This window comes from Caballeronia sp. HLA56 (assembly GCF_054655155.1).
In genome coordinates, this window is sequence record NZ_BAAHOB010000005.1 from 1200513 (window position 1) to 1256820 (window position 56308).

52 protein-coding genes and 1 pseudogene (2 of these 53 only partly in view) are annotated in these 56308 nt (G+C 62.0%); 22 read left to right on the top strand and 31 right to left on the bottom strand.

The features are described from left to right. A protein-coding gene (locus ACYQ47_RS25170) for a glycosyltransferase family 4 protein (RefSeq protein WP_459907453.1) crosses the window boundary here: on the top strand, positions 1 to 412 show its final stretch. Its footprint begins 671 nt before the window's first position; the window shows 412 of its 1083 coding nt (coding positions 672–1083); the start codon falls outside the window, past its left edge; it ends in the stop codon at positions 410 to 412. Positions 413 to 581: 169 nt separating this feature from the next. Here the strand turns inward: ACYQ47_RS25170 and ACYQ47_RS25175 are convergent. Beyond that, a pseudogene (locus ACYQ47_RS25175) lies at positions 582 to 665 on the bottom strand (DegT/DnrJ/EryC1/StrS family aminotransferase); the annotation flags it as partial. A 287-nt stretch (positions 666 to 952) separates the two neighbouring features. On the opposite strand from ACYQ47_RS25175, the gene ACYQ47_RS25180 reads away from it, so the two are divergent. The 3 genes from ACYQ47_RS25180 to ACYQ47_RS25190 all read left to right on the top strand — a co-directional run bounded on the left by ACYQ47_RS25180 (position 953) and on the right by ACYQ47_RS25190 (position 2876). Beyond that, on the top strand, positions 953 to 1774 hold the full coding sequence (locus ACYQ47_RS25180; RefSeq protein WP_459907455.1) for an alpha/beta fold hydrolase: 822 nt from the start codon (positions 953 to 955) through the stop codon (positions 1772 to 1774). 170 nt (positions 1775 to 1944) lie between these two features. Next, positions 1945 to 2412, top strand: coding sequence for an ImmA/IrrE family metallo-endopeptidase (locus ACYQ47_RS25185; protein WP_309962614.1), 468 nt, complete (start codon positions 1945 to 1947; stop codon positions 2410 to 2412). Beyond that, a complete protein-coding gene (locus tag ACYQ47_RS25190) occupies positions 2409 to 2876 on the top strand; it encodes a hypothetical protein (RefSeq protein WP_250526153.1) in 468 nt (155 codons plus the stop codon). Before ACYQ47_RS25185 ends, ACYQ47_RS25190 begins: the two co-directional genes overlap by 4 nt. A 46-nt stretch (positions 2877 to 2922) precedes the next feature. Here ACYQ47_RS25190 and ACYQ47_RS25195 read toward each other — a convergent pair whose 3' ends face one another. The 5 genes from ACYQ47_RS25195 to ACYQ47_RS25215 all read right to left on the bottom strand — a co-directional run bounded on the left by ACYQ47_RS25195 (position 2923) and on the right by ACYQ47_RS25215 (position 8504). Beyond that, a complete protein-coding gene (locus tag ACYQ47_RS25195) occupies positions 2923 to 4032 on the bottom strand; it encodes an MraY family glycosyltransferase (protein ID WP_244826018.1) in 1110 nt (369 codons plus the stop codon). Between the two features lie 45 nt (positions 4033 to 4077). Next, the gene (galE, locus tag ACYQ47_RS25200) at positions 4078 to 5148 is read right to left on the bottom strand and encodes a UDP-glucose 4-epimerase GalE (RefSeq protein ID WP_459907458.1); all 1071 of its coding nucleotides are present in this window, start codon (positions 5146 to 5148) and stop codon (positions 4078 to 4080) included. A 24-nt stretch (positions 5149 to 5172) separates the two neighbouring features. After that, a complete protein-coding gene (locus ACYQ47_RS25205; RefSeq protein WP_459907460.1) occupies positions 5173 to 6312 on the bottom strand; it encodes a glycosyltransferase family 4 protein in 1140 nt (379 codons plus the stop codon). A gap of 123 nt (positions 6313 to 6435) precedes the next feature. Beyond that, positions 6436 to 7245, bottom strand: a complete 810-nt coding sequence (locus ACYQ47_RS25210) for a glycosyltransferase (protein WP_250509389.1) — start codon at positions 7243 to 7245, stop codon at positions 6436 to 6438. Continuing rightward, positions 7242 to 8504 (bottom strand): oligosaccharide flippase family protein, encoded by a 1263-nt coding sequence (locus ACYQ47_RS25215; RefSeq protein WP_459907463.1) that lies wholly within the window; start codon positions 8502 to 8504, stop codon positions 7242 to 7244. The genes ACYQ47_RS25210 and ACYQ47_RS25215 overlap by 4 nt, the downstream gene beginning before the upstream one ends. Before the next feature lie 449 nt (positions 8505 to 8953). Between ACYQ47_RS25215 and ACYQ47_RS25220 the strand changes: the two genes are divergently transcribed. After that, positions 8954 to 10354, top strand: a complete 1401-nt coding sequence (locus ACYQ47_RS25220; protein WP_244826013.1) for a phosphomannomutase/phosphoglucomutase — start codon at positions 8954 to 8956, stop codon at positions 10352 to 10354. Between the two features lie 61 nt (positions 10355 to 10415). Here ACYQ47_RS25220 and ACYQ47_RS25225 read toward each other — a convergent pair whose 3' ends face one another. Beyond that, positions 10416 to 10847, bottom strand: a complete 432-nt coding sequence (locus ACYQ47_RS25225) for a DUF29 domain-containing protein (protein WP_459907465.1) — start codon at positions 10845 to 10847, stop codon at positions 10416 to 10418. A gap of 196 nt (positions 10848 to 11043) precedes the next feature. On the opposite strand from ACYQ47_RS25225, the gene waaC reads away from it, so the two are divergent. The 3 genes from waaC to waaA all read left to right on the top strand — a co-directional run bounded on the left by waaC (position 11044) and on the right by waaA (position 14359). Continuing rightward, complete coding sequence (gene waaC, locus ACYQ47_RS25230) at positions 11044 to 12039, top strand: lipopolysaccharide heptosyltransferase I (RefSeq protein WP_250526150.1); 996 nt, start codon at positions 11044 to 11046, stop codon at positions 12037 to 12039. A 68-nt stretch (positions 12040 to 12107) separates the two neighbouring features. Continuing rightward, positions 12108 to 12992: a Kdo hydroxylase family protein gene (locus ACYQ47_RS25235; protein WP_244826009.1), complete on the top strand. Its 885-nt coding sequence runs from the start codon at positions 12108 to 12110 to the stop codon at positions 12990 to 12992. A gap of 44 nt (positions 12993 to 13036) precedes the next feature. Beyond that, complete coding sequence (gene waaA / locus ACYQ47_RS25240) at positions 13037 to 14359, top strand: lipid IV(A) 3-deoxy-D-manno-octulosonic acid transferase (RefSeq protein WP_459909308.1); 1323 nt, start codon at positions 13037 to 13039, stop codon at positions 14357 to 14359. A 15-nt stretch (positions 14360 to 14374) separates the two neighbouring features. Here the strand turns inward: waaA and ACYQ47_RS25245 are convergent, their stop codons facing one another. Next, positions 14375 to 15625, bottom strand: a complete 1251-nt coding sequence (locus tag ACYQ47_RS25245) for a glycosyltransferase (protein ID WP_459909310.1) — start codon at positions 15623 to 15625, stop codon at positions 14375 to 14377. A 160-nt stretch (positions 15626 to 15785) separates the two neighbouring features. Here ACYQ47_RS25245 and ACYQ47_RS25250 point away from each other — a divergent pair, with 160 nt between their 5' ends. Beyond that, a complete protein-coding gene (locus ACYQ47_RS25250; RefSeq protein WP_244826006.1) occupies positions 15786 to 16199 on the top strand; it encodes a hypothetical protein in 414 nt (137 codons plus the stop codon). Then, a complete protein-coding gene (locus ACYQ47_RS25255; RefSeq protein WP_459907468.1) occupies positions 16196 to 17257 on the top strand; it encodes a DMT family transporter in 1062 nt (353 codons plus the stop codon). Before ACYQ47_RS25250 ends, ACYQ47_RS25255 begins: the two co-directional genes overlap by 4 nt. A gap of 15 nt (positions 17258 to 17272) precedes the next feature. On the opposite strand, the gene ureG is transcribed toward ACYQ47_RS25255, so the two are convergent. From ureG to ACYQ47_RS25305, 10 genes are all read right to left on the bottom strand, one after another. Beyond that, a complete protein-coding gene (gene ureG, locus ACYQ47_RS25260; protein WP_244826002.1) occupies positions 17273 to 17920 on the bottom strand; it encodes an urease accessory protein UreG in 648 nt (215 codons plus the stop codon). A gap of 32 nt (positions 17921 to 17952) precedes the next feature. Next, positions 17953 to 18633 carry an urease accessory protein UreF gene (locus tag ACYQ47_RS25265; protein WP_250465363.1) on the bottom strand — a complete coding sequence of 227 codons (681 nt, stop codon included), beginning with the start codon at positions 18631 to 18633 and terminating at the stop codon, positions 17953 to 17955. Then, positions 18633 to 19289 (bottom strand): urease accessory protein UreE, encoded by a 657-nt coding sequence (gene ureE / locus ACYQ47_RS25270; protein ID WP_459907471.1) that lies wholly within the window; start codon positions 19287 to 19289, stop codon positions 18633 to 18635. Before ureE ends, ACYQ47_RS25265 begins: the two co-directional genes overlap by 1 nt. Before the next feature lie 8 nt (positions 19290 to 19297). Beyond that, positions 19298 to 21004 (bottom strand): urease subunit alpha, encoded by a 1707-nt coding sequence (ureC, locus tag ACYQ47_RS25275; protein WP_459907473.1) that lies wholly within the window; start codon positions 21002 to 21004, stop codon positions 19298 to 19300. Between the two features lie 16 nt (positions 21005 to 21020). Next, positions 21021 to 21326: an urease subunit beta gene (locus ACYQ47_RS25280; protein WP_250509380.1), complete on the bottom strand. Its 306-nt coding sequence runs from the start codon at positions 21324 to 21326 to the stop codon at positions 21021 to 21023. A 4-nt stretch (positions 21327 to 21330) separates the two neighbouring features. After that, positions 21331 to 21633, bottom strand: a complete 303-nt coding sequence (ureA, locus tag ACYQ47_RS25285; RefSeq protein ID WP_244825992.1) for an urease subunit gamma — start codon at positions 21631 to 21633, stop codon at positions 21331 to 21333. 101 nt (positions 21634 to 21734) lie between these two features. Next, positions 21735 to 22454, bottom strand: coding sequence for an amino acid ABC transporter ATP-binding protein (locus ACYQ47_RS25290; protein WP_244825991.1), 720 nt, complete (start codon positions 22452 to 22454; stop codon positions 21735 to 21737). Then, complete coding sequence (locus ACYQ47_RS25295) at positions 22441 to 23091, bottom strand: amino acid ABC transporter permease (protein WP_244825990.1); 651 nt, start codon at positions 23089 to 23091, stop codon at positions 22441 to 22443. The genes ACYQ47_RS25290 and ACYQ47_RS25295 overlap by 14 nt, the downstream gene beginning before the upstream one ends. Then, positions 23088 to 23765: an amino acid ABC transporter permease gene (locus tag ACYQ47_RS25300; protein ID WP_244825988.1), complete on the bottom strand. Its 678-nt coding sequence runs from the start codon at positions 23763 to 23765 to the stop codon at positions 23088 to 23090. The genes ACYQ47_RS25295 and ACYQ47_RS25300 overlap by 4 nt, the downstream gene beginning before the upstream one ends. An 18-nt stretch (positions 23766 to 23783) precedes the next feature. Continuing rightward, complete coding sequence (locus ACYQ47_RS25305; protein WP_250509379.1) at positions 23784 to 24587, bottom strand: transporter substrate-binding domain-containing protein; 804 nt, start codon at positions 24585 to 24587, stop codon at positions 23784 to 23786. A gap of 500 nt (positions 24588 to 25087) precedes the next feature. Between ACYQ47_RS25305 and ACYQ47_RS25310 the strand changes: the two genes are divergently transcribed. The 3 genes from ACYQ47_RS25310 to ACYQ47_RS25320 all read left to right on the top strand — a co-directional run bounded on the left by ACYQ47_RS25310 (position 25088) and on the right by ACYQ47_RS25320 (position 28919). Next, positions 25088 to 25726 carry a sugar dehydrogenase complex small subunit gene (locus ACYQ47_RS25310; RefSeq protein ID WP_459909312.1) on the top strand — a complete coding sequence of 213 codons (639 nt, stop codon included), beginning with the start codon at positions 25088 to 25090 and terminating at the stop codon, positions 25724 to 25726. Positions 25727 to 25836: 110 nt separating this feature from the next. Further along, positions 25837 to 27450, top strand: coding sequence for a GMC family oxidoreductase (locus tag ACYQ47_RS25315; RefSeq protein WP_459907477.1), 1614 nt, complete (start codon positions 25837 to 25839; stop codon positions 27448 to 27450). After that, the gene (locus ACYQ47_RS25320; protein WP_459907479.1) at positions 27447 to 28919 is read left to right on the top strand and encodes a c-type cytochrome; all 1473 of its coding nucleotides are present in this window, start codon (positions 27447 to 27449) and stop codon (positions 28917 to 28919) included. Before ACYQ47_RS25315 ends, ACYQ47_RS25320 begins: the two co-directional genes overlap by 4 nt. Positions 28920 to 28952: 33 nt before the next feature. Here the strand turns inward: ACYQ47_RS25320 and ACYQ47_RS25325 are convergent, their stop codons facing one another. The 6 genes from ACYQ47_RS25325 to urtA form a co-directional block, all read right to left on the bottom strand. Further along, a complete protein-coding gene (locus ACYQ47_RS25325) occupies positions 28953 to 29831 on the bottom strand; it encodes an urease accessory protein UreD (RefSeq protein ID WP_459907481.1) in 879 nt (292 codons plus the stop codon). A 60-nt stretch (positions 29832 to 29891) separates the two neighbouring features. Beyond that, entirely contained in the window at positions 29892 to 30584 is a 693-nt protein-coding gene (urtE, locus tag ACYQ47_RS25330; protein WP_244825977.1) for an urea ABC transporter ATP-binding subunit UrtE, read from the bottom strand. 43 nt (positions 30585 to 30627) lie between these two features. Further along, positions 30628 to 31431 (bottom strand): urea ABC transporter ATP-binding protein UrtD, encoded by an 804-nt coding sequence (urtD, locus tag ACYQ47_RS25335; RefSeq protein ID WP_244828098.1) that lies wholly within the window; start codon positions 31429 to 31431, stop codon positions 30628 to 30630. Positions 31432 to 31499: 68 nt separating this feature from the next. Continuing rightward, complete coding sequence (urtC, locus tag ACYQ47_RS25340; protein ID WP_250465351.1) at positions 31500 to 32696, bottom strand: urea ABC transporter permease subunit UrtC; 1197 nt, start codon at positions 32694 to 32696, stop codon at positions 31500 to 31502. A gap of 4 nt (positions 32697 to 32700) precedes the next feature. After that, entirely contained in the window at positions 32701 to 34317 is a 1617-nt protein-coding gene (gene urtB / locus ACYQ47_RS25345; RefSeq protein ID WP_250465349.1) for an urea ABC transporter permease subunit UrtB, read from the bottom strand. A 67-nt stretch (positions 34318 to 34384) separates the two neighbouring features. Then, a complete protein-coding gene (gene urtA / locus ACYQ47_RS25350) occupies positions 34385 to 35692 on the bottom strand; it encodes an urea ABC transporter substrate-binding protein (protein ID WP_244825971.1) in 1308 nt (435 codons plus the stop codon). A gap of 369 nt (positions 35693 to 36061) precedes the next feature. Between urtA and ACYQ47_RS25355 the strand changes: the two genes are divergently transcribed. Both ACYQ47_RS25355 and ACYQ47_RS25360 read left to right on the top strand, forming a co-directional pair. Further along, positions 36062 to 38491 carry a hypothetical protein gene (locus ACYQ47_RS25355; RefSeq protein ID WP_459907485.1) on the top strand — a complete coding sequence of 810 codons (2430 nt, stop codon included), beginning with the start codon at positions 36062 to 36064 and terminating at the stop codon, positions 38489 to 38491. After that, positions 38488 to 39141 (top strand): hypothetical protein, encoded by a 654-nt coding sequence (locus tag ACYQ47_RS25360; protein ID WP_459907487.1) that lies wholly within the window; start codon positions 38488 to 38490, stop codon positions 39139 to 39141. Before ACYQ47_RS25355 ends, ACYQ47_RS25360 begins: the two co-directional genes overlap by 4 nt. A 100-nt stretch (positions 39142 to 39241) precedes the next feature. Here ACYQ47_RS25360 and ACYQ47_RS25365 read toward each other — a convergent pair whose 3' ends face one another. Then, positions 39242 to 40558, bottom strand: a complete 1317-nt coding sequence (locus ACYQ47_RS25365) for an MFS transporter (RefSeq protein ID WP_459907489.1) — start codon at positions 40556 to 40558, stop codon at positions 39242 to 39244. Between the two features lie 333 nt (positions 40559 to 40891). On the opposite strand from ACYQ47_RS25365, the gene ppa reads away from it, so the two are divergent. Beyond that, the gene (ppa, locus tag ACYQ47_RS25370) at positions 40892 to 41419 is read left to right on the top strand and encodes an inorganic diphosphatase (protein WP_244825962.1); all 528 of its coding nucleotides are present in this window, start codon (positions 40892 to 40894) and stop codon (positions 41417 to 41419) included. 75 nt (positions 41420 to 41494) lie between these two features. Here ppa and ACYQ47_RS25375 read toward each other — a convergent pair whose 3' ends face one another. Beyond that, positions 41495 to 41824 carry a GIY-YIG nuclease family protein gene (locus tag ACYQ47_RS25375; protein ID WP_459907492.1) on the bottom strand — a complete coding sequence of 110 codons (330 nt, stop codon included), beginning with the start codon at positions 41822 to 41824 and terminating at the stop codon, positions 41495 to 41497. A 129-nt stretch (positions 41825 to 41953) separates the two neighbouring features. On the opposite strand from ACYQ47_RS25375, the gene ACYQ47_RS25380 reads away from it, so the two are divergent. Together ACYQ47_RS25380 and ACYQ47_RS25385 are read left to right on the top strand one after the other, a co-directional pair. Continuing rightward, a complete protein-coding gene (locus ACYQ47_RS25380; protein WP_250509372.1) occupies positions 41954 to 43102 on the top strand; it encodes a GNAT family N-acetyltransferase in 1149 nt (382 codons plus the stop codon). 42 nt (positions 43103 to 43144) lie between these two features. Further along, complete coding sequence (locus ACYQ47_RS25385) at positions 43145 to 45199, top strand: NAD(+) synthase (RefSeq protein ID WP_459907494.1); 2055 nt, start codon at positions 43145 to 43147, stop codon at positions 45197 to 45199. Between the two features lie 63 nt (positions 45200 to 45262). On the opposite strand, the gene ACYQ47_RS25390 is transcribed toward ACYQ47_RS25385, so the two are convergent. Next, the gene (locus ACYQ47_RS25390; protein ID WP_459907496.1) at positions 45263 to 46315 is read right to left on the bottom strand and encodes a Gfo/Idh/MocA family protein; all 1053 of its coding nucleotides are present in this window, start codon (positions 46313 to 46315) and stop codon (positions 45263 to 45265) included. Positions 46316 to 46597: 282 nt separating this feature from the next. On the opposite strand from ACYQ47_RS25390, the gene glnK reads away from it, so the two are divergent. The 3 genes from glnK (at position 46598) to ACYQ47_RS25405 (ending at position 50467) form a co-directional block, all read left to right on the top strand. After that, positions 46598 to 46936 (top strand): P-II family nitrogen regulator, encoded by a 339-nt coding sequence (glnK, locus tag ACYQ47_RS25395; protein ID WP_086969848.1) that lies wholly within the window; start codon positions 46598 to 46600, stop codon positions 46934 to 46936. Positions 46937 to 47147: 211 nt separating this feature from the next. Continuing rightward, positions 47148 to 48905 carry a cation:proton antiporter gene (locus ACYQ47_RS25400; RefSeq protein WP_250465342.1) on the top strand — a complete coding sequence of 586 codons (1758 nt, stop codon included), beginning with the start codon at positions 47148 to 47150 and terminating at the stop codon, positions 48903 to 48905. A gap of 131 nt (positions 48906 to 49036) precedes the next feature. Next, positions 49037 to 50467: a gamma-glutamyl-gamma-aminobutyrate hydrolase family protein gene (locus ACYQ47_RS25405; protein WP_459907499.1), complete on the top strand. Its 1431-nt coding sequence runs from the start codon at positions 49037 to 49039 to the stop codon at positions 50465 to 50467. Between the two features lie 208 nt (positions 50468 to 50675). Here ACYQ47_RS25405 and ACYQ47_RS25410 read toward each other — a convergent pair whose 3' ends face one another. The 3 genes from ACYQ47_RS25410 to ACYQ47_RS25420 all read right to left on the bottom strand — a co-directional run bounded on the left by ACYQ47_RS25410 (position 50676) and on the right by ACYQ47_RS25420 (position 53094). Further along, positions 50676 to 51386, bottom strand: coding sequence for a DUF2968 domain-containing protein (locus tag ACYQ47_RS25410; RefSeq protein ID WP_459907501.1), 711 nt, complete (start codon positions 51384 to 51386; stop codon positions 50676 to 50678). A gap of 33 nt (positions 51387 to 51419) precedes the next feature. Beyond that, a complete protein-coding gene (locus ACYQ47_RS25415; RefSeq protein WP_459907503.1) occupies positions 51420 to 52364 on the bottom strand; it encodes a hypothetical protein in 945 nt (314 codons plus the stop codon). Between the two features lie 199 nt (positions 52365 to 52563). After that, positions 52564 to 53094 carry a GNAT family N-acetyltransferase gene (locus ACYQ47_RS25420; protein ID WP_309962658.1) on the bottom strand — a complete coding sequence of 177 codons (531 nt, stop codon included), beginning with the start codon at positions 53092 to 53094 and terminating at the stop codon, positions 52564 to 52566. Positions 53095 to 53295: 201 nt separating this feature from the next. On the opposite strand from ACYQ47_RS25420, the gene tcuC reads away from it, so the two are divergent. Beyond that, the gene (gene tcuC, locus ACYQ47_RS25425; protein ID WP_244825947.1) at positions 53296 to 54591 is read left to right on the top strand and encodes an MFS transporter; all 1296 of its coding nucleotides are present in this window, start codon (positions 53296 to 53298) and stop codon (positions 54589 to 54591) included. 74 nt (positions 54592 to 54665) lie between these two features. Here tcuC and ACYQ47_RS25430 read toward each other — a convergent pair whose 3' ends face one another. Further along, positions 54666 to 56308: the 3' portion of a tetratricopeptide repeat protein gene (locus tag ACYQ47_RS25430; RefSeq protein ID WP_459907505.1), read on the bottom strand. The gene runs 208 nt beyond the window's last position; the window shows 1643 of its 1851 coding nt (coding positions 209–1851); its start codon lies off the right edge, out of view; its stop codon occupies positions 54666 to 54668.

Here is a 56308-nt window from a genome sequence, read left to right on the forward strand (position 1 = left end):
GGCGTATCACGCGGCGGTCGGCGATCTCATCGCCAAGCTCGGATTGTCGGATCGCGTGAGTCTGCAAGGTCCGCGTTCGGATGTCGCGGAACTGCTGTTCTCGTCGAACGTGTTCGCCATGCCGTCGCGTTCGGAAGGGCATAGCATCGCGTTTCTGGAGGCGCTCGCGTCCGGCGTGCCGGTGGTGGCGAGCACCATTCGGCCGTTCAGCTTCGCGGCGGATTTTCCGGGCGTGCATCTCTGCGATCCCGACGATATCGACGCTTATGCGGACGCGCTCGTGCGCGCGCTGACCGAGCCTCGCTCGCATCGTCCGCTTGGTGGGCTCACGCTCGCCGATACCGCCGCGCGATATCTCGCGGTGGCGCGTCAGGTCACGCAGGCGCTGCCGCGTGGGGCCGCGCCGGCTTGAGGTTTCATCGTTGATGGCTTGACGCAGCGGGCGTTCGTCGAGGCTTTGCGCCGGCGTGATGTTCGACCTGGCGCCGCGCCGAGGTTTTTTCACATCTTCTGCGTGCAAGCGGCCATTGCGCCGCTGTCCTTCCCTCCGAATCCGGAAGACGCGACCGCTTGCCGTTTCAGCTCGAACCGAACGCCTGCGCCGCGTCTTCGATCACGCGCGGCTTGTGGGCGCGCGCGATGGCGTAAAGCCGGTTCATATCCACTCCCGTCGATTCAACACTGGCGCACTCATAATTTTTCGCGTATCAATTGAGGGCTTGCGCCACGGTCGCTGTCCGGACCGCCATCGCCTCGATCCCTTCCAGGCTTCGGCAAGCACGCGCTTCGGATGCGGCGCTTTGCCGTTCGCATCACGTCCGCCGGTCACACAATCGCTTCACACTTCACTGCAGAAATCGCGCGCGTGCGTGATAGGCATCGCCATTGGCGCAGGCTGCAGCGCGGAAACCGCGCTTCTCCCAATTGTTGGATTTTCGAGGAGTTCCACACGATGAGCACGATCAAGACGAAAGACGGCACCTCCATCTATTACAAGGACTGGGGCAGCGGCAAGCCGGTGGTGTTCTCGCACGGCTGGCCGCTCGACGCCGATGCCTGGGACGCTCAAATGCTTTTCCTCGCGGGCAAGGGATACCGCGTGATCGCGCACGACCGTCGCGGACACGGTCGTTCGGATCAACCGTCGGAAGGCAACGACATGGACACTTATGCCGACGATCTCGCCGCGCTGCTCGACACGCTCGATATCACGGGCGCCACGCTCGTCGGCCACTCGACGGGCGGCGGCGAGGTCGCGCATTACATCGGCCGGCATGGCACGAAGCGCGTGGCCAAGGCCGTGCTGATCGGTGCGGTGCCGCCGCTCATGCTCAAGACCGAGGCAAATCCGGACGGCTTGCCGATCGACGTTTTCGACGGCATACGCCAGGGTGTGGCGGCGGATCGCTCGCAGTTCTATCAGGATCTGACGATGCCGTTCTACGGCTACAACCGCGAAGGCGCGAAGATTTCGCAGGGCGTGCGCGACCTCTTCTGGCTGCAGGGCATGCGCGGCGGCATCAAGGGGCATTACGAGTGCATCAAGCAGTTCTCGGAAGTGGACTACACGGCCGACCTCGAAAAGTTCGACGTGCCCACGCTCTTTCTGCATGGCGACGACGACCAGATCGTGCCCATCGGCGCGGCGGCGGAGAAGGCGTCGAAGATCGTGAAGAATGCGACGTTGAAGGTGTATCCGGGCGGCGCGCACGGCATGTGCACGGTCGAGGCGGATAAGGTGAATGCGGACTTGCTGGCTTTCGTCGAGAGTTAAACAGGCTTTGCGTGACTCGTTCTTGCAGGCGAGTCACGCGTTACGCGTTGGCCATTCGGATAAGGTGCGCAGGATAGATGTATCGTGGATGATAGACTCCAGACGACAGGATCGCGAAGGATGACGAAGTAATTGACGCGAGGGTTATTTTGTTGATGGAGGGCAGGATTATGCCAATAAGAACGGCGGAGTATCTATATTCGAAGTACTGGGATGGTCGGTTGCCGGTCGATCCGGAGGCCATCGCGCGGGCGGCAGGCGTAACGGTCAACTTCGATCCTGATATGGGCGAGGTTTTCGGGCGCTTCGAGAGAGTGGACGGCAAACCGCATATCTACATCAATTCGCGCGAGGGGAAACGGCGGCAGCGATTTTCAATTGCGCATGAACTTGGGCACTTCGCTCTCAGACATGGCAATTCCTTCGTCGATACGGCGAAGCAGTTCGTGGAAGTGCCGCGAAGATTGGTCGAGTTACAAGCCAATACTTTCGCGCTGGAGCTGCTCATCCCGGGTTTTGCGGTCGACATTCTTATCGACAAAAGGAATATCACGAGCATAAAAAAATTGAGCGAACAGTTTCATGTCGGCCAAGGCGCAATGACGATCAAGTTGGGGCAAATGGGATGGGTTTCATGAACGCAGAAGCTGGGTCGGCGAAAGTGCGAGACGAACGGGTCTATCTGGATACCGACGCTGAGGAGCTATCAGTGACAACGATAGTGCATCCGTATTTACTGAGAGAGCAGGTTGCCGACCGACGGCAATATCGAAGGTTCAGGCATTACACATTCATCGGTATGGCCGGATTGATCGCAGTTCTTCTCGTCATGCTAGCCGCGTGGATTATCACGTTCGGCTGGCGCATTTTCGGTTCTTCAGCCCGAAACTATTCATCGCATGTCGAGTTGTTGCTGGCGCCGCTTGTGGTGCTGGCTTCACTGGTCGCCGTGTCCATGCTGCCCATCGTCCGCCTGGTATTCCGGCAACTCGGAGACAAAGACGACAACAAGAACAGCGTCACCATCTGGCAAACGGTCATCAGCGAAATCGGCGATGCTCTAAAGGAGTATCTGGGTCGCAGCCCCAAATCCCCCGCCTGAAACCAAAACCGCCCGTGCAAGACACGGGCGGTTTAGAAAACATGATTCACTTGCGCACCACGTGCGGCCGTCGAAACACCATCCATCGCGGAACCTTGAATCGCACGATGCTGATGTACAGCCACACGTAAGTCGCCGCAAACACCATCACGAAACAGAACAAATGCAGCGTGTGCCGCCAGAACAACGTCGCGGGAATCACCGCAATCAGGCATAGCAGCCAGAGATAGGGCGAAGTCAGCGAATTGCGTCGCGTGAGTTCACGCGCATTCTGCACGCCGACCGCCCAGCGCATCAGCCGCTTGTAAACCAGCATATGCAGATGCACGCCATCCGGAATTCCCGGCGACATGCCGCGAATGAACTTCTTGCGGTAGATCGAGAAACACGTCTCGAAGATCGGGTACATGAAAAGCAGCACGGGATACCATGCCGAGACATCGCGGTTGCGCATCACGAGCAGGATGGACAGTTCGCCGAGCATGAAACCGACGAAGTACGCGCCGCCATCGCCGAGAAAGATCAGTCCCGCCGGAAAATTCCAGATGAAGAAGCCCATAACCGCGCCCATCATGATGAGCGAGCCCGACAGCACGACTGGATCGTGCACCTGAAACGCCACGTAGGCGAGCGAGGCGAACATCATGAACGTGACCATCGAAGCGAGGCCGTTGAAGCCGTCGATGATATTCACCGCGTTGGCGAGCGCCGCCACCGCGATCACCGTGACCGCGCAGGAAATGACCGCGTAGGAAAGCAGAAAGTCGAGCGGCGGCACGCTGATGCGCGTCACCGCGATATTCAGAACCGCATACGCGAGCCCGGCCGCCGCCATGGTGCAGACAAGCCGGATGAGCGGCGTCACGCGCTTGGTCATGTCTTCGATCAGGCCGGAGAGAAACGCCGGCATGCCGCACGCGATGATGCCGAGTATCCCGCCCGAAACGAGCGGGTAACTCCATCGCAATTGCACGGCCGATACCGTCAGTCCGCACAAAATGCCGACGCCGCCGATGCGCGGCACCGGTCGCGCATGAAACTTCTGCACGCCGGCAAGATCGGTGTCGCCCAGCACGCCTTCATGCAGGTGCGCGAACCGCACGATCAACAACGTCACCAGCAGCGACACCAGAAAAGCAAGCGCGAAACTAAGCATGAAATAGGACCGGTTGATACGAGTGAAGCAAGGCGCCGCGACGCCTCAGGCAAATCCTCGCGGATTTTGCGACTGCCAGCGCCAGTGATCCGCGCACATGCGCTCGATGCCATGTTCCGCGCGCCAGCCGATCAGCGCGAGCGCCGCGGCCGGGTCGGCGTAGCAAGCGGCGACGTCGCCCGGACGGCGCGGCACGAGTTCGTAAGGCACGGGCTTGCCCGACGCCGTTTCGAATGCCTTGACCACATCCAGCACGCTATAGCCTTGTCCCGTGCCGAGATTGACGACGAAACTTCGGTCGAGCGACTTCAGCGCATCGATTGCGGCAATATGCCCGCGCGCCAGATCGACCACGTGAATGTAATCGCGCACGCCGGTGCCGTCGGGCGTCTCGTAGTCGCTGCCGAACACGCGCAGGCGTTCCAGCTTGCCGACCGCCACTTGCGCCACGTAAGGCATCAGATTGTTCGGCACGCCCGCCGGATCTTCGCCGATGAGCCCGCTTTCATGCGCGCCGACCGGGTTGAAATAGCGCAGCGTCGCGATACGCCACGACGGATCGGACACTTCGAGATCGCGCAAAATTTGCTCGGCGATGAGCTTCGATTGCCCGTACGGATTGGTCGCGGACAGCGGAAAACTCTCGTCGATCGGCACGCTTTGCGGCACGCCGTACACCGTTGCCGACGAACTGAACACGAAGTTGCGCACGTTGCGCTCGCGCATCACGTTGAGCACGGCAAGCAGGCTGCCGATGTTGTTGCTGTAGTACTCGATCGGCTTCGCGACCGATTCGCCCACCGCCTTCAACGCGGCGAAGTGGATCGCGCCGGTGATCTCGTGCGCATCGAAAATTCGGCGAAGCGCGTCTTCGTCGCGCGCGTCTTCCTGATAAAACGCCACCGGCTTGCCCGCAATGCGCTCCACGCGCTTGAGCGACTCCGCGCGGCTGTTGACGAGATTGTCGATGACCACCACGCCGTAGCCCGCGCCGAGCAGTTCGACGCAGGTATGCGAGCCGATGAAGCCCGCGCCGCCTGTCACCAGAATCGTGCCTCGCGAGGTGGTTTGTGCCGTGTCCTGCGCCGCGTTCTCATGCGCCCCGTTGCCATTCATCGTGTGCTCCCCAGAAATCGAAATTCAGAGTGAAATGCCGGTTATGGCGTGTATTGTGCCCTTGTATCGTTCGACGACATTTTTTTCGTCGAATTCGCGGGTGACTTTCTCGCGGCCGCGTTGCGCCATTGCTTCGCGCTCGCTACGTGGCAGCGTCAGCATGCTTTCGAGTTGCGCAGTAAGGCTGTCCGCGCTCTTGACTTCGCAAAGCAGGCCGTTTTCGCCGTGCGCGACCACTTCGCGGCAGCCGGGCACGTCGGTCGCGACGATCGGACGGCCCATTGCGGAGGCTTCCATCAAGGTGCGCGGCACGCCTTCGCGATACGAAGGCAGCACGACGCAATCCGCCGCCGCGACGAGCGGCCGAACGTCGTTCGCTTCGCCCAGATATTCGACGATATTCTCACGCTCCCACGCTTCTACGTCCGTGCGGCCGATCGCGCTGGGATTATCGACGCCAACGGGCCCCAGCAACTGGAAACGCGCATGCGGATAGCGGCGCTTGAGCCGTCGCGCCGCTTCCACGTATTCGGCCACGCCCTTGTCCCACAAGAGCCGCCCGATCAGGATGAACACGAAGTCTTCGCGTTCGGGCAACGGCTCGAAGGCGAACTCGTCGAGATCGACGCCTTCGCCATGCAGACGGCGCGCGCGATCCGGATGCGCAAGCAGTTTTTCATCGTTGAAGGCGGCGAGATCGTCCTGATTCAGAAACCAGATCTCGCGCGGAAAACGGAACGCAAAGCGATAAAGCCGCTTGGCGATCTGCGCCGTGCGGCTTTTCTGGATGAACACGTAGCCGAGTCCCGTCGTCACCGCAATCGAAGGCACGCGCGCCAGCATGGCCGCAAGCGAGCCGTAGATATTCGGCTTGATCGTGTAGTGGAAAACGAGATGCGGACGCGTCGCGCGATATTCGCGATACAGCGCGACGAGCGTCTTCAGGTCCTGACGCGGGTCCGTGCCTTTGGACGCCACCGGCAATTCGACGCAGCGGCAGCCCATTGCCTCCAGCGGCTCGAACGTGCGGTCGCGCGGCGCGATGATCGTCACTTCGGCTCCGTTGTCCGTCAGCATGCGCAGCACGCCGCGCCGGTAGGTATAAATGGCCCATGCCGTGTTGCACACGAGGGCGATGCGAAGGCGCTGCGGTGGTTTCGTCATCCGGGAGTCGTTTTTTTACGGTTCGCCGTGCAAGGCGGAACACGCCGCGCGCTTGCGCTTGTGCACGGCCAACCGTAGCGCAAAATCAATCGAAAGCAATTCAACAATAAGTTCAGGGTGCAACTATTTCGTGGGCGTGGAAGGCCGCAGCAGTTTCGCCTTCAACGCCTTGAGCGCGCGATACGGCAGCAGCAGATGCGCAATGCTCTTGCCGATGCCCGCCCAGTCGAACACGTTGCCCGCCCGCAAGTAACGCCATTGCAGGCGCAGCGTTGACAGCGTCTGCGTGCGGCGTTTCGTGGCGCTGATGCCGTTCTCGTTCAGCTCGTAGTAGAGACCGAACGCCGGCAGATTCGCGCCGTCGTAGCGTGCAAGCAGACGCAGCAGCAGATCCAGGTCTTCCGCCGCGCGATAGTCCGCGCGATAGTTGCCGACCTCGCGCACCGCCTCGACACGCAGCATCAGCGAGGGATGCGCGAAGCACGAGCGCGCGAGCATCATGCGGCGGATTGTGTCCGGTTCGGTCGGCGGCGTGAGATCGAAGAGCGGCGCGCCGCCGGTGGCTACCACGTGCGTCCACATGCCGAGCGCGGCTACACGCGGATGCGCCTCGAGATACGCACGCTGCATCGCGAGCCGCCCGGGCGTCGCGAGATCGCCGCTGTCGATACGCGCCGCGTAGCGCAAACCGCGCGCGGCAAGCGCTTCGATGCCGGCCTGCAACGCGCGCTCGATCCCGCCGTTTTCCGGCAGTCGCAGAATCGCGATCCGCATGCCGTCGATGATCGGCGCGACGATGGGTGGCGTGCTGCCGTCATCGACGATCAGCACTTGCACGGGCGACGTTTCATCGAACGAGGCGAGCGTGCGTTCCAGGTCGGCCTGACCGTTGTACGCGGGAATGAGGACGGCAACATCGGAGAGAGCGTTCATGCTGACAGGCGCAAGCGTATGTAATAGAAATTCACCGACGCCGCCGCCAGATAACCCGCAGCCAGTCCGATCAACGCGCCGTAGCCTTCGAAGCGCGGAATGGCGAACGCATTCACCGCGAACGCGACGCCGAGCGCGAGCAGCCATTTCGCGAGCAGCACGTACTTCGCCTGAAATTTCAGGACCACGAGATTGCCGATTGCCTCGATGCCCGCCGGCACCGAAAGCCACACCGCCCAGCGGAAAATTTCCGTGGCGCCCGCATAGTTCGGCCCGAAGACTCGCGTGATGATGAAGCCCGCGAGGGCGTCGAGCACGGCGGCGCCGGCGACCATCAAAACGGCGGTCAGCGCGAAGAGGCGCCACAGATTGCGCTTTAGTTGCGCGGTGTCCGTCACGCGATAAACGAACGCCGGCGCGATGGTCTGCGCCAGCATCAGCGCAAGCGCGATCCAGTTCTCGTTCAATTGCTGCGCGGCGGAATAAAGCCCGAGTTCCGCGAACGATACGCGATGCGCGAGCATCAGCCGGTCGAGTTTCAGGAACAGATACATGCAGATGAGGCCGATCCAGAACACCGTACCCGCGCTCGCGAAGTGCCTGAAGAGCGCGCGGTCGAAGTGCCAGCCGAGCCTGCCGCCGTGCCGCCGCATGTAATACACGAGAAGCACGCCGCCTATCGCCGCCGCTTCCAGCGCCCACAGCCAGCCGAAACTCGCCGCGCTCATCGCCATGCGCACGAAGGCATAGACGAGCGCCGCCTTGACGATGGCCGTGAACATGCTCGCGATCAATTGCGGCTTGCTGTAGGTCATGCTCTGCAGCCACGCGTTAATCAAGCCGATGAACGGCTCGCGAAACAACATGGTGAGCGCAAGACCGGCGAGCATGGCGCCCACGAGCGGGTCGGTGAAGCCCGCCGCGATCCATGTCCAGGTCACGACGAGCGCAATCGCCGATACCGCGATGCGCAGCACGAAGGCGCTGCCGAGCACGACGCCCGTGCGCGCGGGTGGTTCCTTCACGATGGTCGGCACCAGAATTTCCGCGCCGCAGACCCACGTGATCGGCGCGATGACGAGCAAGAGCGTATTCGCGTACTGCCATTTGCCGAACGCGTCCGGGCCGAGATAGCGCGCGAGCAGCCCCGAAATGACGATGGCCACCGCAATCTGCGTCAGCCTTTCGAGCCCGAGCCAGACGATGTTGGCGAGCGCCCGCGCGACGTCCGGATTGCCCGAGCGCGTCAACGTCTTCATGCCGCGCGTACCGAGGCGTGGTCGGGCATGCCGTGTGCTAGCAAAACCTGACGGTCCGACGCTTTCTCGATTTTCGCCAGCTTCGTGACAAACGTTCGCCGCAACGGAAAATAGTTTTGTGTGGTGGCGCGCGAAGGCGCCTCATTCCCGGGCATCGAGGCGAAAGAGCGATTAGGCATTGGATTAGAATGAGCGCGCGAGGCTTTACCGCGACGCGCAGCATGAAAACGTGGAAAGCGCTGAAAGACAGCGATTATAAGTGCGAACCGAAGCTCGATCCTCGAAGCCGCGGTCGCGACGCGCAAGCACACTTGCAGGCAGAATTCGAACCGTCATCTGGCATGCGCTTGCATGCCGGCGCGTTTTACATCGATCACGTTTCGACCTGCACGCCCTCATGGCTGCATCGCCGAGAATCCATCAATCAAACGAGAAGAGGTAGCCATCTTATGACCCAGGTATCCCAATCCATTTTCAAGGCCTACGACATCCGCGGCATCGTCGGCAAGACGGTCGACAAGGACGTCGCGAAGAATATCGGCCAAGCGTTCGGCAGCGAGATCCGCAAGCAGGGCGGCGATTCCGTCGTCGTTGCGCGCGATGGCCGTCTGTCCGGCCCGGAACTCGTCGGCGCGCTCGCGGACGGCCTGCGCGCGGCAGGCGTCGATGTCATCGATATCGGCATGGTGCCGACGCCCGTCGGCTACTTCGCCGCGAGCGTGCCGCTGCCCTTGCCCGAGGGCGAGCGGCGCGTGGATTCGTGCATCGTCGTGACGGGCAGCCACAATCCGCCCGACTACAACGGCTTCAAGATGGTGCTGCGCGGCGCGGCCATCTACGGCGAGCAGATTCAGAGCCTGTATCAGCGGATCGTCAACGACGACTTCGAAACGGGCGAAGGCAGCTACACCGAGTTCGACGTCCAGCAGATCTACCTCGACCGAATCCTGTCCGATGTGAAGCCGGTGCGCGGCATGAAGATCGTCATCGATGCAGGCAACGGCGTCGCGGGCGGTCTCGCGCCGCGTCTGTTCAAGGCGCTCGGTTGCGAGCTGGTCGAACTCTTTACGGACATCGACGGCAACTTCCCGAACCATCACCCGGACCCGGCGCATGCCGAGAATCTGCAGGACGTCATGAAGGCGCTAAAGGAAACGGATGCCGAGATCGGCTTCGCATTCGATGGCGACGGCGACCGTCTCGGCGTGGTGACGAAGGACGGCCAGATGATCTATCCGGATCGCCAGCTGATGTTGTTTGCGCAGGAAGTGCTGTCGCGCAACAAGGGCGGCCAGATCATTTATGACGTGAAGTGCACGCGCAATCTCGCAAAATGGGTGCGCGAGCAGGGCGGCGAGCCGGTCATGTGGAAGACGGGCCACTCGCTCGTGAAGGCGAAGCTGCGCGAAACCGGCGCGCCGCTCGCGGGCGAAATGAGCGGTCACGTGTTCTTCAAGGACCGCTGGTACGGCTTCGACGACGGCCTTTACACGGGCGCGCGACTCCTCGAAATCCTTTCGCGCGTGGACGACCCGAGCAAGCTGCTCAACGACCTGCCGAACTCGCTGTCGACGCCTGAACTGCAGATCAAACTGGAAGAAGGCGAAAACTTCGAACTGATCGGACGCTTGCAGAAGTCGGCGAAGTTCGAAGGCGCGGACGATGTGCTGACCATCGACGGATTGCGTGTCGAATATCCGGATGGTTTCGGTCTCGCGCGTTCGTCGAACACGACGCCGGTCGTGGTGATGCGTTTCGAGGCGGACACCGAAGAGGCGTTGAAGCGCATTCAGGAAGATTTCCGCCGCGTGATCCTGGCGGAGAAGCCGGACGCGAAGCTGCCGTTCTGATTTGGACGGAGTGGGTCTAGATGGTTGGGAAGCGGCGCGGTTGGGCAAACCGCGCCGTTTTTCATTGGGGATAAAACTCTGCCGAAAGAATCTGCTCGGTCGACCAGGGCAGTTCTTCCGGGAACGCATCTAGTCCTTGTTCTTCGGCGGCTTTCGAAGCGGCATCGGCCCACGTTCCGGTGAGCCAGCCCGAGTCGCGCAACGAAGTGTTCAGACTCGGCGTCTTTTGCAGCGCGACGCCGACGCCGCGGCGCTGTTCCTTGATCGTACGCTGCCAACTCGAGCCACGACGTCCCGGTTGGTATTGCCACTTGAGAAGATGCGCAAGCAGCACGGCCATACGGCTGGAAAGCTCGCGTTGTTCGCTCTTGCCGACGTCCTCGATTTCCTCTGCGATAGGTTCCACATCGATGGCCGAGAACTTACCGGCCCGCAGCAACTCGGCTTGTTCCCGCGCCCACGCCACCACGTCCTGTTCGTAACGCGTTCCCATCGCAACTCCCTTTGTGATCGGATATCCGGTACAGCTTGCCCGGTGATCGTCAAGTTACCGGCTTTTTGGCGCCCTTAAATCGCTTCAGGAGACAGCGAGCGCCGCCGCGCGCACAACCCGCGCTAAAATCCCGTTTCCCCATCTCCATTCACCGCGAGAATCGCCCGAACGCGAATCCGCGCCTGTCCCAATCAGCGTGCAAAAGATCCTGATCGTTCGCGTGTCGTCGCTTGGCGACGTCGTTCACAACATGCCGGTCATCGCCGACATTCGCCGCCGTTATCCCGATGCGCGGATCGACTGGCTCGTCGAGGAAAGTTTCGCGAGTCTCGTCGAACTCGTCGATGGCGTGCATCGCGCGATCCCGTTTTCGCTGCGGCGCTGGCGCAAGAGTTTCGCGTCGCCCGCGAACTGGCGCGAGATCGGCAAGTTCAAGCGCCAGCTCGCCGCCGAGAAGTACGATCTCGTGATCGACTGTCAAGGGCTCATCAAGACCGCGTGGGTCGCGAGCTGGGCGCGCGGGCCGCTCGTCGGCCTGGCGAATCGCACGGAAGGCGCGGGCTTCGAATGGCCCGTGCGCTTTTTCTACGACCGCCGCGTGCCGATCGAGCCGCGCACGCATGTGGTCGAACGCACGCGCCAGCTCGTGGCCGCCGCGCTCGATCTGCCGCGTCCGCAGCCCACCGACGATATCGACTTCGGCATCGATACGCGCCGTGCAACGCTCGCCATTTCAGAGCTCGGGCTGAATCTGCCGGTGCCTTATGTCGTGTTCGTGCACGCCACCTCGCGCGCCGACAAACAATGGCCCGAAGCCGCGTGGATCGAGCTCGGACAGGCGCTCGTCACGCGCGGTGCATCGATCGTGCTGCCGTGGGGCAACGAAGCCGAACGCGCGACGAGCGAGAAACTCGCGAAGGAATTCGGCGCGGCTGCCATCGTGCCGCCGAAGCTCTCGCTGCCCGCGGTCGTCGGGCTGATCGATGGCGCGGCCGCGACCGTTGGCGTCGATACCGGGCTGGTTCATATCGCGGCGGCGCTGAAGCGTCCGACCGTCGAGTTGTACAATTTCTCGACCGCCTGGCGCACCGGCGGCTACTGGTCGCCGAAGGTCGTCAATCTTGGCGACGCGAGCCGGCATCCCACGTTGTCCGAAGTCAAGGCAGCGCTCGCGGGCTTCGGTCTCTTGTAGCGTGCCGTGATAGCGTGCCCGTCGCGCATTACGTTTCCAGGCGCCAAGCAACTCAAGGTCGAAGGCACATGACGGAATCTCAAATCATCGAAGTCGCTTCGTGCGATTGGCACGGCAAAAATCTTTCCGTACCGCGCGAAACGCTGCTCGCCGGCGTCGAAAACGGCAAAGTCCTCTATTTTCCCAATCTGCGGTTCGAGATTGCGGGCGGCGAACAGGCGCTGCTCGACCCGCGCATTGCAGACCCGAAGCGCAAGAACATCAGCCTCGCGCCCAACGGCGGCGCGCTTGCTGGCGTGCTCGGCGACAACGTGATGCAGTCGGCGGTGCGCTCGCTCATCGCGCGCTATCAGACGAACGCGCGCTCCCTGGTGGATGGCCTCTTCCCCGAATACGACGGCAAGTTGCGCGTCGCGCCAACCAGCTTGCGGCTGCATCAGGTGGAAACGCGCGAGACATCCTGGCGCAAGGACGACAGCCGTCTTCACGTCGATGCCTTTCCGTCGCGGCCGAATTACGGCGAACGCATTCTGCGCGTCTTCACCAACGTGAACCCGCAAGGCGCGCCGCGTGTGTGGCGCGTGGGCGAGCCGTTCGAGGACATGGCGAAGCGCTTCCTGCCGAACATCAAGGCGCAGACGCCGGGCGCGGCGTGGCTCATGAAGCTGCTGCACATCACGAAGTCGAAGCGCAGCGAATACGACCACCTGATGCTGCATCTGCACGACGCGATGAAAGCCGATCTCGATTATCAAAAGGTTTCGCCGCAAGTGACGATGCCGTTTCCGCCCGGCTCGGTATGGGTCTGTTTCTCCGACCAGACGTCGCACGCGGTGATGTCCGGCCAGTTCATGATGGAGCAGACGTTCTTTTTGCCCGTCAAGTCGATGGCGCGGCCTGAGCGCGCGCCGCTCGGCATTCTCGAACGTCTCAAGGGCAGGGCGCTCGTTTGAACGGCGCAGCTATCGGAGCCGGCGCGCCGCCTGCCTCGGCGGTGCTGATGAGGCTCGTGTATCGCGCGGCGTGGTGGCTCGTCGCGCCGCTTGCCGTGCTGCGTCTATTTATTCGTTCACGCAAGGAGCGCGGTTATCGCGAGCATATTGCCGAGCGCTTCGGTCGCGGTCCCGCACGCCGCGCCGACGATCTCGCGCCGCTCGTCTGGGTGCATGCGGTGTCCGTGGGCGAGACGCGCGCGGCGCAACCGCTCATCGAAGCGTTGCTCAAGACGCATCCCGAAGCGCGGCTGCTCATTACGCACATGACGCCAAGCGGCCGCGCGACCGGCGAGCAGCTTTATGGCGATCGCGTCATGCGCGCTTATCTTCCCTACGACTCGCCGCGTTTCGTGCGGCGTTTTCTGCGTGCTTGGCGGCCGTCGCTCGGCATCGTGATGGAGACGGAAGTGTGGCCGACGCTCATCGACGAATGCAAGCACGCGGACGTGCCGCTCGTGCTGACGAACGCGCGCATGTCGGAGCGTTCGTTCAAGCGCGCGGCGCGTTTCGGGCGCGCGGTGCGCGAAGTGTTCGGCGGCTTTTCTCGCGTGCTGGCGCAGACGCCTTCGGATGCCGAGCGGCTCATCGCGCTCGGCGCGCGCAATGTCGCGGTGCTCGGCAACCTGAAGTTCGACATGAGCGCGCCGCCTGAACTCGTCGCACGCGGACAGGCCTGGCGCGCAGCCATCGGCAATCGGCCGGTGTGGGTGGCGGCAAGCACGCGCGAAGGCGAGGAAACTTTGGTGCTGCGCGCGTTCGCCGCGCTGAACGTGCCCGATGCGTTGCTGATTCTCGTGCCGCGCCATCCGCAACGGTTCGATGAAGTATCGGCGATGATCGCGGCCGCCGGCATGAAGAGCGCGCGCCGTTCAGTGTGGGCGCCAAAGGCCGTGGCGGCGGGATCGGGCGCGGACGTGTCAGAGCCGTTGCCATCGAATGTGCAGGTTCTGCTCGGCGATTCCATGGGCGAACTCGGCGCGTACTACGCGGCGTCGGATCTGGCGTTTATTGGCGGGAGTTTGTTGCCGCTTGGCGGGCAGAATCTGATCGAGGCGTGCGCGGCGGGCGTGCCGGTGCTGATCGGACCGCATACCTTCAACTTCACGCAGGCGACCAACGATGCCATCGCGGCGGGCGCGGCGTTGCGCGTGCAAGACCCGCAGGAACTCGCGCGCGGCCTGCGCGAGTTGTTCACCGACAAGCCGCAGCGTCTCGCGATGAGCGCGGCGGCCGCGGCGTTCGCGGCGCGGCATCGCGGGGCGACGGAGCGCACGGTGTCTATTCTGGGTGCGTTGCTGGACGAGGAGAGTGACGCGGAGCGTTGAGCCAGCGGCGACGACTCAGCGTGCCAGCAAGGCCGCAACGCATCGCGCGAAGCGTTCGTTGCTCGCCGCGATGCCGTATTCCTCCGCGCGTTCCAGCGCGCGCGCCTGCATGTCGGCGCATAACGTGTCGTCGGTCAAGACGCGGCGCAGCGCATTGGCCAATTCATCCACGGATTCCACCGGAACCAGCAGACCGAAGCGCCCATCGCCGAGAATCTCGCGCGGGCCGGTCGGGCAATCGCTCGCGACCACTGGCTTACCGAGCGCGAGCGCTTCGAGCAGCACCATCGGCATGCCTTCGTAGCGCGAACTCAGCACCTGCAGGCGCGCGCGGGCGACGAGCGCATGCGGATTGTTTCGATACCCCATGAAATGCACGCGCGCCGCGATCCCCAGTTCGTTGGCGAGACCTTCGAGTTCGCGGCGAAACGCGCCGTCGCCGACGATCACGAGATGTTCGACGATCTGCCCGTCGCGCACGAGTTCGGCATAAGCGCGCAACAGCGTGCGATGATCCTTTTGAATTTCGTCGAGCCGCGCGACGGAGACGATATACGGCGCGTCGCACGGCGCTGCTTCGCTGATCTGTCCGTTCTGCCGAATGCGCTCGATATCGATGGCGTTCGGCAACACGAAGATCCGCTTCAGCCCGCTGCCGAACATGGCGCGCGCTTCCGCCGCCATGTGATCGTTGAGCGCCGCGACGCCGTCGTAGCGCGCGAACTGCTCGGCAAGCCGGCGTTGTCGGCGCGGACGGCTGGCAAGCCTCGCGTCGAAGCTGAAATGATTCACGCCGAGCCACGCTATGTCGAACTGACCCGCAAGCCGGCGCAGCGACATGTCGTAATCGACGATCAGCGCATGCTGGCGCGCGAGCGTTTCTACACGACGCTTCACATAGGGCCGCACGACGAGCGTATTGAAGACATCGCGGCCAACGCGCCCGAGTTTGCCCAGGCGCTTCGCGTAGCGCCGCGCCTGAAAGGTGTTGAGCCACGGCTTTTCCGCGAGGATTTCGATCTTCACGTCCGACGGCACCAGCGCGCGAAAGCGGTTTTCGAACGCGGGCGACGGGTGCATGACGGACAACGTGACGGCGAAGCGCGTGCGGTCGAAGACGCGCAGCCATTGAATCAGCGAGGACTCGATACCGCCATCGCCGAAGTCCACGATGTGGAAGAGGACGGGGACGGGCGTGGAATCGATTCCGGTTTGGCCTGGAAAAGGGTTCGTGGACGGTTGTTCGGACAAAGCAGCAGTGGGCATCATGTATCACGCTCGCAATTTCGGCGCAGGCGAACGTGAGGATCGAGGAAGCCGGTATGCTACCGCACGGGGTGTGGCGATGCAGAAAGCCGCCGGAAAATGCGGCAGAGTTACTGGCCGCGCGTCGTTGAAGATTATCATCGGACGAAGAAGGCACGTCATGGCGAGCGAATGGAAGCGGCGCATCATCGTGTTCGTGAAACGCTTCTGGCAACCGACGAGCGCGTGCATGACTTGCATGCCGGGAAGCTGGATGAACGTCATGAGCCTCGCGCACTGGACGCTGGCTTTCAAGACAGGGCTCGCCACGGGCATTCTCGCTGTGCTGATCACGTTCACGCCGGCGCGCAGGCTGTTTTTGAATCGATATGGCAATGCGCTCGTCGTTGGTGTTCTCACCATGATCGGCGACGCATATTCGCATGCGAATCACTACGGTGTTCCGTTTCTCGAACCTTTGATGACGGGGCTGACTTCCGGTGTGCTGGCGCTCGTCGGGTGGTATTTGTTCGAGGATCGCGGGCGGCGGATACGGGCGGTTTGGAAACATGTAGCCGGACCAAGAAATCGATGACCACTCGCCCGAACGCCGCCTTCACCGCCTTGCTCGCCGCCGCGTTATTCGGCGCGACCACCCCCATAGCCAAGGCGCTCCTGGGCACGCTCGCCCCCTTCATGGTTGCCGGATTGTTCTATCTCGGCAGCGGCATCGGGCTTGCCATCGTGTTGGTCGTGCGGCAGACGCTTTCCGCCACACGCGTCGAGCGTGGCGACATCCGCATCCCGCGAAACGAAACGCCGTGGCTCTTAGGCGCCATCGCGGCCGGCGGCGTTGCGGGCCCCGCGCTGCTCATGCTGGGACTCGCCGCCACGCCTGCCGCGACCAGTTCGCTGCTGTTGAATCTCGAAGGCGTGTTCACCGCCGTCATCGCGTGGGTCGTCTTTCGGGAAAACGTCGACCTTCAGGTGTTCCTCGGCATGGTCGCGATCGTCGCCGGAGGCGCGGTGCTTTCGTGGCAGCCGGGCGCGGGCGGCATGACGTCCGGTGCACTGTTGGTCGCGGGCGCGTGCTTTTGCTGGGCCATCGACAACAATCTGACGCGCAAGGTATCGACGAACGATGCCTTCGTCATCGCGTGCGTGAAAGGGCTCGTCGCGGGGACGGTCAATCTCGGCATCGCCTGCATGCTCGGCGCGCGGCTTCCCGATGCGTCGCATACGCTCATGGCCATGCTTACGGGATTTGCCGGATACGGTGTGAGCCTCGTTCTCTTCGTGGTCGCGCTGCGCAATCTGGGCACGGCGCGCACCGGCGCGTATTTTTCGGTTGCGCCGGTTTTCGGCGTCGCGCTCTCGCTGCTTCTATGGCCGGAATCGCCCTCGATGCTCTTCTGGTGCGCCGCCGCGCTAATGACGCTCGGCGTATGGCTGCATCTGCGGGAACGTCACGAACATGCCCACACGCACGAGCCGCTCGCGCATACGCACCGGCATCGACATGACGAGCATCATCGGCATGAACACGATTTCGAATGGGATGGCGTCGAGCCGCATGTGCATGAGCATCGGCATCTGCCGATCACGCACACCCATGCACATTTTCCGGATATTCATCATCGGCACCGTCATTGACGGCGCTCGAAGCGCCTAAACCAGCAAGCCCTTCTTCTCGATGAAGCCGATTACCGTATCCACGCCATCGAGCGCCTTGAGGTTGCACATCACGAACGGACGTTCACCGCGCATCTTCTTTGCGTCGCTTGCCATCACGTCGAGATTCGCGCCGACATAAGGCGCGAGATCCGTTTTATTGATGACGAGCAGATCCGACTTCGTGATGCCCGGTCCGCCTTTACGCGGGATCTTTTCGCCGCCCGCGACATCGATCACATAGATGGTCAGGTCCGACAGCTCGGGGCTGAAGGTCGCCGCGAGATTGTCGCCGCCCGATTCGATGAAGACGATGTCCGCATCCGGGAAGCGCGACACCATGCGATCGACGGCTTCGAGGTTGATCGACGCATCCTCGCGAATGGCCGTGTGTGGGCAACCGCCCGTCTCCACGCCCATGATGCGCTCGGCGGGCAGCGCGCCCGCAACGGTCAGGAGGCGCTGATCTTCCTTCGTGTAGATGTCATTGGTGATGGCGACGAGATCGTATTTCTCGCGCATCGCCTTGCAGAGCATTTCGAGCAGCGTGGTCTTGCCGGAGCCGACCGGCCCGCCCACGCCGACGCGCAACGGCGGCAGCTTCTTGGTTCGACGGGCGGCGGAAGAATAAGCAGGGGCGTTCATGGGCGTTGTTTGAAGTGCTTCGGTTTCTGCGATCAGGAGCGGAAAAGCCGCGAATATTGCGACTCGTGCCGCGCCGACAAAATGCCGAGTTGCGGCGCGAAAGTATTGACCTGGTTCGGCGATGTCGCCAGCGCGCGGCGCACGGCGTCGTCTATCGGCGCGCGTAACGCCACGATGATGCGCTGCCCCGCAAGTTGCCCGAGCGGCACGGCCTTGAGCGCCGCGGCCGCCTGATTCTCGACCCAACTGAACGCGTAGGCGGCGAGCATCGCGTCGGGCGCGGCATCGTGCGCGAAGGCGGCAAAGGCAAACGCCGTCGGTTGCGCAATCGGCTTGATCGCGGCAAGCGTGGCGCGGCGCGCGGCATCGCCCCATTCGAGCGATGCGCACAATTGCGCAAGCGACCAGCCCATTTGCTCGGTCTCGCGGCGCAACTCCGACGACTCGCGGCTCGCGATGTATTCGTCGTTCGCCGCGGTCAAGGCGGCTTCGTCGTGCGCGTGCCAGCGTTGCAGCTGATGCGCGAGAAACGGCAGTTCGCCGCGTGCGAGCACGTTGACGAGCCCGCTTGCAATCCAGTCGCGGGCACTGTCGGCATCGTGGATGAAACCGTGTTCGATGGCCGCTTCGAGTCCTTGCGAATAGCTGAACGCGCCGATAGGCAGCGCAGGCGACGCCAGATGCAGCAGCGCGGTGAGTTCAGCGGTTTGCATCAGTGATCGTGCTTGTGCTTGTGGTCGTGGCCATGATCATGCGAGTGATCGTGGCCGCATTGGGAGTGATCGTGATCATGGGCATCGTGAGCGTGCTTGTGCTCGTGTTCGTGGTCATGGTCATGGTCATGGTCGTGCGAATGCCCGTGATGCTCGCTATAAACCTTCTGCGCGAGCGCATAGTCCTCGCCGAAGGTTTCATCGTGGCCGTGCTTGTGCCCGCCGCCATAAGCGCCGGTCTCAGGCTGAAACGGCTGCGACTCATGCCCGACGATACAACCGAGACGCCTGAGCATGTCTTCGAGCACCGGATCGGCTTCGAGCTTCAAATACTCCGCGCCGACTTCGACCGGCGTATGCCGGTTGCCAAGGTGATAAGCCGCGCGTGTCAAGAGACGCACGCTCGGCGCCCGCACGATCAGCACGTCCTCCGGCGCGGCCACCACGCGCACGAAACCGCCATCGTCCGCGACGAGCATGTCGCCGTCCGCGAGCACGGTGCCGCGCGGCATCACGAGCGCGACTTCCTCGCCGTGGTCCAGCGTGGCGGCAAGGCGGCTCTTGCAGCGCGCATCGAAGGCGAGCGTGAGCGTGGGCGCGCGTTTGACGAGTACAGGTGCGAGCTTGGCGGTAAGGCGTTTATCGATAGTGCGCATGGCGTGCGTCAGAACAGGAAGTAGCGTTGCGCCATCGGCAGAACGGTGGCGGGGTCGCAAGTGAGCAGTTGTCCGTCGGCGATCACCTGATAGGTCTGCGGATCGACGCTGATGGACGGTTGCCATGCATTGTGAATCATGTCGGCCTTCGTCACATTGCGGCAGTTTTTCACGGCGACGACCTGCTTCTTCAAACCGTAGCGATCCGCAATGCGCGCTTCCGCCGCCATCTGCGAGACGAACGTCAGCGACGTCTTGCCGAGCGCGCCGCCGCGCGTGGCGAACATCTCGCGATAATGCACCGGCTGCGGCGTAGGAATCGATGCGTTCGGATCGCCCATCTGCGCCACCGCGATCATCCCGCCCTTGACGATCATCGCGGGCTTCACGCCGAAGAACGCCGGTTCCCAGAAGACGAGGTCGGCCCACTTGCCCGGCTCGATGGAGCCCACTTCATGCGCGATGCCATGTGTGATCGCCGGGTTGATCGTGTACTTCGCGACATAACGCTTCGCGCGGAAGTTGTCGTTGCGTCCGGTGTCCTCGGGCAGCGCGCCGCGTTGCACCTTCATCTTGTGCGCCGTCTGCCAGGTGCGAATGATCACTTCGCCGACACGGCCCATCGCTTGTGAATCCGACGAAAGCATGGAAAGCGCGCCCAGATCGTGGAGGATATCCTCGGCGGCAATGGTCTCGCGGCGAATGCGCGATTCGGCGAATGCAATGTCTTCCGCAATCGACGGGTCGAGGTGATGGCACACCATCAGCATGTCGAGATGCTCGTCGAGCGTGTTGATGGTGTAAGGGCGCGTGGGATTGGTGGAAGAGGGCAGCACGTTGGACTCGCCGCACACCTTGATGATGTCGGGTGCGTGACCGCCGCCCGCGCCTTCGGTGTGATACGTATGAATCGTGCGGCCCTTGAACGCAGCGACGGTGGTTTCGACGAAGCCGGCTTCGTTCAGCGTGTCCGTGTGGATGGCGACTTGCGTGTCGGTGTCGTCGGCGACGGAAAGGCAGTTGTCGATAGCCGCGGGCGTCGTGCCCCAGTCTTCGTGCAGCTTGAGGCCGATCGCGCCCGCCTTGATCTGTTCGACGAGCGGTTCCGCCAAGCTCGTGTTGCCCTTGCCGAGAAAGCCCAGGTTGACCGGCCAGCCATCGGCGGCTTGCAGCATGCGTTCGAGATGCCACGGGCCCGGCGTGCAGGTCGTGGCGTTGGTGCCGGTCGCGGGACCTGTGCCGCCGCCGAGCATGGTGGTCACGCCGCTTGCGAGCGCTTCGTCGATCTGCTGCGGGCTGATGAAGTGGATATGCGAGTCGATGCCGCCCGCGGTCACGATCATGCCTTCGCCCGCAATGACTTCGGTGGCCGCGCCGATCGCGATGTTCACGTTCGGCTGAATGCCGGGATTGCCCGCCTTGCCGATAGCGAAGACGCGTCCGCCCTTGATGCCGATGTCGGCTTTCACGATGCCCCAGTGATCGAGGATCAGCGCGTTGGTGACGACGGTATCGACCACTTCGGCGGATGGGCGCTGCGACTGGCCCATGCCGTCGCGAATGACCTTGCCGCCGCCGAACTTCACTTCCTCGCCGTACGTGGTGAAGTCGCGTTCGACTTCGATGATGAGGTCGGTGTCGGCGAGGCGCACACGGTCGCCGGTGGTCGGGCCGAACATTTCCGCGTAGGCGCGGCGGCCGATGCGTAACGTCATATCGTAGGTATCCTGGTCAGAGAGGGCCCATCACGAGGCCATTGAAGCCATAGACATGGCGATCGCCCGCGAGCGCGACGAGTTCGACGGTGCGCTCCTGTCCCGGTTCGAAGCGCACGGCGGTGCCGGCCGCGATGTTGAGACGAAAGCCGCGCGCCTTCTCCCGTTCGAACTTGAGTGCCGTGTTGACTTCGTAGAAGTGATAGTGCGAGCCGACCTGCACGGGGCGGTCGCCGTGATTCGCGACGGTGACCGTAACGGTTTCGCGGCCCACGTTGAGTTCGTGCTCGCCGTCGTCGATAAAGTATTCGCCGGGAATCATGTGCTTAGGGGATCGGATGGTGGACCGTAACCAGCTTCGTGCCATCGGGGAAGGTGGCTTCGATCTGGATGTCGGGGATCATTTCGGGCACGCCTTCCATGACGTCGTCACGGCTTAGCAGCGTGGTGCCGTAATGCATGACCTCGGCGACGGTCTGACCGTCGCGCGCCGCTTCCATGAGCGCCGCCGAAATGAAGGCGATGGCTTCCGGATAGTTCAGCTTGAGGCCGCGAGCGCGGCGGCGTTCGGCTAAGAGCGCCGCGGTGAAAATCAGCAGTTTGTCTTTTTCGCGAGGGGTGAGTTTCATCGGTCAGGGACGTTGACTTCGCTTGGGGGCGGGTGATCTATGCTAGCACTGGTTCAAGGGTGAAATGGGAAATCGAGCCCATGCATCGCGGCAAACGAGCCTCACTGAATGAACCTTTGCAGCTCCACCGTCGAAGGCCGCTCGAAAATCTCTTCGGGCGCGCCCGATTCCCAGACTCGCCCCTGATGCATGAAGACGACCTTGTCGGAAACCTTGCGCGCGAAGCGCATCTCATGCGTGACCATGATGAGCGTCATCCCGTCGCGAGCCAGGCTTTCGACGACCGCCAGCACTTCGCCGACGAGTTCGGGGTCGAGCGCCGAGGTGATTTCGTCGCACAGCAGCACGGTCGGCTTCATGGCAAGCGCGCGTGCAATGGCCACGCGCTGCTGCTGTCCTCCGGATAGCTGCTCGGGATAGGCGTCGAACTTGTCGCCGAGTCCCACGCGTTCGAGCACGCTATGGGCCGTGGCGCGCGCCTTCGCCTTGTGGATCTTTTTGACGACCGTCTGCGCGAGCATCACGTTTTGTCCCGCCGTCAGATGCGGAAAGAGGTTGTACTGCTGAAACACCATGCCGACTTTCAGACGCAACGCGCGGAGGTCGGCGCGGCGCGCATCGATATGTTCGCCATCGATCTCGATCGAACCTTCGTCGATACTTTCCAGTCCGTTCAAGGTCCGCAAGAGCGTGCTCTTGCCCGAGCCGCTTCGCCCGATGATGGCCACGACTTGCCCTTGCTCGACCGAAAAGTCGATGCCCTTCAGAACCTGATTCGAGCCGAACTGTTTTTGCAGATTGCGGGTTTCAACGAGCGGCATTCCATTTCCTTTCGAGCGTCCGCGCATAGCGCGTGAGCGGATAGCAAAGCACGAAGTAGATGATCGCAACGAGGCCGTACACGAGGAACGGCCGGAACGTCGCGTTCGAGATCATCGTGCCGGCTTTCGTGAGTTCGGTGAAGCCGATGATCGAAACGAGCGCCGTATCCTTCACCGCCTGCACCGCGAAGCCGACCGTCGGTCCAATGGCGATACGCAGCGCCTGCGGCAGGATCACATGACGCAATTGCTCGAAGTAGTTCATCGCCAGGCTGGACGACGCTTCCCACTGACCTTTCGGCACGGCTTCCACCGCGCCGCGCCAGATCTCCGCGAGATAGGCGCTCGTGAAGAACGTGAGACCCACGGTCGCCGCGAGCCACGGCGAGACTTCCACACCAATCAGCGGCAAGCCGAAGAACACGAGAAAAAGCTGCATCAGCAAGGGCGTGCCCTGGAAAATCTGGATGTAGCCCTTCACGATGGTGCGCAAAAACTCCGACTTCGACACGCGCATCACGAGCAGCGCGAAGCCGACGACACCGCCGAGCACGAACGAGACGATCGACAGCACGATAGTCCAGCGCGCGGCCAGCAACAGGTTCTCGACGATCTGAGCGAAAGTGAATTCGATCATCGCGCGGGACTCCGGCTGTTGACGAAAAAGCGCTTGCCTGCCGCGTTCAACGCCGCGCGCAGTATCAGCGCGAGCGCGAGATAAGCCGCCGTGATCAGGAAGCACGTCTCGAACGCGCGGAAGTTGCGCGACTGGATATAGCTCGCCGCGTAGGTCAAATCCGGCACGGAGATTTGCGACACCACCGCCGAGCCGAGCATGGTTATGACGATCTGACTCGTGAGCGCCGGGAACACCTTGGCGATCGCTTGCGGCAGCACGACGTGACGAAAGATCTCGCCGCGCGACATGGCAAGCGAAGCGGCCGCTTCGTGATGACCCTTCGGCACGGCGGCAATCCCCGACCGAATGATCTCGATGCTGTACGCGCCGAGATTGAGGGTCATCGCGAGAATCGCGGCGACGTATTCGCTCAAGTGGATGCCGAGCGCCGGCAAGCCGAAGAACACGAAGAACAGTTGCACGATGAACGGCGTGTTGCGGATGGCTTCGACATAGCCGCCGACGGATGCGCGCAACCACGCCCGCGTGCTGTTGCGACCGGCCGCGCCGAGCACGCCGACGGTTACGCCGAGCACCGTCGAGACGGCCGTGAGCGCAAGCGTCGTCGCCGCGCCGCTCGCGAACATGCCCGCATAGTTCGTGAGATCGCCGAATTGGAGTTCATAGGCCATCGCTTGGGCAGTCCTCGATCAGAGGCTTGCGGGCAGCGGCTGGCCGAACCATTTCTTCGACATCGCGCCGAGCGTGCCGTCCTTCTTCGCCTGGGCGATGGCGTCGTTGACCTTCGCGAGCAGCTTCGGCTCGTTCTTGTTCAGGCCGACGAAGCACGGCGAGTCCTTGATGACGAACTTCGGTTCCGGACGGCGCGGCGGATTCTTCGCGATGATCGCGGCAGCCACGATGTTGCCCGCGGCGATCAACTGCACTTGACCCGAGAGGAATGCGGAGATGGTGGCGTTGTTGTCCTCGAAGCGCTTGATGGTGGCGTTGGGCGCCATCTGCGAGAGCGCGATTTCTTCCAGCGCGCCGCGCGTGGCGCCGACGGTCTTGCCGGTGAGATCGGCGGGACCGGTCACCTTGATGTCGGCGGGGCCGAACACGCCCTGGTAGTACGGCGCATAAGGCGCGGAAAAATCGAGGACCTTCTCGCGCTCCGGCGTCTTGCCGAGCGACGAGATCACGAGATCGACCTTGTTGGTGGTGAGATAAGGGATGCGGTTCGCGCTGTTCACCGGCACGAGTTCGAGCTTCACGTTCAACGCCTTGGCGAGCAGCGCGGCGGTATCGACGTCGTAGCCTTGCGGCTTCATGTCGGCACCCACGAAACCGAAAGGCGGATAGTCCTCGGGCACCGCGACGCGCAGCGTGCCGCTCTTCGCGATGTTGTCGAGTGCATCGGCATGTGCGGCGAGCGGTGTCAGTGCGAGGAGCGGGGCGGCGAGAAGCGCGGCGAGCGCCGTGCGGCGGCGGGCGAGAGCAAGCTTGATGTGCATCGAAGATCCTTCGTTCTTGAACCGACCGCGTTGGAGAGCGCGGCTTCTGAAGGATGTCTCAAGCGAAAGTCATGCCATTACGGCCCAAGGCTTGTGGGCAGGAGGATCCGGCGTGGCGGCTGTATGCGCTTGCACAATTACGGGGCGCGCGGGTGCCTGTTCTTGGTGCGCAAAGTTCGGGCGGCAGCACTGTCTTATTGAACGACATGCGAATTCCTTTCCGCTGCCATGCCATCCAGGTGAAAGTCGCGCGAAATGACTCATGCGGCTGGATCGTAAACTCGGACCGGTCCGCTTGCTGAAAATGTGAATTTACGTCGTGCCGACGCCTCGATGCACTAATCGTAAGTACCTGTCTGGCAAAATGAGCCACCCGTCGAACGTGCCGACCCGCGCTTGAAGCTTCGCCTGTCATGGCCGCAAAGCGCCTCGTTCAATGTATCGCCACAGGCCGAATGCCGGCCATGTGTCCGCTCAACGAAGCCTCATGTTTGACCTCTATGTCTGCCGATAAAAAACGCCTGGAGTCGCTGCACGACTCTAGCGTCGTATCCTTCCCGCACACTTCCGCCTCGCTCTTTCCCGATACGCCAAACCCGTTGCGCAGGTTGATCGTCGGTGGTGTCGTCGCTTCATTGACCCTGGTTCCCGCGGTCACGTTAATGCGTCCCGTCTTTGCCGCGGGCGCAAGCTCGGGTGCGGACGCCGCGACCACTCGTGCATTCGCCGATGTCTCGCGCTATCTGATCGGCGAGCGCTCGCTCGACCCGGCGCAGACATCTCGACTCCTGCAAGCGCTGCTCGACGACGATGCCGGCTTCGGCGCCGCGTGCCAGCAACTGGCGGCGTATCTCACGGCAAACAAGCCCGACCCGCTGCATCTGCAAGCGGACCTGGACGCGGCCAAGGCTTCTTATGCCTCCTTGCCGCGTCGTATCGTGACGGCCTGGTATGTCGGCGTGGTCGGCGATGGCGAACGTGCGCGCGCCATCACCTACACGACCAGCCTGATGAACCGCGTCGTCGAAGACCGCCTGCGTCCGCCGAGTTATGCCTACGGCGGTTATGGCGCTTGGCGAGTCGATCCCCGCACGGTGAGCCTGCCGCCGCTCGTGGCTCCCGCTGCCGCGCGCGTATAGCCAGCAGAACCCGCACTGCCGGTTTTCCGGCACTAAACACACTCCAAACGTTTCCCATCCATGCCCCGGCCCGCAGCGCACGCGCGCCGGCACTTTTCATTGCCTCGAACATGTCCTCTCAAACCAACGTGCCGAACAGCGCCGATGTCGTCGTGATCGGTTCGGGGATCATCGGTTCGCTTGCCGCGCAAAAAATGGCGCAGCACGGCGCATCCGTCTTGATTCTCGAGTCGGGTCCACGCATCACGCGCGAACAGATCGTGGCGGGCTTTCGCAACTCGCCTCGCAAGAACGACTTCATGTCGCCGTATCCGTTCTTGTCGTGGTCGCCGCATCCGGTCTACAAGCCGACCAAGAACAACTACATCGTGCAGAACGGTCCGTATCCGTACGAGCCGGAATATATCCGCGCCGTTGGCGGCACGACGTGGCACTGGGCGGCGCAGGCTTGGCGCGTCCTGCCCAACGACATGCGTCTGAAGACGCTGTATGGCGTGGGCCGCGACTGGCCGATTGCCTACGAAGACCTGGAGCCGTTCTATTTCGAAGCGGAAGTGAAGATGGGCGTCTCCGGCGCACCCGACAACGGTTCGCCGCGCAGCAAGCCGTTCCCGATGCAACCCGTGACCGAATCGTATCTGGAGCAGCGCTTTCGCGAGCGGCTTGCACCGGCGGGCATCGCGGTCATCACGAACACGACTGCACGCAACAGCCGCACATACGATGGCCGGCCAGCCTGCTGCGGCAACAACAACTGCATGCCGATTTGCCCGATCGATGCGCAATACCACGGTGGCCTTGCAGCCGATGCCGCCGAAGCCTCGGGCGTGAAGCTGCTGCCGAACGCGGTGGTCTACAAGATCGAGCACGATGCCAGCGGCAAGATCGTCGCCGTGCATTACTACACGCCCGAGAAGGCATCGGTTCGAGTGACGGCGAAGACCTTCATTCTGGCGGCGAACGGCGTTGAAAGTCCGCGCCTCTTGCTGATGTCGGCAAGCGACAAGTTCAAGAATGGTCTCGCGAACAGTTCGGGCACCTTGGGCCAGAACCTGATGGATCATCCGAGCAACTCGTTGACCTTCGACGCGCAAGACGAGGTCTGGGCCGGTCGCGGGCCGATGAGCCCGTCGTCGATCCAGTTGATGCGCGATGGCGCGTTCCGCAGTGAACACGCGGCGTTTCGCGTCGACATCGGCAATTCGTCGCAGGTGTTGTCCATTACGCAGGACCTGATTGGCAAGGGTGTCTATGGTCCGGAACTCGAGAAGCAATTGCGCGAGCGCGCGGCGCATCAGGTCAGCCTGAAGAACGTGCTCGAAATCTTGCCCGACCGGCGCAACAGGATCTATCTCAGCGACCAGAAAGACGCGCTCGGGCTGCCGCGTCCGGCGGTCGAATATCGCATGAGCGATTACGTCGAGAAGGGCATGCAGGCGTCGAAAGCCTTCTACCTGAAGGTCGCCGACCTCATGGGCGGCACCAACCTGCGTCACAGTCCCGATGGCGTCTACAGCAACAATCAGCACATCACCGGCACGCTCTCGATGGGCGCGGACCCGGCAGATTCCGTGTGCGATGCCTGGGGCCGCACGCACGATCACGAAAACCTCTTCCTCGCGAGTACCGGCGTCATGCCGACTGCCGCCACCGTCAACTCGACGCTCACGGGTGCCGCGCTCGCGCTGCGCACTGTCGATCACATCGTGAAGGAAGCGCGATGAAGCACGAACACATCATGTCGCGAACAAGCGCAGTCGAACGCCATGCGTTCGTCATCGGAAGTTTCATCAAGCGTGCAATGGCGGCTGGCGTGGCTGTCGCCTCGCTTGCCATCGGGTGGATGCCGGCGAGCGCTCACGCGGAAGCCGCCGTCGATGAATCCGCGTTGATTCAGCGTGGCGAGTATCTCGCGCGCGCGGGCGATTGCGTGGCCTGCCACACGGCGACCGGCGGCAAGCCGTTCGCGGGCGGACTGGCGATTGCCTCTCCCATGGGCACCATCTGGTCGACCAACATCACGGCATCGAAGACGCACGGTATCGGTTCCTACACCGAGGCGCAGTTCGCCGATGCCCTGCGCGCCGGCAAGCGTGCCGACGGCGCACAGCTTTATCCGGCGATGCCGTACACCTCGTTCGCGAAGCTCACCGATCCCGACGTACACGCGCTTTACACGTACTTCATGAAGGCCGTGCCCGCTGTGGATAGCGCCGTGCCGCACACCGATCTGCCGTTCCCGTTCAGCATTCGGGCATCGCTCATTCCGTGGAATCTGCTCTTCGTCGACAAGGATCGCTTCAAGCCCGACCCGCAAAAGAGCGTGGAGTGGAATCGCGGCGCTTATCTCGTCGAAGGCCTTGCGCATTGCAGCGTCTGTCATACGCCACGCAATCTGCTGATGGCGGAGCAGACCTCGCGTGGCTTGGCGGGCGGTGCGGTCGGCGCGTGGTACGCGCCCAATATCACGTCCGACACGACGAGCGGTATCGGCGGATGGAGCGAGCAGGATATCGTCGCGTACCTGAAAACGGGCGTCGTGCGGGGCAAGGCGCAGGCAGCCGGCCCGATGGCGGAGGCCGTGAATCACAGCCTGCAGTATCTGACCGATGCGGACCTCGGAGCGATCGCCACGTACCTGAAGACGGTTCCCGCCGTCCACGACGACGCCGATACGCTCGCGCTCGACGTGTCGTCCGGCCTTATCGAAGATCCCGATGCTGTGCGTCAGACGCCGTGGCCCGCCGACCCCGAACGGTTGAACGGCCCGCAACTCTACGATTCGAATTGCGCGAGTTGCCATCAGGCGAGCGGTCAAGGTACGGCCGATGGCGCGCTGCCGCCGTTGTCGCGTAACTCGGTCTTTCGCAACGGCCAGCCGAACAATGTCGTGATGTCGATTCTGCAGGGCGTGTCGCATCCGGAGTCCGCAAACCGCGCGTCTGATAGCGTCGACATGCCCGCCTTTGCAGACCGGCTGTCCGATACGCAGATCGCCACGTTATCGAGCTATCTGATGCAGCAGTTCGGGCGCCAGAATGTGCAGGTGACGGCGCAGGATGTGGCGACGTTGCGTGCCGGTGGTCCGGTCTCGCCCATGGCGAGCGCTGCGCGTATCGGGCTTGGCGTATTGATTCTCGCCGCGCTGTTTGCCGTCGTGCTCTTCGTAAGAGCTCGGCGTCGAGTGCGCTAAGCCAGTGTTTCAACGAAGCGGCCGCTTGCGTCCTCACGTCGTCCAGAGCCGCAACGGCTGCGCCTTCACGCCATGCACGAGAGGCCGCAGCCGCAACCAGCATTCGGTCATCGCGCGTTGCAGTGGCTCCATCGAGTGGCTGATGGCGCGCACGATCAACACGCCAGGCGTAATGCACGATGCAGCCGCGCGCAACGTATCGTCGAAGGGCAGTTCGGCGGTGAGGGCTTCGGCGAGCGCATCGTCGCAAGCCGGGCCTATCGCCCATAGCGTGCCGTAAGCGGGAAAGCGCGCGAGTCCTTGCGCCGCATCGCAAAGAGGATCGGTCGCATCGAGCAGGCTGCGTTCGAACCAGAGCGGCTTGCCATCGGCATGCGCAATGCGCGATACCGCTTCGATATGTCCATGCGTCCAGCGCTCGCCCGCCGCCGCGCGGCCGAGCAGCATTGCGTCCCAGCCAATGGCGCTCGCGCCTTCGCCGAGCGTCAGACTGAAGTCGAGCTCCACGTTCGACGATTCGAACACGATGTTGTTCTGCGGCAGCCAGTCGAGCTTCGCATGCGCGGCGAGCGCGATATCTATACGCTGCGTCGCGAGCTTGCCGTTGGCCTTGTACCACTTGGTCGAACCGGGCGTCGTGACGACGGCATGCGTGTCTTCGCCGAGCTTCACGTCGATGGAGAGCCGGTCGCCGCCCGCGACGCCGCCCGGCGGATGCACGATCACCGCGTGGCAGATGCCGTCTTCCGGATAGAGCGGACGTTGCAGCCTGAGCGGCCCTTCGTGTTTGCGATGCGAAAAGACCGTGCGCCCATGCTTCTGCTCGAAACCGAGTTCGAGCCGGCCGCGCCAGACGTTTGGATCGGCGTCGATTTGCGCGGCAGCGAGCGCCGCGTGCGATTCATGATGCATGAGCGAGCAGTGACTAGTGAACTGAGCAGACGAGGTGAGCCGCCATGTTAAGCCGAAAATTCAGACGGCGATCAACTCTCGCACACCTTGTTCATCCATCTCGGAGCCCGCGCCGCCCGCGATGATCTCGCCGCGGCTCATCACCCAGTAGCGGTCGGCGAGTTCGCGCGCGAAGTCGTAGTACTGTTCGACGAGCAAGACCGTCATGCCCATTTCATCGACGAGTTGGCGCAGCGTCCTGCCGATGTCGCGAATGATGGACGGCTGGATGCCTTCGGTCGGTTCGTCGAGAATCAGCAGCTGCGGTTCGCTCATCAGCGCGCGGCCGATAGCCAGTTGCTGTTGTTGACCGCCCGAAAGGTCGCCGCCGCGCCGGTTTTTCATGTCCTTCAGCACCGGAAAGAGCTGATAGATGTGATCGGGAATCTTCGATGGCGACTTGCGGCTCGCCGCGCCGACCAGCAGGTTCTCTTCCACGGTGAGGCGGCCGAAGATGTCCCGGCCTTGCGGAACATAGGCGAGGCCATTCGTCACGCGCGCATGCGTGGGCATCGACGAAATCTTCTTGTCGCGCCAGGTGATGATGCCGCTGCGCGTCGGCACGACGCCCATCAAACAGCGCAGGAGCGTCGTCTTGCCGACGCCGTTGCGGCCGAGCAGCACCGTCAGCTTGCCATCGGGGACGGTCATCTTCACATCGCGAAGAATGTGGCTGCCGCCGTAGTACTGATTCAGGGATTCGACTTCTAGCATGGGTGTCTTAGCTTCGCTCTGGTGATCTGTGCGGGCGGTGAGATCAGCGTCCGAGGTAGGACTCGATCACCGCTTCATCGCGCTGAACGTCTTCCAGCGTGCCCTCGGCGAGCACGCTGCCTTCGGCCATGACCGTGACCTTGCCATCGGCGCCCGCGAGCGCGGCGACGAACTCCATGTCGTGTTCGACGACCATCATCGAACAGGAGCCGCGCAGTTTGTTGAGCAGCTCGGCAAGTTCCATGGTCTCGTGATCGGTCATGCCGGCAGCGGGTTCGTCGAGCAGCAAGAGGGCAGGCTGCTGCATCAGCAACATGCCGATCTCGAGCCGCTGCTTTTGCCCGTGCGACAACTCGCCCGCGAGCCGCGTGGCCTGATGATGAAGGCGAATCAGCTCCAGTGTCTCTTCTATACGTGCCTGCGCCGCGCGGTCGAGCCGCGAACGCAGCGACGCGAACCAGCGCTTGTCCGTTTTCATCGCGAGTTCGAGGTTCTCCCACACGGGATGATTCTCGAACACCGTGGGCTTTTGAAACTTTCGGCCGATTCCAGTACGCGCGATCACCGGCTCCGACATGCGCGTGAGGTCGAGAGTCTGTCCGAGAAAGACCTTGCCCGTATCGGGACGCGTCTTGCCGGTGACGACATCCATCATCGTGGTCTTGCCCGCGCCGTTCGGGCCGATGACGCAGCGCAGTTCGCCCACGTCGATCGACAAGGTCAGTTTGTTGAGCGCCCGAAAACCGTCGAAGCTCTTGGTCACGTCTTCGAGGTAGAGAATGGTGCCGTGCGATACGTCGATCTCGCCGGGCGCGAGCACATGGCCGAGCCCGGTGATGCCGTTCATGTTGCGTTCGTTCGATTCCTCCGATTGCGGCAACGGCGGCAGATCGACGATCAGTGCGTTATGTGCGGTCATTCTGCGGCGTCTCCTGCGTGAGCCTTCTTGCGGCGCGCCATGTCGATGAGTCCCATGATGCCGTTCGGCAGAAGCAGCGGCACGAGCGTGAAGATGAGGCCGAGGAAGAACAGCCAGTATTCCGCGAAATAAGCGGTGAAGAAGCTCTTCGCGCCATTCACGGCGAACGCGCCGATGATCGGGCCGATGAGCGTTCCGCGTCCGCCTACCGCAACCCAGATCGCCATTTCAATGGAGTTGGCGGGCGACATCTCGCTCGGATTGATGATGCCGACTTGCGGCACATAGAGCGCGCCGGCAATGCCGCACAGCACCGCCGACACGGTCCAGATGAAGAGCTTGTATGCGAGCGGGCTGTAGCCCAGGAACATGAGACGCGTCTCGCCGTCGCGCACGCCGGTCACCACACGTCCGAGCTTCGAGGTGACGATCCAGCGCGCCGCGAGAAACGCGAGCACCAGCACCGCGAACGTGATCAGAAAGAGGCCGGTGCGTGTGCCCGGATGCGTGATCGGAAAGCCCGCGATGCGCTTGAAATCGGTGAAGCCGTTATTGCCGCCGAAGCCCGTTTCATTGCGGTAGAAAAGCAGCATCGCGGCGAAGGTCATGGCTTGCGTGATGATCGACAGATACACGCCCTTCACGCGCGAACGGAACGTGAAGAAGCCGAACACCCACGCGAGCACGCCCGGCACGAGCACGACGAGCAAAAGCGCATACCAGAGATGCTCCGTGCCTTCCCAAAACCACGGCAGCTTGTGCCAGTCGAGAAACACCATGAAGTCGGGCAGGTCGCTCTGATACGTGCCTTCGCGACCGATCGAGCGCATCAGGTACATGCCCATTGCGTAGCCGCCGAGCGCGAAGAACAGCGCGTGACCCAGGCTCAGAATTCCGCAGTAGCCCCACACGAGATCGAGCGCGAGCGCGCCGATGGCATAGCACATCAGCTTGCCGATGAGCGTCATCGCATACGCGGACAGATGGAACGTGCTCGTTTCCGGCAGCACGAGCGCGGAGACCGGCACGACGATGCCCATCGCGATGATGAGCGCGATTAGCGCGATCCAGCCGTTGCGCGGCAAGAGCGCGGCGCGCGGCGGCAGGCCGAGCGCGAAGCCCGCGCGGGCGGCGTTCTCGTCGGGTTGCGGCGCGACGTCGAGATTGGCCGAGAGATTGGTCGAGGCAGTCATGGGATCAGGCCTCCGCGCTGCGGCCCTTCAGGGCGAACATGCCTTGAGGACGCTTCTGAATGAACAGCACGATCAGCACGAGCACCGCGATCTTCGCGAGCACCGCGCCCCAGAACGGCTCGATCGCCTTGTTGACGAGACCGAGTCCGAAGCCGCCGATCACCGTGCCTGCAAGCTGACCGACGCCGCCGAGCACCACGGCCATGAAGGAATCGATGATGTAGCTCTGCCCGAGATCCGGTCCGACGTTGCCGATCTGCGAAAGCGCGCAGCCGCCGAGTCCCGCGATGCCCGCGCCGAACGCGAACGCATACGAATCGACACGCGAAGTCTTCACGCCGACGCACGCTGCCATGCGGCGGTTCTGCGTGACCGCGCGCACGAAAAGCCCGAGCCGCGTGCGCGTGAGCACGCCCCATGCAATCGCCACGACGGCGAGCGAGAAGGCGAGAATGGTGAGCCGGTTATACGGCAGGATCAGATTCGGCATGACGGCAATCCCGCCGCTCATCCACGAAGGATTGGTCACCTGCACGTTCTGCGCACCGAAGAGCGTGCGCGTCGCCTGAATGAGGATGAGGCTGATACCGAAGGTCGTCAGCAGCGTTTCGAGCGGACGTCCATAGAGATGCTTCAATACGAGGCGCTCCAGCACGATGCCGACGAGCGCCGCCGCGGCAAACGACGCGGGTACGGCAAAGAGCGGATACCAGTTGAACGCGGCAGGCGCGTAATGCTGCACGAGGTTCTGCACGACATATGTCGCGTAGGCGCCGATCATCAAAAACTCGCCGTGCGCCATGTTGATGACGCCGATCAGACCGTACGTGATGGCAAGACCGAGCGCCGCGAGCAACAGCACGCTGCCGAGCGAAAGGCCCGCGAACAGCGTGCCGAAGATTTCGCCGCGATGCTGAATCGAATCGAGGTCTTCGATGCCCGCTTGCGCCGCGGCCCGCACGCGGTCGTCGGGTTCGTTGAAGGTGCCGTCCGCTTTCTTCGCGACGAGCGGACGCAGCAATTCGTACATGTCGAGATCGTGCCGCGCGGCGACGAGCTTGACCGCGTCCAGTCGCTTGACGACGTCGGCGTCGTGCAGGGCGGTCATCGCCCAGAGCGTGTCGAGACGCTTCTTGAGCTCGGGATCGGTTTCGCCGGCGCGTGCGCGGTCGATCAGCGGCTTCATCGACGGATCGGGATTCTTCAGGAGCGCGGCCACTGCATCGCGACGCTTGGCGATATCCGGCGAAGCGAGCTGCAAGCCCGACAATGCGCCGTTCACTTTCGTGCGCAGGATGTTGTTAAGCGTGATCGCCTGCGCGTCGGGCGCTTCGACGACCTTGCCGGTAAGCGGGTCCTTGTTGCCGTCGTCGGTCTGCAGATAAACGTGGCCATTGTCGGTGGCGACGAGCGAGCCGTCCGCGAGCGCGGAGAGCACGGCGACCGAAGGCGCATCCGCGTTGGCGATCAGCTTGTCGATGGCCGCGGACTTCGCCTCGAAGTCGTCGGCGGCGAGCGGCGCGAGATCGTCGCTGGTGAGCGCATGCGCGGAGAACGGCGCGAGCGCGATGAAAAGCGCAAGCAGCATACGCGGGAAGAGGCGGGCGAACGAACCGGTCATGGTGGCCTTTCTGATGGTGACTGGCCGCGCGCGATGACACGCGCGGCCCTTTCCTCGACTCGATACGTCAGGCCGTGCGCGTGCGCGCGCGGCGCAGGAACGAGGGAATCGAGCTGACCACGTCCGGCTTGCCCTGATTGCCGGCGATATACGGACTCCACGGCTGCGCGCGGATGGCGGTCTTCGTCTTCCACACGACGTTGAACTGACCGTCGCCGCGAATTTCACCGATCATCACGGGCTTGTGCAGATGGTGGTTGCCATCCATCGTCAAGGTGAAGCCCGAGGGCGCGGCGAAGCTCTGGCCGATCATCGCGACGCGCACCTTGTCCACATCGGCGCTCTTTGCTTTCTCGACCGCCTGCTTCCACATGTGGATGCCGACGAAGGTCGCTTCCATCGGATCGTTGGTCACGCGCTTGTCGCCGCCCGGCAGATTCTGCGCCTTGGCGTACGCGAAGAACTCCTTCTCGAACTTCGTGTTGTTCGGGTTCTTTACCGACATGAAGTAGTTCCATGCGGCGAGGTGGCCGACGAGCGGCTTCGTATCGATACCGCGCAATTCTTCTTCACCGACCGAGAACGCGACCACGGGCACGTCCGTCGCCTTCAGGCCTTGATTGCCGAGTTCCTTGTAGAACGGTACGTTCGAGTCGCCGTTGATCGTAGAGACGACAGTTGTCTTTCCCCCTTGGGAAAAGGTCTTGATGTTCGCGACGATGGTTTGATAGTCGCTATGTCCGAACGGTGTGTAGACCTCTTGAATGTCCTCATCCTTGACTCCTTTCGAATGAAGGAAGGCGCGCAGGATCTTGTTGGTCGTGCGCGGATACACATAGTCCGTGCCGAGCAGGAAGAAGCGCTTGGCACTGCCGCCTTCCGCGCCCATCAGATATTCGACGGCGGGAATCGCTTGCTGGTTCGGCGCCGCGCCCGTGTAGAACACGTTGCGCGACATCTCTTCGCCTTCGTACTGCACGGGGTAGAAGAGCAGGCCGTTGAGTTCCTCGAAGACCGGCAGCACCGACTTGCGCGACACGGACGTCCAGCAGCCGAACACGACGGCGACCTTGTCCTGCGTCAGAAGCTGACGGGCTTTTTCGGCGAAGAGCGGCCAGTTGGACGCCGGGTCCACGACCACCGGTTCGAGCTGGCGGCCGTTCACACCGCCGCTCTTGTTGATATCGGCAATGGTCATGAGCGCCGTGTCTTTGAGCGACGTCTCGGAGATGGCCATGGTGCCCGACAGCGAATGCAGGATGCCGACTTTGATCGGACCCGTATCGGCGGCTTGCGCCTTGGTGATCGGAAGCTGACCCGCGAGGGCGAGCGCGCCCGACATGGAGCCGAACTTCAGCAGACTGCGTCGTTTCATTTGTGTGTTCCCCTTGCCGATGTGTATTTGCTTGACGTGGTGTGAGCGTCGACGCCCGCTACCAGCAAGGGGGTTCTGCAAGTGCTATGCCAATCGGGGGCTTTTGACCGATGGCTATGGGTTTGCGGAGTTTTCGGGAAGGAATTACAGCGTGACGGAGGCGTCTAGCGCGATTGCTTTTGGTGCATGGTGGCGAGGTGTGCGTCGTCGTGGTGCGCGGGTGCTTTATACAAGGAGCGACTCTGTCCTAAGCAGTTTGAGGATTATCTGAATGTCCGCGGAAAAGCGATTCCGCCCTGCGTTTCGTTCCGGTTTTCCGCAACAATTCGGCACTACCGTAATCAGCAGGTAGCCTTGCCGAGTCCACCAATGATCATTAGCCCCCCTTTACTTCCCGCCGAAGGCCTGATCACGCCCATAGAAAAATGGAAGACCGATCCAATGATGGATAAGGTCGATGACTTCGAGTTATCGCATAGTGGTGTTTTCCCAATCGCATTCGATCGACGCTGGCATTGCGGCATGCATCTGGTGCCTTTCGCGGGCGATGGTCAACTCGAACCGGTGCGGGCGATCGCAGATGGAGAAGTCGTTGCTTATCGCGTCGCTTTGAAGGCCGTCTCGGATGGCCAAACAAATTCCGACGGCAGCCTTGCGCTCAACAGCAACATCGGCTTCGTGCTGCTCAAACACGTGACCGAAACAGGCGAAGGCCGCACCATCACCTTCTATTCGCTTTACATGCACTTGCTTGACGTCATTAGCACCAATGCGCTTGCATCGCAGCCAAATAATCCGATGCCTGAGAGTTCCCCCGGTGCGCTCGCCGCTTGGCTGCTCAGGGAGACAGAAGGCGTGCAAGCGGGCGGTGGAAAGAAGGTTTATAGGAAGGATCGCCTGGGTTTTGTCGGCCAAAGTCAGGGTGAGAAGCATCTGCACTTTGAGATCTTCATGACCGAGGCGGATTTCACCGCGTGGTTCGATCAGGTGGGGCATAAGGTTGCGTTGGGTGATGCACAGCCAAACACGCCAGCGTCGAAGGACTATTGGGGGCACACATACTTTGTTATTCCAAAGGGCTCCACGTTCATGAGCACGCCGCCGGGCCAAGGAAACCTGAAAACGAAAGGTCGCACACCCAAGCTGCTTTTCCCCGCACTGAACGCAGGCGCTTTGGATGCCAACAGCACGCTTTACGTCGAGACGTACTTTAGCCGGGGCGAGCGTTTCATGCGTGCGTGGATTGACAAGGGCGATCGAAAGCTTGTTTCGCTGACTCCGGAACCTGTGCAGGATGAATTCGCGGAGTATGAATATGACCTTTACGAGCGCGCAACCACGCTATACGAAGCGTGCCCAAGCGAAGGCTATGAGTTGCTCCGTTTCGGCCGCATCCTGAGCACGGATACACCGACCTTGCCCGCCGGCAATCGAGCTACTTGGGTCGAGGTACCGTTTGCTCAAGGTACGACGGGCTATATCGACGTGAATTTGGCCAGCATTCAAAAGCTGTCGGATGCAGACTTCCCTTTCTTCATGGGCTGGCAGAAGATCGAGGAGGGCAATACGCCGTTCAATCGAGAGGGGTTTTGTGGCTATGACGAGCTTTGCACAATTGCGGGTGTGACCGATACACGCCTAGCGTTACATGACCAAACGCCAACGGAGTTCGACCATGACCAGCGACTGGCGGCTTATGTGCGTGGCGAGGCGGAAGTGCGAGTCAAGCTCAAGGGCTTTATTTGTCACGCTAAAAGCGAATGGGATACGAGCAACAATGAGGAACGCTTCCGTGCGCTGAATGAACCGAATGGATTCTTTGGTAAGCGCAAGGAGACCGATCCGCGTGGCTACGAAAACTTCCTCAGCTTCGTCAAGCAGTTTCAGTTTATGAAGCAGACGCCGCTAGGCGAGGCGAATAAGCTTTGGTTTTTTCATCCGACGGCGTTTATTCGACACTTTAGGAAGTGTGCGTGGTTGAGTGAAAAAGAGTTCAAGCAGCTAGTACCATCTTTTACGGTCCGAAAACACGGCGGGCAAACATTGTGGGAGCTAGTCCCAGGCACTTTCACTAGCGGAAATATCTTCAAGAACCAGCGAGTCGTTTTAAATCGCATGATGTGCACCTACGGCATCAACACGCCGTTACGTATGGCAAGTTTTTTTGGCAACGCTATTCAAGAATCTCAATGGTTGCAACTGCTGGAAGAGGGCTCTCCTACAACTCAAAGATATTACCCTTGGTTTGGGCGCGGCTTCCTACAGCTGACATGGGCAAGCAACTACCTCGACTATTGGGATTTTCACGGGCGAGCATCACAAATCCCGTCAGCTGTACGTGTACAACTTCTAACTGCGCAGCAAGCGGCAGATCGTTCACGGAGCAACGATGTTTGGCAAGCCACTGAGACTGCTCTTACACCTGACATGCATAAGTGGCGGGCAAACATCTCGCTTCCGGATCAGTCGGATGCCGCGTTGAGCGCAGGCTTTTACTGGGTGAAGCTGCGGATGGCCAGGTATGCCGATGAGCCGCATGTACTGGAGCGAGTAGGGCTTACCGCAAATCGACGTGCGCATAGTTACTACCGCAGCGCTAGTTTTTGGAAAGCATCGGCATCGGTGAACTTGCCAGGGGCAATCGATAGTCTCTATTCGATACGGCTTAACGGATTTGAGGCGCGCTGTATGGCTTACAACGTGGCTCTCGCAGTCTTATCCGAAGTGAAATTCCCGATCGCGCCGGGTCAGGCGGCAGACGCGCCAGATTACGATATTCTGCGAAGAGGCCAAAGATGAATAAAAAATTATGTCTGCTATGTGGCTCTAAAGCTTGCCAGTTAATCGCAAAAGGCTTGGCCGTCTGTTTCATTGCTCTCGGGCTGCACAGCGCTTCATCCGCAAAGTCTGAACCAAACGAGCGAAAGGAATTACTTGTTAGCAGCGGTAACCATCATTGTTCCATTGGATTCAAAGATCCTTACGGAGGATGGATATCCGGCAACAGCTATGCGGTAGACGACTTGCCGTACAAAAAAACCGGCATCGGGAGTCTTGCAATTACCTTCGTTTGTCTAAGTTCGTCCGATGCGGGCTCAATTCGCGACTACACCTTGGCTCGATATGACGCACAGAAAGGACGTTGGTTCACGGATTTATCGGGGGTGTCTGCACGCGACAAGAAGGTGTTGGTTCCGGCTGTGCAGTGGCTTTCGGTAAAGGCTGTTGGGAGTTCCGGTTTAGTAGTGCTTCAGCGCATGATCGTCGGTGATCCGCAAAATCGAAGTGTCTCATTAGGGTTCTGTTTGCTTCGCGCAGCCGTGGCCCTGTGCGGCAGTGCACCCGTCGTGGCGGTACCCCGCTTTAGCAAGACCGGAGTAATACCGGAGGCGTTGAAGATTATCGAGTCGATCGAGTTCCTCGACACGCCCGGCAAGACTCCTGCATAGGAGCTTATAAAGCGCGCGAGTGCGATGCATCATCGCGGCGACGTACCGCCTGCGCCATTATAGGAGGGCCGCCTCGTTTCCACGGCGGCTCTCCTTCGATTCACCGATTGACGATTCGCGCAGGCACGCTCAGCACGAGCAGTGCGCCCACGATCAGACAGCCGGCCAGCATATACATGCCGCTTGCGTTCGATGCCGTGGCTTGCTTGAGCCATCCCACGAGATACGGGCTCAGAAAGCCCGCGAGATTGCCGAGCGAATTGATCATCGCGATGCCGGCGGCCGCGCCCGTGCCCGCGAGGAACGCAGTCGGCAGACTCCAGAACAACGGCAAGGTCGTGAGAATGCCCATGGTCGCAAGCGTGAGTCCGAGCATGGCAAGCGGCGTGTTCGCCGACCACACGACCGAGAGCACCAGCCCCAATGCGCCGATGAACGCCGGAATGGCGATATGCCAGCGCCGCTCGCCGCGCTTGTCCGCGCTGCGCGCGACCAGCAGCATGCCGATCACCGCCGCGCCGTAGGGAATCGCGGAGAGGAGGCCGACCGTGAGCGCATCGGAGACGCCGGTGGCCTTGATGATCGTCGGCAGCCAGAAGCTCACGCCATAAAGACCCATCACGAAGGAAAAGTAGATCAGGCTCATCAGCCAGACTTTCGGGCTCGACAGAATCTTGCCGATGGGCATGTCCTCTTTCGCGACGTTATCGGCGGCGATATTGCGTTCGAGCAACGCTCGCTCGTCGGCCGTGAGCCACTTCGCTTTCGAGATGCGGTCGTCGAGTTCGAAGAACACGACGAGTCCGACGACGATCGACGGAATGCCTTCCAGCAATAGCAGCCACTGCCAGCCATGCCAGTCGTTCGTGCCATCGAAACGCTTCATGATCCAGCCCGACACCGGCCCGCCGATCAACCCCGACAACGCGATCGCCGTCATGAACAGCGTCGTCATGCGCCCGCGCCGTTGCGCCGGAAACCAGTACGTCAAATAAAGAATGATGCCGGGAAAGAAGCCCGCTTCGGCCACGCCCAGCAGAAAGCGCATGACGTAGAACATGGTCGGCGTGGTGATGAACATGGTGAGCGCGGAAATGACGCCCCACGAGATCATGATCCGCGCGATCCACACGCGCGCGCCGACGCGATGAAGAATCACGTTGCTCGGTATCTCGAAGATGAAATAGCCGAAAAAGAAAATGCCCGCGCCGAAGCCATAGACGGCATCGGAGAGGTTCAAATCGGCGGCCATCTGCAGCTTGGCGAAGCCGACGTTCACGCGGTCCAGATACGCGACCACATAACAAATGAGCAGAAGCGGCGAGAGCCGCCATGCGACCTTCTTGTAGGTTGCCTCCTCGAATGCGGAAGGCGTGCCCGTGGCGGGGCTTTGCACTGAATCGGCGGTGCGGGCCATGTCGTCTCCTCTTTCTCTTAAGCGTTCGGGTTCGTTCGATGATTACAGACGCGTAAGGATTCTAGCTGCCAGGCGGCAAGCCGAGGCGAGGGTTTCGAATCGGGGAAAACACGGATGAACGTGTGGCGTGCAACGTCCGGCGATCATCCCGCCAAGGCAAGCGAAAGGGCGCGCAGGCGCGTTTGGCTATAATGCCCGGGTTGCACTTCGCTGCATCCACGCCGCCTCGCGCGACCGCGCGAATGCGCCGAAACGCGGCCACCGCGCCGAAAAGAATGCCTCGCGCGCGCGGCGCTGACAGATTTCCGAACTCAACTTCATCAGAGAGCGCTCATGAGCTTCAACAACGTACCTTCCGGCAAGGATCTTCCGCAGGACTTCAACGTCATCATCGAGATTCCCGCACAGAGCGATCCGGTGAAATACGAAGCGGACAAGGACATGGGCCTGCTCGTCGTCGACCGTTTCATCGGCACCGGCATGCGCTATCCGGCGAATTACGGCTTTATCCCGCAGACGCTGTCGGGCGACGGCGACCCGGTCGACGTGCTGGTCATCACGCCCTTCCCGCTGCTCGCAGGCTCGGTGGTTCGCTCGCGCGCGCTCGGCATGCTGAAGATGACCGACGAATCCGGCGTCGATGCGAAGCTGATCGCCGTTGCACACGACAAGATCTGCCCGATGACGGCAAATCTCAAGTCGATCGACGACGTGCCCGAGTACCTCAAAGACCAGATCAAGCATTTCTTCGAGCAATACAAGGCGCTGGAGAAGGGCAAGTGGGTGAAGGTCGAGGGCTGGGACGGCATCGAAGCCGCGCACAAGGAAATCTCGGAAGGCGCGGCTAACTTCAAGAAGTAAGCCTGGCTTTCGCGCGTCGCGTTGCGTAGACGCGATGCGAGTGGTCCGCACGGCCGCGCTCGATGCGCGGCCGTTTCAATTTGCGGGCGCGTCGTGGGCTTCGTCCAGGTTGTCATCCCCGACGGCGACAGCGGGCGGCGGCAGCACGGAATCGAGCGTGCGCTCGCCCGCGATCAATGCGCGCTTTTGCCGCGCGGTGAGCTGCTTCACCCAATATTCGGCGCGCAACGCCTCCGATCTTCCCTGCAGTTCGAACGACGCCACGACGCGCAGCGGCTTGCGCGCGCGGGTATAGCGCGCGCCCTTGCCGGCGGCATGCGCGACGAAGCGCGCTTCTACATCCGTGGCGATGCCCGTGTACAGGCTGCCATCGGCGCATTCGATGAGATAGAGAAACCAGGGCATGGCCGGGATTATCGCCGAATCGGCGCAACCTTCGAGAGCGGCCACGCCCGACTAAACGACGAATTAAAACTTGCGCGAGAATAGCCCTTCATGCCCGCAAGGGCAAAACTCATCATTCGAGGTCTTCCGTTGAATCGCGAAGTCGAAATCCAGGTGGTCGACACGCTAGAGGACATTTCGCCCGAGGAGTGGAACCGCCTCGCGGGCGCGAATCCCTTCGTCAGTCACGGCTTCCTGTCGGCGTTGCAGGACACGCATTGCGCGGTCAAGCGCACCGGCTGGCGGGCGCATCACCTCATTCTGAAGCGCAACGGCGTCTTCGCCGGCGCCATGCCGCTTTATCTCAAGTCGCACTCGCGCGGCGAATATGTCTTCGACCACGCCTGGGCCGATGCCTTCGAACGCCACGGCGTGCGCTATTACCCCAAGGCGCTCTCGGCCGTGCCGTTCTCGCCGGTGACGGGTCCGCGTCTCATCGCGGCCGAACACGCGGATCGCGTGCTGCTCGCGCGCGGTGCGATCGAGCTTACTCGGCAACTCGACATCTCGTCACTGCACGTGCTGTTTCCGCACGCACAAGACATCGAGGCGCTGAAGGACGCGGGCTACATGTTGAGAGAAGGCGTGCAGTTTCATTGGGAGAATCTGCCGGGCGCGGGCTACGAGAATTTCGACGCGTTTCTCGCCACCATGAGCCACGACAAGCGCAAGAAGGTGAAGCAGGATCGCCGCCGCGTGACCGAAGCGGGCGTGACTTACAAGTGGCTGCGCGGCCGTCAGATCGACAAAAGCGCGCTCGATTTCTTCTATGGCTGCTACGAGAACACGTACAAGGAGCACTGGAACGCGCCGTATCTGACGCGCGAGTTCTTTGGTCAAATTCACGCCGACGCGCCCGACAACATGCTGCTCGTCATCGCCGAAGCGGACGGCGAGCGGCTCGCCTGCGCGCTCAACATGATCGGCGGCGACACCATGTATGGCCGCTACTGGGGCACGCGCGAGTTCGTTTCGGGGCTGCATTTCGAAACCTGCTACATGCAGGGCATCGCGTATTGCATCGAGCACGGGCTGGCGCGCTTCGAAGGCGGCGCGCAGGGCGTGCACAAGATGTCGCGCGGCATGTTGCCCACGCCGACATGGTCCGCGCACTGGATCGCCGACCAGCGCTTTGCTCATGCGATCAGCGAGTTTCTCGATGAAGAAACCGCCGCGATGACGCAGCATATCGAGGAACTCGAAGCGCATACGCCATTCAGGAAGATGGCGACGGATTGAAGCGTGCGGCATGATGACGAGTATCCAAAGGATACGCAAACAATGAAAACCGAATTCCTGAACCTCTACAGCCATGGTTTCGCGCGGGTTGCCGTCGCGGTGCCGGAATGCAAGGTGGCCGATCCATCGTTCAATGTCGGAGAGACCATCGCGCTCGCTCGGCAGGCCGCGCAAAACGGCGCCGTGCTGGTCGCGTTTCCCGAGCTGGGGTTGTCCGCTTATTCGTGCGAAGACCTGTTCCATCAGGACGCGTTGCTCGTCGCGTGCGAGCGCGCGCTGGCCGCGCTCGTGGATGAGTCCCGCTCGCTCGATATCGTCATGGTGGTTGGCTTGCCGTTGCGCGTCGATCACGCGTTGTACAACTGCGCGGCCGTGGTGTCGTCCGGGCGCGTGCAGGGCGTGGTTCCCAAGAGCTTCCTGCCGAATTACGCGGAGTTTTACGAAGCGCGCCAATTCAGTGCCGCCGATTGCGCGTTGGTCGACGAGATCCATCTGCTCGGCGCGGAGGTTCCCTTCGGTTCAGCGCTGCTGTTCGATATCCCGTCGATTCCGTATTTCCGCTTCCACGTGGAAATCTGCGAGGACGTCTGGGTGCCCATTCCGCCATCGTCGTTCGCCGCGCTCGCGGGTGCGACGGTGCTCATCAATCTGTCGGCATCGAATATCGTCGTCGGGAAATCGTCGTACCGGCATCAACTGGTCGGGCAGCAATCGGCGCGATGCATCGCGGCGTATCTCTATTCGTCGGCGGGCAAGGGCGAATCCACGACGGATCTCGCGTGGGACGGGCAGGCGCTCATCTACGAGAACGGCGAGCAGCTCGCCGAGTCGGAGCGCTTCAGCGACGCATCGCACGTCATTTTCGGCGATGTCGATGTCGAGCGGCTGTCGCGCGAACGCATGCATCAGACGACCTTCGCTCAGTCGGCGCGCAGACATCAGGAAGAGGCGCGCAAGTTCCGTATCGTGCGATGTGAAGTGGCCGTGCCCGCGGCGTCCGTGTTGCCCTTGCAACGTGCGGTGCCGCGCTTCCCTTACGTGCCGATCGACGCGAGCAGACGCGACGAGCGCTGCATGGAGGTCTACAACATTCAGGTTCAGGCGCTGGTGCAACGGCTCGCTTCGAGCAATATTTCGAAGGTCGTGATCGGCGTCTCCGGCGGGCTCGATTCGACTCATGCCTTGCTCGTCTGCGCCAAGGCCATGGACCGGCTCGGCCTGCCGCGCACCAACATTCTCGGCGTGACCATGCCCGGTTTTGCGACCAGCGAGCGCACGCTCACCCAGGCGCGCCGGCTGATGGACGTGGTTGGTTGTTCGGCATCCGAAGTGGATATCCGGCCGAGCTGCATCCAGATGCTGAAGGACCTCGGCCATCCGTATTCGACGGGCGAGGAACAGTACGACATCACCTTCGAGAACGTGCAGGCGGGCGAGCGCACGAACCATCTGTTCAGGCTCGCGAACTACAGCAATGGCATTGTGATCGGCACGGGCGACCTGAGCGAACTGGCGCTCGGCTGGTGCACCTACGGCGTCGGCGATCACATGTCGCACTACGGCGTGAACGCCAGCGTGCCGAAGACGCTCATCACGCATCTCGTGCGATGGGTGGCCGAGACGGCGCAGATCGGCAACGACGGCGCCGATGTGCTCAACGATATTCTCGCCACCGAGATCAGTCCCGAGCTCATTCCGGGCAAGGTGAAAGGCGCGCTGGAACAGAAAACCGAGAGCGTGATCGGGCCGTACGAGCTTCAGGACTTCAACCTTTACTACATTCTTCGCTTCGGTTTCCGGCCGTCGAAGGTGGCATTTCTTTCATCGACGGCGTGGGGCGACAAGGACGCGGGCGCGTGGCCTGCCGATGTCGACCTCGTTCATCACGAATACGACCTCACGCAGATCAAGAAGAACCTGCGCATCTTCCTGTATCGCTTCTTCAAGCTGAGTCAGTTCAAGCGGTCGTGTATTCCGAATGCGCCGAAGGTGGGAACGGGCGGTTCGCTCTCGCCGCGTGGAGACTGGCGCGCGCCGAGCGATTCGGAAGCTACGGTCTGGCTCGATGATCTGGAGAATATTCCTGACGCGTCGTGACGTTCGTTGCACGCAGAAAGGGCGTCGTATGCGCGATGAATGCACACGACGCCTTCGAAACCTTCAATCCCGTGGCAACTCGATCACCGCGCCCGACTTCGCCGCGGCCACGATAGCTTCCGTCACGCGCAGGTTCCTGAGCCCGTCGCGGGCCGATACCAGCGGCGCCGCCTCGCCGCGCGTAACCGCGCCGAAGTGCTCCATCTGATGCTTGATGGGGTCGTCCCGCACCATGCCGACGACACCCGCTTCGAACGGCTTCCACCACGAACGGTCTTCATCGCGCGGATAGGTTTTCAGACGCATGGTCGGAATGGCGAGGCTGCCGTTCGTTCCCGCGACGAGATAGCAATCCTCGTCGGCGTAACTCGCGTAAGCCTCGTTCTCTTCGGAGGTCTGCTCCCAACTGCGCGCGCTCGCCGCCGAATCCGAAAGCAGGAACGTGCCGAGCGCGCCGCTTTCGAAGCGCAGATTGATCGCGACCGTATCCTCGACGGCAAAGCCGCGCGCCGCATGCGATAGAAACGCCTGCACCGCGACGATCTCGCCGCAAAGCATGCGCAGGTTGTGAACCTCGTGGATCATGTTGAGCAGGATCGGGCCGCCGCCAGGCTCGCGACGCCAGGGCGCATCCGTGAAGTAATGATCGGGCTTCAGAAACATCGCGCTGCCGGTCACGGCGACAAGGCGCCCCAGCACGCCGGATACGATCACCTCACGGGCCTTCGCCATGATCGGACTATGCGCGCGATGATGGCCGATGAGAATCGGCACGCCCGCTTCATCCGCTGAGCGCACGAGCGCTTCGGCTTCGGCGACGGTCGGCGCAATCGGCTTTTCGAGCAGCATCGGTACGCGCGCGTCGAGGCATTGCAATGCTTGCGGCACATGCAGTTGATTCGGCGTTGCGAGCACCACGCCGTCCGGTTTGTCCTTTGCGAAGAGCTCGTCGAGCGTCGCGTAGATCGGCACGTCCGCCCGTTCCGCGATGGCGCGCGCAGCCGGCGACGGATCGACAATGGCCGACAGCATGCACGTCGCGCTGTTCTCCAGGACGCCGATATGCGCCTGTCCGATATATCCGGCTCCGGCCACGGCGATTCGAGTTCGGGTCATGCTGTGCCTCCTCCTTGGTTTTAGTTCGACGTTGCTCGCGTTCCGAAGCGCCGTCGGGTCGATCCACATCATAAAATCAACCGGCGCGCCTGCAATGCGGACTTGCGATATCGCCGAGGCATCGGCTACGACGCAGCCTTTCGCGTTAAATGCACCAAAAACGCCTGAAAAACAGCCGCATAAGCGCTGAATCGATAACCGGCAGCCTGCTAGAATCAAAAGCATCTGTCCTTCGCGGACACGACCCATTCCGAAGATTCTTGAACTCAAGCGAGGCACGCCATGAAACGTATCACCGCCATCATCAAACCGTTCAAGCTCGATGAAGTCCGTGAGGCGCTCGCCGAAGTAGGCCTGACCGGGCTGACGGTTACTGAAGTCAAAGGCTTCGGCCGTCAGAAAGGACATACCGAGCTCTATCGTGGTGCAGAGTACGTCGTCGATTTTCTGCCGAAGGTGAAGATCGAAGTAGTTGTCGCCAACGATCAAACCGATCAGGTCATCGACGCGATCATCGGTGCGGCGCGCACCGGCAAGATCGGCGACGGAAAAATCTTCGTGGCCGAAGTCGAGCGCGTCATTCGCATTCGTACCGGCGAGGAAAACGAAGCGGCGGTCTGAGCGCTTCGAGGTTTTCCCTGTTCCATCGAGCCCGCTTTTCTCACGCGGGCTCGTCTTCTTCCGCATCGCATGCACCAGCACGATGCGCGTCGCTCGTCCGCTTGACTCCTGCTTGATCTCCAATCCGCCCGACTGAGTGCTGAACTCGGCGCGATTTCGTTGCCGTGCGGTAACATCGAATCCCGTTTACCAATTTGTAAGGATTTTTTGGATGCATCACGCGATCGGCTTCATTCAGGATCTCGCGGTAATCATGGCCATCGCGGGCGTCGTGACGGTGTTGTTTCATCGCATGCGTCAGCCGGTCGTGCTCGGTTATATCGTTGCGGGCGTCATCATCGGGCCATACACGCCGCCGTTTCAGCTGATTCACGACGAAGCCACCATCCAGACGCTTGGCGAACTAGGCGTGGTCTTCCTGATGTTCTCGCTCGGCCTCGAATTCAGTCTGCGCAAACTCTTCAAGGTGGGTGCGACGGCGTTCGTCGCGGCGCTGTCCGAGATCGTGCTGATGATCTGGATCGGATACGAGATAGGCCGCTGGTTCGGCTGGAATTCGATGGATTCGCTCTTTCTCGGCGCGGTGCTGGCGATTTCGTCGACGACGATCATCGTGAAAGCGCTGTCCGAACTCAAGATGAAAGGCGAGCCGTTCGCGCAACTCGTGTTCGGCATCTTGATTGTCGAGGACATTCTCGCCATCGCAATGCTCGTGCTGCTTTCCGGCATCGCGCAGACAGGTTCCGTCACGGCGGGCGTCGCGGCCATCACGCTCGGCAAGTTGCTGCTTTTCATGACCGTGTCGCTCGTGGTCGGCATTCTCATCGTGCCGCGCGCGCTGGATTACGTGGCGCGCGCGAAAAGCGACGAGATGCTGCTCGTCACCGTGCTCGGCTTCTGCTTCGGCTTTTGTCTGCTGGTCGTGAAGCTCGATTACAGCATCGCGCTCGGCGCCTTTCTGATCGGCGCGATCATGGCGGAGTCGAAGAATCTCGCGCGCATCGAGCATCTCATCGCGCCGGTACGCGACATGTTTTCGGCCATCTTCTTCGTGACCATCGGCTTGCTGCTGAATCCGTCCGTGCTCGTCGATTACGCGTGGCCGATCGCGGTCATCACCGTGGCGGTCGTGTTCGGCAAGATCGTATCGTGCGGGCTCGGCACTTTTCTCGCCGGTAAGGACGGGCGCACGGCGATGCGCGTCGGCATGAGCGTCGCGCAGATCGGCGAGTTCTCGTTCATCATCGCGTCGCTCGGGTTGTCGCTCAAGGTGACGAGCGCGTTTCTCTATCCGATCGCGGTCGCCGTCTCCGCGCTCACCACGCTCTTCACGCCATATCTGATTCGCGCCGCCGATCCCATCACCATGCGTCTCGCCCGCGCGATGCCCGCGCCGCTCGCCAACACCTTCGGCCTCTACTCGCAATGGCTCGCGAGTCTCACGCCCGCGACCGGCGGCCCGACGCTCTTTTCGATGACCCGGCGCATCGTTCTGCAGATCGCGGTGAACCTGGCGCTCGTGGCTGCGATTTTTCTGGGCGCGTCGTATTCGGCGCCGTTCGCTTCCGGCTACCTCGCGCGCTGGCTCGAATCGGACAATGCGCAGCGCGTCGTGTTGTGGAGCGCGGCCTTGTTGATCGCGCTGCCGTTTCTGGTGGCGGTGTATCGCAAGCTGGATTCGCTTGCGCTCCTGCTCGCCGAAGTCAGCGTGCAACCCGCGAAGGCCGGACGCTTCACGAGCGCGATTCGTTCGGCCATCTCGGGGCTGATTCCCATCGTCGCCATGTTCGGCGTCTTTCTGCTCGTGGCCGCGCTTTCGGGCGGCATCTTGCCGCCTTTCGGATTGATGGTGGCCGTGCTCGTCTGCGCGGCGTTGCTCTTGACGGTACTCTGGCGCTGGTGCGTGAAGATTCACGCGACCATGCAGATCGCGTTGCGCGAAACCTTCGAGGAGCCGCGCGATCACTGAAGGAATCATCCATTCATTACGATTGCCGCGATAATGTGAGCAAATGTGTGCTGGTTTGCCCCGTCTGTTCGAGAGGCGGATAATCGAAACGTGTTGATTCTTTCCCTGGCGTTCGCGCGCCGGACAACGGAATGAGCGAAAACAAAACCTCGAACGACTCAGGCTCCATCGCAAACGGCGCGGCGCCCGACGCCCGCCGAAGTGGGGCGGATGCATCGGCGGCGGGCGTGGCGCGAGATGGCGCACCTCACGCACCGCAAGCACCTCAGGCACCTCAGGCACCTCAAACGTCAACCTCGCCGGGTTCGGACCCGAGCGCGACCGAGCGGGCATCGACGGATGCGCCTTCGAGCGCTTCGACCGTTGAGCCCGTCGATAAGGCTGCGGCGCGACGGGCCGAGGCACTCGAAGCAAACGCCAAGGTCGCGCCGGAACCGGTCGTGCGCGCGAAGCCTCTCGATGCAAAAGCGAACTTGGCCGAGAGTCTCGAAGCCGCGACCGAGGCGCAAGCGGGCAGCGATATCGAAAGCATCATCGCGGGCACGGAAGCCGAACCCGAACCTCAACCGGTGAAGGCCAGCGTTCTGCCGCCCGAGTTCACCGCCGCGCCGGATTTCGGCACGCTCAATCCGCCGCCCTTGCCGCCGCCCGGTCAGCAGACAGCGGGCGCGACGCAAGCGCCGCCTGCGTATCTCAAGCAATCGGATTCGGCGTGGTCCGTGTTCGGGCGCGTGATCGCCGCGCGTGCGCGACAAATCTTCGACCGGGCAGGGCAGCGCATCACGCAACGCACGTTGAGGATCGGCGTGTCGGCGCGCATTTTTCATCCGGAGCCGGGCGCAAAGGGTTTGCGTGGCAAGACGCTGCAATATCTGGAGGAATCCATCGCGCATTGGGTCATGTCGCGCGATGTGCTCGTGTTCATGATTCCGACGGTCGGCACGCAAGGCATGCTGCACCCGAGCAATATCCGCCTGCGCGACTATGCGAAGAATCTCGACGGGCTGCTGCTTCAGGGTGGCGCGGACGTGTCGCCGCAATCTTACGAGGAGGTCGTGACGCGCCCCGAGTGGCCGGGCGATCGCGTGCGCGACATGTATGAGCTGGAACTGCTGCACGAATTCATCGAGTCAGGCAAGCCGGTGCTCGGCGTGTGTCGCGGCTGTCAGCTCATCAACGTGGCATTCGGCGGCACGCTCTACGGCGATATCGCCACCGAAGTGCCGACTGCGGGCATCCACGTGAACGAGCACTACGATCAGCATCGGCACTCGCTGCGCTTTCCCGATGGCTCGACGCTCGCCAACATGTTTCCGAATCAGCGCGATGCAATCGTCAACTCGATTCACCACCAAGCGGTGAAGTCCCTTGGGCGGGATCTCAACGTCGAGGCGGTCTCGGCGCAGGATGGGATTATCGAAGCGGTGCGGTATCGCAAGGCGCCGTTCGTGGTGGGCGTGCAGTGGCACCCGGAGTTTCATCGCGCGGGCGGATCGGAATTGCTCGATTGCACGCCGCTGCTCGATACGTTTTTGCGCGTGGCGCGGGAGACGCGGTTCTAGGGTATTGGTTTGGACGTGCGTTGGCATCGAGGCCCGCTTCGTAATGAGCGGGCCTTTTTGTTTTGCATGATTGGGGTTGAAGCGCGGATTTGGGTGATAGTCGTCGACGAGCCGGCTTTGGTTCTAAGCGAAACCGAGAATGCATGTCGGAATGATGTACCGCGGCCGTGCAATACGCTCACGCGCGCAAATTCACCGAATCAGAAAGTCACCGCGCCGAACCCACCGGAGGCAGCCCGGCTTCGCTAGCGCGCTGCAACTGATCGACCTGCATCTGCAACGCGCGCAGCTTGCGTTCCGATTCGAGCTTGTCGCTCTGCAGCGCCGCCGATTCCGCCTGCAATTGCTGCTGACGTTCCGACACCTGCGTGTCCTGCTGCTGCGCGAGCGCGAGATCGGCGGATAACCGGTTCGCGCGATTCGCCGACACGGCGATCACGCGGTCGAGCAGCGCTTTTTGCGCCTGCAACTGCAGACGGCGAATCTCGCCATCGGCAAGATCATGTGTCTTGCGCGCGAACTGCGCGTAGACCGATTCGGCGCGATTCTCCTCCTGCGTCTTCACGACGCGCCACGAATGCGAGTCCTGCGACAACGCCACGTAGTAGAGCATCTCTTGCGGCAGAAAATAGAGCCTCGCGCCGTAGCTGCCATTGCGCGTGACGCGCAGCTCGGTCAGTCGGCCCGCCTGCACCATGTCCTGCAGTTCGGCGAGGTTGCTCGCGGAGGGCGACGCGCCATCGCTCTGAAGATCAGAGAGGTCTTCAGGCGATAGCGCCGGTGCGCTGTTTGTTCGATCGGCTTTTGGAGCCGGAGCCGGGCTCGTGGCAGCCGATGCATCGGCGAAAAAAGCAAGCAATCCGGAGAAGAACAAAGCGAGGACAAGTACTGCGTGACGAATGAAACGTAAGTGCATCATGTTGGCTTCATGCCGATAAAGTTAAGCGATTCATCACCGGGCCTGATTGGCCGATGCATTGTCGGGACGTGAAGCGACATTGCTGTCGAGCGTGGGCGAATGCTGGAGCATGGAGTAGAGGGCGGCGATGTTCAGCGGCTCAGTGGTGCGCGGCGCCGCAGTGAGTTGCGTGGGCTTCGTGCTCGCGCCGCGATGTGTCGATGCCGCGTATCGAATAACCGGTTTCGTGGCTGCCCGCTTCGCGCGATGTGCGCCCGCGTTCACGTATCGAGGAGTTCGTGTGTAAGACGCTTTGGCATGTACGGAAACTGGCGCTGGTTCTGTCTCACGCGCATGCGCGGGCCGACTTGCCATGAGAACACGCGCCGCGACAGGCTGCGTTGGGTTGACCGGGCGCGCGGCCGCCGGTTGACTTACCGTGGGCACGCGCGTCGCATCCGCCGGTCTGTCGCGCGACACCGCTTGTCCAATCTGCATCTGTTCTGCGTCATCAACCGGGGGCTTCGACCCGCTTCGTTCCAGCCACTGTTCATGCGCGAACAGCACCCAGACGAACAACGCCGAAACCGCGATGGCAATAGCGGATTTTTCAAAGCTGCCGATGCGGTAAGGCCGCTTGCGTAACGGCGACGGAGTGCGCAGATCGATACGCATGGGCTTTCTTTCCGCAGCCGCATCGACCGGTGCGGCAGACTCTTTCATACGCGACGTAGAAGGACGCGTGGCGCCCTTGGCGAGCTTTCCCCAGATACTCGTCGCTTGATACGGAGAACGCGCATGCAACGAGTCCGACGAGTCGGACATGCGCGAGTACTTGGTATTGAACCGTGCGCCGTAGAGCGGAATCTCGGAGCGCGACGTACTCGGCCGAGCGCGCGCGGGCGACCACTCGCGGCCGAATTTCAGCGATGGATCAGCGAGCGGGCGTACCGTTGGCAGGCGTAAATTGCCTTCCACGACGATCAGAGGCTCGTTCATGAGTGTTCCAGGTGGATGCGCCGATGCGCGCACGATTGGGACGTGCGGGCATCGGCCCGAGGTCAGCTAGATTGACTCGCGATCATACGAAACAGCACTGAACTAAACGACCAGACTTATCCTAATGATTCGATCTTAAAAGGAATGCTTATTGACAGAAGGCCGCTTCTATGTCGGAAGCATTGCTTGCGAGCCGCATTTAATCCAGAGAGAGCGTGTAGCGCAACGAGAACAAATCGAGGCCCGCCATGTTGTCGGCTTGACGCGAAGTGAGCCTCCATCCGCGCGACTCGTAAAAGCCGATAGCCGCCGCGTTGTCTTCCAGCACGTAAAGGTGCAGTTCGCGCGCGCCACGTGTGCGCGCCCAGCGTGCGGCTTCGGCGAGCATCGCGGTCCCGGCGCCAAGGCCTTTGTGCCCCGGCAGCGCATGCAGATTGTCGACGAGCACGCTGCCCGTGTCGTCCGGTTCGACGAGACATACGAAACCCACCGGCTCACCCGCATGTTCGGCGATCAGCACGCGACCCGCGCCGGCCTCGATTTCCCGCATACGGGTTTGCCAGTGCGCGGCGCGCTCGGCGTGAATATCCCGATCGAGATAGACATCCGGCACGATGCCGCGATAGGTGGCCACCCAACTGCGCGTGTGCATCGACACGATCAGAGCGGTGTCGGCCGGCGTTGCGGTCCTGAAAACGATAGCTGAATTTGTAGGCTTGGAGATAGGCATATGTAAGCTATTGTTAATCTTCTTTTGAGTGATGTTGACCGAAGTTGCGTGCAGAGAAACGTCCGCAGGCGTTAAGATTGAGGCACTCGTGAATTTACAAAAGAATTACGGGTAAACCCTAATCAAGCGAAAACCCTTCGCCACCGGCCAGAAGCGGTTCGCGAACCGCGATGCGTCGTTCAGCCTGATTCGAGAAAGTCCATGTCCACGACTCACGTTGCACCCGCCAATGAATCGAAGTTCAAGACGGTTTTCCGCGTCGTCAGCGGCAACTTCCTTGAAATGTACGACTTCATGGTTTATGGCTATTACGCCTCCGCCATCGCCAAAACCTACTTCCCGAGCGGCAACGAGTTCGCCTCGTTGATGCTCGCGCTGTCCGTATTCGGCGCAGGCTTCCTCATGCGTCCGGTCGGGGCGATCGTACTCGGCGCGTACATCGACCATCACGGGCGGCGCAAGGGCCTCATCCTCACGCTGATGCTGATGGCTATCGGCACCGCCTGCGTCGCGCTAGTGCCGGGCTACGCCACCATCGGCGCGATTGCACCGATCATCGTGCTTCTCGGGCGGCTTCTGCAGGGCTTCTCGGCGGGCGTCGAGCTCGGCGGCGTGTCGGTGTATCTGTCCGAGATCGCGACCAAGGGCAACAAGGGCTTCTATTGTTCATGGCAGTCGGGCAGCCAGCAAGTGGCTGTCGTGTTCGCCGCGCTCATCGGCGTGGTCATGAACCAGTTGCTGCCCGCCGACCAAATGACGGCGTGGGGCTGGCGCGTGCCGTTTTTGATCGGCTGCCTGATCGTGCCGTTCCTCTTCATCATCCGCCGTTCGCTGCGTGAGACGGACGAGTTCCTGGCGCGCAAGCATCGTCCAGGCATGGCCGAGATCGCGCGCTCGATCGCAACAAGCTGGCCGATCGTGCTCGCGGGCATGGGCATGGTCATCATGACGACCGTGTCGTTTTACATGATCACCGCCTACACGCCGACCTTCGGCAAGGAAGTGCTGAAGCTGTCTTCCATCGATGCACTCGTCGTCACCGTATGCGTCGGGCTCTCCAACCTCGTCTGGCTGCCTGTCATGGGCGCGTTGTCGGACCGCATCGGGCGTCGTCCGGTGTTGCTGTTCTTCACCATTCTGACCATTCTCACGTCGTATCCGGCCGTGCAATGGCTCGTCGCCGATCCATCGTTCGGGCGGCTCCTGATCGTCGAACTGTGGTTGTCGTTCCTCTACGGTAGCTACAACGGCGCGATGGTCGTGGCGCTCACGGAAGTCATGCCGGTCGACGTGCGCACCACCGGCTTCTCGATGGCCTACAGTCTCGCGACGACCATCGGCGGCTTTACGCCTGCCATCTCGACCTATCTGATTCACTCGACCGGCAATAAGGCCGCGCCGGGCTTGTGGATGGGTCTCGCGGCCATCTGCGGTCTGATCGCCACGCTCGTGCTGTATCGCTCGCCGGAAGCGCGCAATCAGTACAAGACAGCCTGACGTCCGTAGCTGGCTGAAATAAAAATCCCTCGTCGCGGCGAGGGATTTTTTTGCATCGACGAAACCTGCGGGCATCACTCGCGCAGTGCCGCCACGACCTTTTCGACCACGCCGTGCCAGTCGCCGGGCACCTGCTGCCGCACGAGCCGCGCGCGCGCATACCACACGCATGTCGCGCCGCTGATACCCCAGCGCCAGTCGGCCGCGAACGGCAGCATGACGATGACCGGTTTGCCCAGTGCGCCGGCCAGATGCGCGATCGAGGTATCGATCGACACCACGGCGTCGAGTCGGTCGACGATGGCGGCGGTATCGGCGAAATTTTTCAGCTTGCCTTCGAAGCGATGCGCCGACTTCGCGTTCGGATGCTTTTGCAATGTGTCGCGCTCGTGTTCGGTGAGAAAAGGCTGCAGCACGACCCAGTCGATGCCTTCGAGCGCCAACAGCGGCGCGAGCGCTTCGACCGGCATGGAGCGCGTTTCGCCCGGCTGCAGCCTTCCCGACCACGCGATGCCGATCTTGCGCTTCGCCTGCCCGCCGATCGACCCGCGCCACTTCCGGCGATAGTCGGCCGGAATCACGAGATAGGGCGTGCGTGCCGGGATCGCCTCGGGCGTCGTCATGCCGAGCGCGAGCGGCAGGCTGAGGAGCGGACAGAACGCATCGGCGACGATGCGCACGCCTTCCGTCCTGCCGACGAGCTCGATGCGCGCCGCGTGTGCCGCCGGCGCGATCAGCGGCACCAGCGACGCTTGTACTTCGAGCACAAGCTTGCCGACGCGCTTGGCCGCAAACGCCACGAGGCGCACGAATTGCAGGGTGTCGCCGAAGCCTTGTTCGGAGCGCACGAGCAGGGTCTGCTGCGGCAGCGGCTCGCCGTTCCAGCGCGGCAGCGGCGGGGCGTCGTCGGCGCCCGGCGTCTTGAGCCGCCATTCGTAAGCGGGCAGGCCGCGCTCGTAATCGCCGAGCGCGAGTAGCGCGAGACCACGGTTCAGATGCGCGGCGGGCATGTGCGGGTCGAGCCGCAACGCCTGATCGAATGCGCGGATCGCCGCGGCGGGCGATGCGAGCGCGAGCTGCGAATTACCGAGACACAGCCACGCCACGCCGTACTTCGGGTCCAGCCCGACCGCGCGCTCATAGCTCACGACCGCTTCGTGGTGGCGATTGAGCTTGGCAAGCACGTGGCCAAGTCCGAAGTGCGCCGGGGCAAAGCGCGGCTGCAAGCTGAGCGTCTTGTGCAGCGCGGGCAGCGCTTCTTCAGGGTGCCCGGTCTTGTCGAGCAGATTGCCCAGGTTGAAATGCGCGGCGACGTAATTCGGCTCCGCGTCGATGGCCGCGCGAAAATGCGCGACCGCGCCGACCGAGTCGCCGAGTGCGTTGAGCGCCATGCCGAGATTGTTGTGCGCGCCCGCGTGGCGCGGCCGTAAATCGAGCGCGCGGCGAAACGCGCGCGCGGCATCCGCATGACGATCAAGCGACGCCAGCGCGTTGCCGAAGTTGTTCCACGCGGCGGCGTCTCGTGGCTGCAGACGCAGCGCTTTCTCGAAGGCATCGGCGGCGTCTTCATGGCGGCCGACCGCCGTGTACGCGTTGCCGAGGTTGTACTGCGCGAGTGGAAAGCCCGGTTCGAGCGTGAGCGCGTTACGAAAACGCTCGATGGCGTCGTCGATACGGCCGAGCGCCTTGAGCGCGTTGCCCAAGTTGAGTTGCAGAC

Coding starts and splice junctions, on each gene's coding strand:
- ACYQ47_RS25215 (WP_459907463.1), bottom strand. CDS start 8,504: ATGAAGACGTTGACGCGCTCGGGCAATCCGGACGTCGCGCGGGCGCTC.
- ACYQ47_RS25185 (WP_309962614.1), top strand. CDS start 1,945: ATGCCAATAAGAACGGCGGAGTATCTATATTCGAAGTACTGGGATGGT.
- urtD (WP_244828098.1), bottom strand. CDS start 31,431: ATGAACGGCATCACCGGGCTCGGCCATGTGCTCGCGCCCGGCGAGATC.
- ACYQ47_RS25245 (WP_459909310.1), bottom strand. CDS start 15,625: ATGCCCACTGCTGCTTTGTCCGAACAACCGTCCACGAACCCTTTTCCA.
- ACYQ47_RS25325 (WP_459907481.1), bottom strand. CDS start 29,831: ATGCATCATGAATCGCACGCGGCGCTCGCTGCCGCGCAAATCGACGCC.
- ACYQ47_RS25320 (WP_459907479.1), top strand. CDS start 27,447: ATGAAGCACGAACACATCATGTCGCGAACAAGCGCAGTCGAACGCCAT.
- ACYQ47_RS25220 (WP_244826013.1), top strand. CDS start 8,954: ATGACCCAGGTATCCCAATCCATTTTCAAGGCCTACGACATCCGCGGC.
- ACYQ47_RS25210 (WP_250509389.1), bottom strand. CDS start 7,245: ATGAACGCTCTCTCCGATGTTGCCGTCCTCATTCCCGCGTACAACGGT.
- ACYQ47_RS25300 (WP_244825988.1), bottom strand. CDS start 23,765: ATGGCCTATGAACTCCAATTCGGCGATCTCACGAACTATGCGGGCATG.
- ACYQ47_RS25415 (WP_459907503.1), bottom strand. CDS start 52,364: ATGAACGAGCCTCTGATCGTCGTGGAAGGCAATTTACGCCTGCCAACG.
- ACYQ47_RS25190 (WP_250526153.1), top strand. CDS start 2,409: ATGAACGCAGAAGCTGGGTCGGCGAAAGTGCGAGACGAACGGGTCTAT.
- ACYQ47_RS25365 (WP_459907489.1), bottom strand. CDS start 40,558: ATGGCCCGCACCGCCGATTCAGTGCAAAGCCCCGCCACGGGCACGCCT.
- ACYQ47_RS25235 (WP_244826009.1), top strand. CDS start 12,108: ATGACGGAATCTCAAATCATCGAAGTCGCTTCGTGCGATTGGCACGGC.
- ureA (WP_244825992.1), bottom strand. CDS start 21,633: ATGAAACTCACCCCTCGCGAAAAAGACAAACTGCTGATTTTCACCGCG.
- ACYQ47_RS25305 (WP_250509379.1), bottom strand. CDS start 24,587: ATGCACATCAAGCTTGCTCTCGCCCGCCGCCGCACGGCGCTCGCCGCG.
- ACYQ47_RS25355 (WP_459907485.1), top strand. CDS start 36,062: ATGATCATTAGCCCCCCTTTACTTCCCGCCGAAGGCCTGATCACGCCC.
- ACYQ47_RS25410 (WP_459907501.1), bottom strand. CDS start 51,386: ATGATGCACTTACGTTTCATTCGTCACGCAGTACTTGTCCTCGCTTTG.
- ACYQ47_RS25360 (WP_459907487.1), top strand. CDS start 38,488: ATGAATAAAAAATTATGTCTGCTATGTGGCTCTAAAGCTTGCCAGTTA.
- ppa (WP_244825962.1), top strand. CDS start 40,892: ATGAGCTTCAACAACGTACCTTCCGGCAAGGATCTTCCGCAGGACTTC.
- ACYQ47_RS25375 (WP_459907492.1), bottom strand. CDS start 41,824: ATGCCCTGGTTTCTCTATCTCATCGAATGCGCCGATGGCAGCCTGTAC.
- ACYQ47_RS25265 (WP_250465363.1), bottom strand. CDS start 18,633: ATGCAAACCGCTGAACTCACCGCGCTGCTGCATCTGGCGTCGCCTGCG.
- ureG (WP_244826002.1), bottom strand. CDS start 17,920: ATGAACGCCCCTGCTTATTCTTCCGCCGCCCGTCGAACCAAGAAGCTG.
- urtA (WP_244825971.1), bottom strand. CDS start 35,692: ATGAAACGACGCAGTCTGCTGAAGTTCGGCTCCATGTCGGGCGCGCTC.
- ACYQ47_RS25295 (WP_244825990.1), bottom strand. CDS start 23,091: ATGATCGAATTCACTTTCGCTCAGATCGTCGAGAACCTGTTGCTGGCC.
- galE (WP_459907458.1), bottom strand. CDS start 5,148: ATGAATGGCAACGGGGCGCATGAGAACGCGGCGCAGGACACGGCACAA.
- glnK (WP_086969848.1), top strand. CDS start 46,598: ATGAAACGTATCACCGCCATCATCAAACCGTTCAAGCTCGATGAAGTC.
- ACYQ47_RS25180 (WP_459907455.1), top strand. CDS start 953: ATGAGCACGATCAAGACGAAAGACGGCACCTCCATCTATTACAAGGAC.
- ACYQ47_RS25310 (WP_459909312.1), top strand. CDS start 25,088: ATGTCTGCCGATAAAAAACGCCTGGAGTCGCTGCACGACTCTAGCGTC.
- ACYQ47_RS25385 (WP_459907494.1), top strand. CDS start 43,145: ATGAAAACCGAATTCCTGAACCTCTACAGCCATGGTTTCGCGCGGGTT.
- ureC (WP_459907473.1), bottom strand. CDS start 21,004: ATGACGTTACGCATCGGCCGCCGCGCCTACGCGGAAATGTTCGGCCCG.
- urtE (WP_244825977.1), bottom strand. CDS start 30,584: ATGCTAGAAGTCGAATCCCTGAATCAGTACTACGGCGGCAGCCACATT.
- ACYQ47_RS25405 (WP_459907499.1), top strand. CDS start 49,037: ATGAGCGAAAACAAAACCTCGAACGACTCAGGCTCCATCGCAAACGGC.
- ACYQ47_RS25195 (WP_244826018.1), bottom strand. CDS start 4,032: ATGCTTAGTTTCGCGCTTGCTTTTCTGGTGTCGCTGCTGGTGACGTTG.
- ACYQ47_RS25250 (WP_244826006.1), top strand. CDS start 15,786: ATGGCGAGCGAATGGAAGCGGCGCATCATCGTGTTCGTGAAACGCTTC.
- ACYQ47_RS25205 (WP_459907460.1), bottom strand. CDS start 6,312: ATGACGAAACCACCGCAGCGCCTTCGCATCGCCCTCGTGTGCAACACG.
- ACYQ47_RS25255 (WP_459907468.1), top strand. CDS start 16,196: ATGACCACTCGCCCGAACGCCGCCTTCACCGCCTTGCTCGCCGCCGCG.
- ACYQ47_RS25315 (WP_459907477.1), top strand. CDS start 25,837: ATGTCCTCTCAAACCAACGTGCCGAACAGCGCCGATGTCGTCGTGATC.
- ACYQ47_RS25400 (WP_250465342.1), top strand. CDS start 47,148: ATGCATCACGCGATCGGCTTCATTCAGGATCTCGCGGTAATCATGGCC.
- ureE (WP_459907471.1), bottom strand. CDS start 19,289: ATGCGCACTATCGATAAACGCCTTACCGCCAAGCTCGCACCTGTACTC.
- ACYQ47_RS25420 (WP_309962658.1), bottom strand. CDS start 53,094: ATGCCTATCTCCAAGCCTACAAATTCAGCTATCGTTTTCAGGACCGCA.
- urtB (WP_250465349.1), bottom strand. CDS start 34,317: ATGACCGGTTCGTTCGCCCGCCTCTTCCCGCGTATGCTGCTTGCGCTT.
- ACYQ47_RS25280 (WP_250509380.1), bottom strand. CDS start 21,326: ATGATTCCCGGCGAATACTTTATCGACGACGGCGAGCACGAACTCAAC.
- urtC (WP_250465351.1), bottom strand. CDS start 32,696: ATGACTGCCTCGACCAATCTCTCGGCCAATCTCGACGTCGCGCCGCAA.
- tcuC (WP_244825947.1), top strand. CDS start 53,296: ATGTCCACGACTCACGTTGCACCCGCCAATGAATCGAAGTTCAAGACG.
- ACYQ47_RS25290 (WP_244825991.1), bottom strand. CDS start 22,454: ATGCCGCTCGTTGAAACCCGCAATCTGCAAAAACAGTTCGGCTCGAAT.
- ACYQ47_RS25225 (WP_459907465.1), bottom strand. CDS start 10,847: ATGGGAACGCGTTACGAACAGGACGTGGTGGCGTGGGCGCGGGAACAA.
- ACYQ47_RS25390 (WP_459907496.1), bottom strand. CDS start 46,315: ATGACCCGAACTCGAATCGCCGTGGCCGGAGCCGGATATATCGGACAG.